This window comes from Flavobacterium anhuiense (genome assembly GCF_004151235.1).
Lineage (GTDB): Bacteria > Bacteroidota > Bacteroidia > Flavobacteriales > Flavobacteriaceae > Flavobacterium > Flavobacterium anhuiense_A.
In genome coordinates this window covers 1-57671 of sequence record NZ_JUIV01000018.1, presented here as the reverse complement: position 1 = coordinate 57671, position 57671 = coordinate 1, and the positions used below count along the sequence as shown (strand labels likewise).

General features: G+C 33.6%; 50 protein-coding genes (1 of these 50 running past the window's edge). 22 read left to right on the top strand and 28 right to left on the bottom strand.

The genetic code is table 11. The features are described 5' to 3' along the window. From NU08_RS18130 to NU08_RS18110, 5 genes are all read left to right on the top strand, one after another. Nucleotides 1-317: the 3' end of a thiamine phosphate synthase gene (locus NU08_RS18130; protein WP_129748520.1), read on the top strand. It extends 322 nt beyond the left edge of the window; the window shows 317 of its 639 coding nt (coding positions 323-639); its start codon lies off the left edge, out of view; the stop codon is at nt 315-317. Next, nucleotides 298-1074 (top strand): thiazole synthase, encoded by a 777-nt coding sequence (locus tag NU08_RS18125; RefSeq protein WP_129748519.1) that lies wholly within the window; start codon nt 298-300, stop codon nt 1072-1074. The genes NU08_RS18130 and NU08_RS18125 overlap by 20 nt, the downstream gene beginning before the upstream one ends. A gap of 137 nt (nt 1075-1211) precedes the next feature. Beyond that, complete coding sequence (locus NU08_RS18120; RefSeq protein WP_129748518.1) at nt 1212-1589, top strand: GxxExxY protein; 378 nt, start codon at nt 1212-1214, stop codon at nt 1587-1589. A 74-nt stretch (nt 1590-1663) separates the two neighbouring features. Continuing rightward, nucleotides 1664-2776, top strand: coding sequence for a 2-iminoacetate synthase ThiH (thiH, locus tag NU08_RS18115; RefSeq protein WP_129748517.1), 1113 nt, complete (start codon nt 1664-1666; stop codon nt 2774-2776). A 77-nt stretch (nt 2777-2853) separates the two neighbouring features. Then, nucleotides 2854-3564, top strand: coding sequence for a HesA/MoeB/ThiF family protein (locus NU08_RS18110; protein ID WP_129748516.1), 711 nt, complete (start codon nt 2854-2856; stop codon nt 3562-3564). Here the strand turns inward: NU08_RS18110 and NU08_RS18105 are convergent. From NU08_RS18105 to NU08_RS18090, 4 genes are all read right to left on the bottom strand, one after another. Beyond that, nucleotides 3561-4355, bottom strand: coding sequence for an MOSC domain-containing protein (locus tag NU08_RS18105; RefSeq protein WP_129748515.1), 795 nt, complete (start codon nt 4353-4355; stop codon nt 3561-3563). The genes NU08_RS18110 and NU08_RS18105 overlap by 4 nt on opposite strands. A 9-nt stretch (nt 4356-4364) precedes the next feature. Beyond that, the gene (gene aat / locus NU08_RS18100; RefSeq protein WP_129748514.1) at nt 4365-5009 is read right to left on the bottom strand and encodes a leucyl/phenylalanyl-tRNA--protein transferase; all 645 of its coding nucleotides are present in this window, start codon (nt 5007-5009) and stop codon (nt 4365-4367) included. Nucleotides 5010-5170: 161 nt separating this feature from the next. Then, on the bottom strand, nt 5171-5542 hold the full coding sequence (locus NU08_RS18095; protein WP_129748513.1) for a DUF3127 domain-containing protein: 372 nt from the start codon (nt 5540-5542) through the stop codon (nt 5171-5173). A gap of 33 nt (nt 5543-5575) precedes the next feature. Then, nucleotides 5576-6451, bottom strand: coding sequence for a flavin reductase family protein (locus tag NU08_RS18090; RefSeq protein ID WP_129748512.1), 876 nt, complete (start codon nt 6449-6451; stop codon nt 5576-5578). 160 nt (nt 6452-6611) lie between these two features. Between NU08_RS18090 and NU08_RS18085 the strand changes: the two genes are divergently transcribed. Beyond that, nucleotides 6612-7763, top strand: a complete 1152-nt coding sequence (locus NU08_RS18085; protein ID WP_129748511.1) for a sensor histidine kinase — start codon at nt 6612-6614, stop codon at nt 7761-7763. Between the two features lie 52 nt (nt 7764-7815). Here the strand turns inward: NU08_RS18085 and NU08_RS18080 are convergent, their stop codons facing one another. Both NU08_RS18080 and greA read right to left on the bottom strand, forming a co-directional pair. After that, on the bottom strand, nt 7816-8205 hold the full coding sequence (locus NU08_RS18080) for an HIT family protein (protein ID WP_129748510.1): 390 nt from the start codon (nt 8203-8205) through the stop codon (nt 7816-7818). 55 nt (nt 8206-8260) lie between these two features. After that, entirely contained in the window at nt 8261-8737 is a 477-nt protein-coding gene (gene greA / locus NU08_RS18075) for a transcription elongation factor GreA (protein WP_008466743.1), read from the bottom strand. Nucleotides 8738-8894: 157 nt separating this feature from the next. Here greA and NU08_RS18070 point away from each other — a divergent pair, with 157 nt between their 5' ends. Further along, nucleotides 8895-9311 (top strand): hypothetical protein, encoded by a 417-nt coding sequence (locus NU08_RS18070; RefSeq protein WP_129748509.1) that lies wholly within the window; start codon nt 8895-8897, stop codon nt 9309-9311. A gap of 53 nt (nt 9312-9364) precedes the next feature. On the opposite strand, the gene NU08_RS18065 is transcribed toward NU08_RS18070, so the two are convergent. From NU08_RS18065 to NU08_RS18045, 5 genes are all read right to left on the bottom strand, one after another. After that, complete coding sequence (locus tag NU08_RS18065) at nt 9365-11524, bottom strand: TonB-dependent receptor (protein ID WP_129748508.1); 2160 nt, start codon at nt 11522-11524, stop codon at nt 9365-9367. Nucleotides 11525-11807: 283 nt separating this feature from the next. Beyond that, complete coding sequence (gene arfB, locus NU08_RS18060) at nt 11808-12212, bottom strand: alternative ribosome rescue aminoacyl-tRNA hydrolase ArfB (RefSeq protein ID WP_129748507.1); 405 nt, start codon at nt 12210-12212, stop codon at nt 11808-11810. 1 nt (nt 12213) lies between these two features. Beyond that, nucleotides 12214-14328 carry a DUF4301 family protein gene (locus tag NU08_RS18055; protein ID WP_129748506.1) on the bottom strand — a complete coding sequence of 705 codons (2115 nt, stop codon included), beginning with the start codon at nt 14326-14328 and terminating at the stop codon, nt 12214-12216. Continuing rightward, a complete protein-coding gene (pnuC, locus tag NU08_RS18050) occupies nt 14289-14912 on the bottom strand; it encodes a nicotinamide riboside transporter PnuC (protein ID WP_129748505.1) in 624 nt (207 codons plus the stop codon). Before pnuC ends, NU08_RS18055 begins: the two co-directional genes overlap by 40 nt. A gap of 20 nt (nt 14913-14932) precedes the next feature. Then, entirely contained in the window at nt 14933-15661 is a 729-nt protein-coding gene (locus NU08_RS18045; RefSeq protein WP_129748504.1) for a geranylgeranylglyceryl/heptaprenylglyceryl phosphate synthase, read from the bottom strand. Nucleotides 15662-15755: 94 nt separating this feature from the next. Here NU08_RS18045 and NU08_RS18040 point away from each other — a divergent pair, with 94 nt between their 5' ends. The 3 genes from NU08_RS18040 (at nt 15756) to NU08_RS18030 (ending at nt 17117) form a co-directional block, all read left to right on the top strand. Beyond that, entirely contained in the window at nt 15756-16352 is a 597-nt protein-coding gene (locus NU08_RS18040; protein ID WP_129748503.1) for a Crp/Fnr family transcriptional regulator, read from the top strand. Between the two features lie 82 nt (nt 16353-16434). Continuing rightward, nucleotides 16435-16722 carry a hypothetical protein gene (locus tag NU08_RS18035; protein ID WP_129748502.1) on the top strand — a complete coding sequence of 96 codons (288 nt, stop codon included), beginning with the start codon at nt 16435-16437 and terminating at the stop codon, nt 16720-16722. Next, nucleotides 16719-17117: a group III truncated hemoglobin gene (locus NU08_RS18030; protein WP_129748501.1), complete on the top strand. Its 399-nt coding sequence runs from the start codon at nt 16719-16721 to the stop codon at nt 17115-17117. Before NU08_RS18035 ends, NU08_RS18030 begins: the two co-directional genes overlap by 4 nt. Nucleotides 17118-17156: 39 nt before the next feature. Here the strand turns inward: NU08_RS18030 and NU08_RS18025 are convergent, their stop codons facing one another. Continuing rightward, a complete protein-coding gene (locus tag NU08_RS18025) occupies nt 17157-17807 on the bottom strand; it encodes a 4'-phosphopantetheinyl transferase family protein (RefSeq protein ID WP_129748500.1) in 651 nt (216 codons plus the stop codon). Between the two features lie 318 nt (nt 17808-18125). On the opposite strand from NU08_RS18025, the gene ahcY reads away from it, so the two are divergent. The 9 genes from ahcY to NU08_RS17980 all read left to right on the top strand — a co-directional run bounded on the left by ahcY (nt 18126) and on the right by NU08_RS17980 (nt 25900). Further along, a complete protein-coding gene (ahcY, locus tag NU08_RS18020; protein ID WP_111367939.1) occupies nt 18126-19442 on the top strand; it encodes an adenosylhomocysteinase in 1317 nt (438 codons plus the stop codon). 197 nt (nt 19443-19639) lie between these two features. Further along, nucleotides 19640-21958: a patatin-like phospholipase family protein gene (locus NU08_RS18015; protein WP_129748499.1), complete on the top strand. Its 2319-nt coding sequence runs from the start codon at nt 19640-19642 to the stop codon at nt 21956-21958. A gap of 68 nt (nt 21959-22026) precedes the next feature. Next, entirely contained in the window at nt 22027-22311 is a 285-nt protein-coding gene (locus NU08_RS18010) for a hypothetical protein (protein WP_129748498.1), read from the top strand. A gap of 52 nt (nt 22312-22363) precedes the next feature. Further along, nucleotides 22364-22696, top strand: coding sequence for a DMT family transporter (locus NU08_RS18005; RefSeq protein WP_129748497.1), 333 nt, complete (start codon nt 22364-22366; stop codon nt 22694-22696). 4 nt (nt 22697-22700) lie between these two features. Continuing rightward, complete coding sequence (locus NU08_RS18000; protein ID WP_129748496.1) at nt 22701-23162, top strand: GNAT family N-acetyltransferase; 462 nt, start codon at nt 22701-22703, stop codon at nt 23160-23162. A gap of 136 nt (nt 23163-23298) precedes the next feature. Continuing rightward, nucleotides 23299-24141, top strand: coding sequence for a bifunctional helix-turn-helix domain-containing protein/methylated-DNA--[protein]-cysteine S-methyltransferase (locus NU08_RS17995; protein ID WP_129748495.1), 843 nt, complete (start codon nt 23299-23301; stop codon nt 24139-24141). A gap of 116 nt (nt 24142-24257) precedes the next feature. Next, the gene (locus tag NU08_RS17990; protein WP_129748494.1) at nt 24258-24971 is read left to right on the top strand and encodes a 2OG-Fe(II) oxygenase; all 714 of its coding nucleotides are present in this window, start codon (nt 24258-24260) and stop codon (nt 24969-24971) included. Between the two features lie 88 nt (nt 24972-25059). Then, nucleotides 25060-25305 (top strand): Ada metal-binding domain-containing protein, encoded by a 246-nt coding sequence (locus NU08_RS17985; RefSeq protein ID WP_129748493.1) that lies wholly within the window; start codon nt 25060-25062, stop codon nt 25303-25305. Then, nucleotides 25292-25900, top strand: coding sequence for an alpha-ketoglutarate-dependent dioxygenase AlkB family protein (locus NU08_RS17980; RefSeq protein ID WP_129748492.1), 609 nt, complete (start codon nt 25292-25294; stop codon nt 25898-25900). Before NU08_RS17985 ends, NU08_RS17980 begins: the two co-directional genes overlap by 14 nt. 5 nt (nt 25901-25905) lie before the next feature. Here the strand turns inward: NU08_RS17980 and NU08_RS17975 are convergent, their stop codons facing one another. Both NU08_RS17975 and NU08_RS17970 read right to left on the bottom strand, forming a co-directional pair. Next, a complete protein-coding gene (locus tag NU08_RS17975) occupies nt 25906-26223 on the bottom strand; it encodes an MmcQ/YjbR family DNA-binding protein (protein ID WP_129748491.1) in 318 nt (105 codons plus the stop codon). Between the two features lie 62 nt (nt 26224-26285). Then, nucleotides 26286-27041: an NUDIX hydrolase gene (locus tag NU08_RS17970; protein ID WP_129748490.1), complete on the bottom strand. Its 756-nt coding sequence runs from the start codon at nt 27039-27041 to the stop codon at nt 26286-26288. 263 nt (nt 27042-27304) lie between these two features. Here NU08_RS17970 and NU08_RS17965 point away from each other — a divergent pair, with 263 nt between their 5' ends. Further along, a complete protein-coding gene (locus NU08_RS17965) occupies nt 27305-27562 on the top strand; it encodes a hypothetical protein (RefSeq protein WP_129748489.1) in 258 nt (85 codons plus the stop codon). A 151-nt stretch (nt 27563-27713) separates the two neighbouring features. Further along, complete coding sequence (locus tag NU08_RS17960) at nt 27714-29735, top strand: hypothetical protein (RefSeq protein ID WP_129748488.1); 2022 nt, start codon at nt 27714-27716, stop codon at nt 29733-29735. Between the two features lie 231 nt (nt 29736-29966). On the opposite strand, the gene NU08_RS17955 is transcribed toward NU08_RS17960, so the two are convergent. The 14 genes from NU08_RS17955 to NU08_RS17890 all read right to left on the bottom strand — a co-directional run bounded on the left by NU08_RS17955 (nt 29967) and on the right by NU08_RS17890 (nt 54389). Then, nucleotides 29967-32195: a glycoside hydrolase family 3 N-terminal domain-containing protein gene (locus tag NU08_RS17955; RefSeq protein ID WP_129748487.1), complete on the bottom strand. Its 2229-nt coding sequence runs from the start codon at nt 32193-32195 to the stop codon at nt 29967-29969. An 11-nt stretch (nt 32196-32206) separates the two neighbouring features. Next, nucleotides 32207-33631, bottom strand: coding sequence for a glycoside hydrolase family 30 protein (locus NU08_RS17950; protein WP_129748486.1), 1425 nt, complete (start codon nt 33629-33631; stop codon nt 32207-32209). Nucleotides 33632-33633: 2 nt separating this feature from the next. Next, nucleotides 33634-34473, bottom strand: a complete 840-nt coding sequence (locus NU08_RS17945; RefSeq protein ID WP_129748485.1) for an endonuclease/exonuclease/phosphatase family protein — start codon at nt 34471-34473, stop codon at nt 33634-33636. 72 nt (nt 34474-34545) lie between these two features. Then, the gene (locus NU08_RS17940; RefSeq protein ID WP_129748484.1) at nt 34546-35622 is read right to left on the bottom strand and encodes a glycoside hydrolase family 16 protein; all 1077 of its coding nucleotides are present in this window, start codon (nt 35620-35622) and stop codon (nt 34546-34548) included. 59 nt (nt 35623-35681) lie between these two features. Further along, the gene (locus tag NU08_RS17935) at nt 35682-37427 is read right to left on the bottom strand and encodes a cellulase family glycosylhydrolase (protein ID WP_165352480.1); all 1746 of its coding nucleotides are present in this window, start codon (nt 37425-37427) and stop codon (nt 35682-35684) included. Between the two features lie 16 nt (nt 37428-37443). After that, entirely contained in the window at nt 37444-38913 is a 1470-nt protein-coding gene (locus NU08_RS17930) for a glycoside hydrolase family 30 protein (protein ID WP_129748482.1), read from the bottom strand. A gap of 28 nt (nt 38914-38941) precedes the next feature. Beyond that, a complete protein-coding gene (locus tag NU08_RS17925; protein WP_129748481.1) occupies nt 38942-40393 on the bottom strand; it encodes a glycoside hydrolase family 30 protein in 1452 nt (483 codons plus the stop codon). A 91-nt stretch (nt 40394-40484) separates the two neighbouring features. Then, entirely contained in the window at nt 40485-41939 is a 1455-nt protein-coding gene (locus NU08_RS17920; RefSeq protein ID WP_129748480.1) for a glycoside hydrolase family 30 protein, read from the bottom strand. Nucleotides 41940-42085: 146 nt separating this feature from the next. Continuing rightward, complete coding sequence (locus NU08_RS17915; RefSeq protein ID WP_129748479.1) at nt 42086-42970, bottom strand: hypothetical protein; 885 nt, start codon at nt 42968-42970, stop codon at nt 42086-42088. A 19-nt stretch (nt 42971-42989) separates the two neighbouring features. After that, the gene (locus tag NU08_RS17910) at nt 42990-44498 is read right to left on the bottom strand and encodes a RagB/SusD family nutrient uptake outer membrane protein (protein WP_129748478.1); all 1509 of its coding nucleotides are present in this window, start codon (nt 44496-44498) and stop codon (nt 42990-42992) included. 11 nt (nt 44499-44509) lie between these two features. Further along, complete coding sequence (locus NU08_RS17905) at nt 44510-47632, bottom strand: SusC/RagA family TonB-linked outer membrane protein (RefSeq protein ID WP_129748477.1); 3123 nt, start codon at nt 47630-47632, stop codon at nt 44510-44512. 993 nt (nt 47633-48625) lie between these two features. Next, nucleotides 48626-49414 carry a hypothetical protein gene (locus NU08_RS17900; RefSeq protein WP_129748476.1) on the bottom strand — a complete coding sequence of 263 codons (789 nt, stop codon included), beginning with the start codon at nt 49412-49414 and terminating at the stop codon, nt 48626-48628. A gap of 27 nt (nt 49415-49441) precedes the next feature. After that, the gene (locus NU08_RS17895; protein WP_129748475.1) at nt 49442-51148 is read right to left on the bottom strand and encodes a RagB/SusD family nutrient uptake outer membrane protein; all 1707 of its coding nucleotides are present in this window, start codon (nt 51146-51148) and stop codon (nt 49442-49444) included. Nucleotides 51149-51164: 16 nt separating this feature from the next. After that, a complete protein-coding gene (locus NU08_RS17890; RefSeq protein ID WP_129748474.1) occupies nt 51165-54389 on the bottom strand; it encodes a SusC/RagA family TonB-linked outer membrane protein in 3225 nt (1074 codons plus the stop codon). A gap of 345 nt (nt 54390-54734) precedes the next feature. On the opposite strand from NU08_RS17890, the gene NU08_RS17885 reads away from it, so the two are divergent. Then, the gene (locus tag NU08_RS17885) at nt 54735-57614 is read left to right on the top strand and encodes a triple tyrosine motif-containing protein (protein WP_129748473.1); all 2880 of its coding nucleotides are present in this window, start codon (nt 54735-54737) and stop codon (nt 57612-57614) included. Nucleotides 57615-57671: the final 57 nt, after the last annotated feature.

The following is a 57671-nucleotide window of genomic DNA, read 5'->3' as shown; positions in this document are numbered from 1 at the left end:
TTGAAGACATTCAAAATCACGTTAAAAATGGATGCAATTATATCGGATTAGGCCCTTTTCGCTTTACTGCCACAAAAGAAAAATTAAGTCCGATTTTAGGATTATCGGGCTATTTTGACATACTTCAAAAACTGAAAAAAAATAAAATCGAAATTCCAGTTTATGCTATAGGAGGCATCACTTTAAGAGATGTAAGTCCGTTAATGGAAACTGGAATTTTCGGAATTGCCGTTTCTGGAATCATTACCGAAAGTGATGAAAAGGAAAAATTAATTCAACAATTAAAAGAAAAATTATATGCAAACATCATTGTTTAATATAGGAGACAAAACCTTTAATTCCCGTTTGTTTCTTGGAACAGGAAAGTTTGGTTCAAATGAAGAAATGGAAAGCGCCATTTTAGCTTCAGAAAGCGAATTGGTTACTGTTGCACTAAAACGCATTGATCTGGAAACCGATACTGACGCCATTTTATCGCATTTAAAACACCCTAATATCAATTTATTACCCAACACTTCTGGAGCGCGAAATGCTAAAGAAGCTGTTTTTGCCGCTCAATTGGCACGAGAAGCTCTTGAAACCAATTGGGTAAAACTAGAAATTCACCCAGATCCAAAGTATTTAATGCCAGATCCGATGGAGACTTTAAAAGCAACTGAAGAATTGGCGAAATTAGGTTTCATCGTTCTTCCCTACATTCATGCTGATCCTGTTTTGTGCAAACATTTAGAAAGTGCAGGAACTTCTGCAGTAATGCCTTTGGGTTCACCAATTGGAAGTAATAAAGGTTTAAAAACGATTGATTTCCTTGAAATTATAATTGAGCAAAGTACGGTTCCCGTTATTGTCGATGCTGGAATTGGAGCTCCTTCTGATGCCGCAAAAGCGATGGAAATTGGTGCCGATGCTGTTTTGGTAAACACGGCAATTGCTGTAGCAGGAAATCCGAAATTAATGGCTGAGGCTTTTAGAGAAACGGTTATTGCAGGAAGAAAGGCTTTTGAAGCGAAAGTCGCCAATCAACAAAATTATGCTTCAGCTTCTAGTCCTTTGACTTCTTTTCTTTATGAGTAATTTTTGGTTTCACGCAGATTTCTGCAGATTGAAGCAGATTTAATTTGATTTTTTTATTGCTCAAATCTGCATAAAACCAACCTTTTAAAAAGAAAGAAAATTCTTAATTTTATTCCTTTGATAAAATTTGGAGAATTATGACTGAGAATGAAATTTCGTATCTGATAAGAGGAGCAATTTTTAAAGTGTATAACAATTTAGGACCAGGTTTGTTTGAATCTGTTTATGAGAGTGCTTTGTTTTATGAATTAGAAAAGCTGGATTTAAAGATTCAAAAACAAGTTGAAGTTATAATTCCATATGAAGAAATAACGTTAGATCCAGCTTTTAGAATTGATATTTTAGTAGAAGACAAAGTAATTATAGAATTAAAATCTGTAGAGGATTTAGCCCTTATTCATTACAAACAAGTAGCAACATACTTAAGATTAACAAATAAAAAATTAGGCTTGTTAGTAAATTTCAATACGACAAACATTCTTAATGACATTAAAAGAATTGCAAATAAAATCTAATCAATCACACAGATCAAAAATTAAATCATTTTAATCAGCTTAAATCTGTAAAATCTGCGTGAAACCAAAACAAAATGAAAACATTCAAATCCATTTTCGAGCAATACAATTGGGATGAAATCCAGACCAGAATATATAAAACCACATCAAAAGATGTCGAACGTACTTTGGCTAAAACCAAATACAATCTTGACGATTTTTTGATTTTGATTTCTCCAATCGCTCAGAATTATTTAGAACAAATGGCACAGAAATGCCATGAAATTACTAAGAAACGTTTCGGAAAAACCATCCAAATGTACGCTCCATTATATCTCAGCAACGAATGCCAAAATATCTGCACCTATTGCGGATTTAGTTTAGACAATAAAATCAAAAGAAAAACATTGACTGACGCAGAAATAAAACTAGAAGTTGAAGTATTAAAAAGCGCTGGTTTTGATCACGTTTTATTGGTTACAGGCGAAGCCAATTACACCGTAAACATTAATTATTTTCTAAACGCGATTAATTTGATTAAAAACGATTTTTCGATTATTTCTGTTGAAGTTCAGCCACTTTCAACCGAAGATTATCAGCGTTTGCATGAGGCTGGAGTTTATTCCGTTTTGGTTTATCAGGAAACGTATCATCAGGAAGTTTACAAAAAGTATCATACCAAAGGCAAAAAATCAAATTTTGATTATCGATTGGAAACTCCTGACAGAATTGGAACTGCTGGAATTCATAAAATTGGTTTGGGAGTTTTATTAGGCTTAGAAGATTGGCGAACCGATAGCTTTTTCAGTGCTTTACATTTAGATTATTTGCAGAAGAAATATTGGCAGACAAAATATTCGGTTTCCTTTCCTCGCCTGCGTCCAGCAGAAGGAATTATCGAACCCAATTTTATTATGGACGATAAAGATTTGACGCAATTAATCTGCGCTTACAGATTGTGGAATGAAGATTTAGAAATTTCGATTTCAACTCGTGAAAATGAAAAATTCAGAAACCATATTATCCCAATTGGAGTAACGAGTATGAGTGCTGGTTCTAAGACAAATCCCGGCGGTTATGTTGTTGATCCGCAATCATTGGAGCAATTCGAAATCAGCGATGAACGTACGGCAGAAGAAATTTCAAAAATCATAAAAAATGCAGGCTATGAACCTGTTTGGAAAGACTGGGACAAAGCTTATAGTTGAAATGTTTCAAGTTTCAAGTTTCAAGTTTAAGGTTTCAAGACTTAACATTTTACAATTCACAATTCACAATTAAAAAAATGAGCATTATACAAGAATTTCTGCGTTATAACAGACAGACCATTCTTCCTGAAATTGGCGATGAAGGCCAGGAAAAATTAAAAAAAGCAAAAGTTTTAGTAATTGGAGCTGGCGGTTTAGGTTGTCCAATTTTACAATATATCGCAACGGCTGGAGTTGGTTTTATCGGAATTATGGACTTTGATACGATTGAAATTCACAATCTTCACAGACAGATTTTATACACTGAAAATAAAATTGGTCAGCAAAAAGCTATTGTGGCAAAAAAAGTGGTTTCTAAACTAAATCCGTTAATTGAAACTGTTGCGATTAATGAAAAATTAACCACTGCAAATGCATCAAAAATCATTCAGCAATATGATCTTGTCGTGGATGGTTCTGATAATTTTTCTACTCGTTATTTGGTGAATGATACTTGCGTTGAATTGAAAAAGCCTCTGGTTTATGGAAGCATTTTAAAATTTGAAGGACAAATTGCCGTTTTCAATCATAACGGAAGTAAAAACCTTCGCGATTTGTTTCCAGAAATGCCAAATCCAAAGGATGTTCCGAATTGTAATTTGAACGGAGTTCTAGGGACTTTACCTGGAATCATTGGAAATATGATGGCACATGAAACATTAAAATTGATTCTCGAATTACCAACTTTAAATAATGAATTAATAATCTTTAATACTTTGAATTGGAACTTTACAAAGTTGAATTTCTAAAAAACAACCTCATCACCAACGCTAATAATACCAGAATTTAGACTCACAATATTGGTTCCGAATAAAACCGAATTGTCTACATTTCTGTATTTACTTAACGTTTTTAGAGGTTCTTTTTTTAAACGCCCATTTTCCGGATCATTGTTCACCATAACACATCTTCCGCAGGGTTTTATATTTTTAAATTGAACTTCTCCTATTGTAAAGGTCTTAAAATCGTCTTCTTCATGAGGATTTTCAGTGCTTACTACAAGGTTTGGACGAAATCTTTTTATGGTAATTTTTTCATCCAATTTGTCATTCAAAAAATCAAAGCTTTTGGTTCCAATTAATAAATATGGATAACCGTCTGCTAAACTTACATTGAATGTTTCTTTCAATCTGGAGCTTTCGTGTTTACGAGCTCCATTTTTTAGTATTTTGACCAATTTACATTCAAATCCCAAATGTTTACTAAACCATTTTGAAGTTTCTTGGTTTACCTCAACAACTTCGCTCTTATCATCCCAAACATTTACTTTAATTGTATTTTCTAAAGACTCATCAATAGAAAATTCATGTTTTTGGTCTTGAAAAGTAATACCAATTTTTCCATCTAAAATCTGTGGATAAAATTGACTCATGATTCGATGTTCTCTTTGCGTAAGCATTTGATTTTCTGCATCGATCAGCATCCAACGGCGATCGTTTTCAAATCCCATTTCTTCCGCTTTTGCAGACTTCAAACTGATTCCCGCCAAACTTTTTATCGGATAAATATAAATTTCTTTTATGCTGTAAATTGCGCTCATTTCCTATTTCTATTTACTTTTTAAAATGGACATAAACTCTTCACGATCAATTTCGCGGCAGCCTAAACTCTCCAAATGGGGATTATAAACCTGACAATCTAATAACTTGTAATTTTCTTTCTTCAAATATAAAGCTAAAGCAATAAAAGCCGTTTTTGAAGCATTTGAAACTTTAGAAAACATACTTTCTCCGCAAAAAATTTTTCTCTTTCCCAAATCAATTCCGTAGAGACCACCAACCAAAACATCATCTTGCCATACCTCAACCGATTTTGCCACTCCTTCTTCATTCAATTTGCAGTAGGCTTCAATCATTTCATCCGAAATCCAAGTTCCATCCTGTCCTTCTCTTTTTATCTGCTGACAGTTTAAAATTACTTCTTTGAAATTTTTATTATAAGTAACCTTAAATATTTTCTTATTGAGAATTTTTCGCATGCTTTTAGAAATCGCCAATTCATCAAAAAACAATACCATTCGCGGATCTGGCGCCCACCAAAGAATTGGTTCTCCTTCATTAAACCACGGAAAAATACCGCTTTTGTAAGCCAATAGTAAACGCTCTGGACTTAGATCGCCTCCTATTGCTAAAATTCCTTCTTCATCAGCTTCTGTAACTGGCGGAAAATATAAATCGTTGAATAAATAGTACATTTTTAAAAATAATCATTTTTAAATTCCAATACTGAAATTCCAAATTCCAAACTATATGTAAGTTTTAGTTTTAAACAAAAGAAATCAAAAACAAAATTCCAAATTCCAAATTCACGAGAATGAATTGGAATTTGGAATTTAGTAAATTGAATTTTAAACTCTTAGAACGGTAAATCGTCTGGTTCGTCTTCGTTTACGTTTGTAGCTGGAGCAAAAGTTTCTGCTGTTGGCATTGGCGGTGCTTGTGTAGGAGCATCAGCACTCATTCTTTCGATTCTCCAACCTTGAATACTATTGAAATATCTAGTTTCTCCTTGCGGATTAACCCATTCTCTTCCTCTTAAATTGATAGAAACTTTTACTGCATCTCCTTGTTTATAGCTACTCAATAAATCGCATTTATCTTGTGTAAATTCGATTAAAATATGTTGTGGATACTGTTCCTCAGTAGTAACAACTAACTCTCTTTTTTTGAATGAGGCACTAACTTGCTGCTCTGGGTTAACCACTTTTACTTTTCCTGTAACTTCCATCTTCGTCTATATTAATTATTGTTTCTATTTCTTTTATTTTTTAGCTAAAAGCACTTTCCACGCCGATTCTACATCGCCATTATCCAAGTATTTTTTGGCTTCTAAGTGTACTTTTTTCTGGTCGTCTGAGCTTAAAACTCCTTTGACTGCGAAATTTTCTTTCACAAATATACTAACTTCTTCTTTTGTAGGCAAGGCTTCAATATTTCCTAATTTGCCTAAATCATTCCCATCAAAAACAGCGCTTTCTTTTACAAAATCTGGTATCGCATCTACGCCTACTCCCAATGTTGTCAAGGGTTTTGCGACTTCAAAAAGTCCTTGATTAGATCTTGAGTACCAATTATTTCCAAGTCTTGAAACCAAATCAATTTTATGCTGATCGATTGCTCCATTTTCATCTAAAATAGACTCGTGAATATGGATTTTTACCACTTCACATAAAATCAGATTTCCTGCTCCTCCTTCTGTTCCTAACGGAATAATCTGGGTAATCTTGCATTCAAATTGAACTGGAGATTCTTTTACGCGATATGGTTTTACCAAATCTGAAGGAATTTGAGTTAATCCCGCTTTGATAAATTCGTTTACACCGTCTGCATATTCTGTACTTGCCAATGATGTTTGCTGCACAATATCATAATTAACAACATTTATTACTACTTCGCGAGTCGCTTCGGCATTAATCAAAGTATGTTTAATTGTATTATCACGAACGCGTCTTGATGGAGAAAAAACCAAAATCGGCGGATTGGCACTAAACACGTTAAAGAAACTAAATGGAGATAAATTAGGAATCCCTTTTTCGTTAATTGTGCTTGCAAAAGCAATAGGTCTCGGTCCGATTGAACTCTGCAGATAGCCTTGCAATTTGGCCGTTGGAATCTCTTTTGGGTTAACGCTGATCATACTTTAAAATTTACACAGAATCTCATTTTAGCAACTACAAAAGTATTGAAATGGTTTAATTAGAAGAAATAGTTTTAGAGATAAAATCGAAAAATCTTTCAGCACCGGCAAAATATAAAATGTATATATTTCGTTATATTTATACCTCAAAAAAACTGATATGTCTTTTTCTGAAAGAACAAATACAACCCGCTGGATTATTATTTCTGTTTGTTTTATAATCATTTCTCTAATTCTTTGGAACACATATACTTTCTTCCAAATTTTTAAAAATGAGGAACGTTTGAAAATGAACCTTTTTGTGAAGGCGCAAATTACTATAGTCAACGCCGACGAAAATACCGATGTAGAACTTCCGCTTCAGATTTTCAACAATAACACTTCTATTCCTGGAATAATAATGCTTTATGATAACGTGGTAAGTGCGGTAAATGTTCCTGACGAAATTCTTAATGACAAGAAAAAAAGAACTGCTTTCTTAAATAAGCTGAAAAATGAAAACGAGCCTATCACTTTTGAATATGCTCCAGGAAAATATCAGACGCTATATTACGGAAACTCTTCATTACTGAATAAACTAAAATATTATCCGATTGCCCTGCTTCTAATTATATTCTTGTGTATTGCTTTAATTTATAACTTCTACAAAAGCACTAAAATGGCAACCCAAAATAAACTTTGGGCGGGGATGGCAAAAGAAACGGCACATCAAATTGGAACCCCTCTTTCTTCATTAATTGGCTGGGTAGAAATATTAAAAACCGAAAATATTGATTCATCGATTAGTACTGAAATCGAAAAAGATATTGAACGTTTGCAGACCATTACTGATCGTTTTTCTAAAATTGGTTCTATTCCTGTTTTAGAACTTCATGATATTGTAGAAGAAACCCGAACGGCTTATGAGTATTTACAATCTCGTTTTTCTAAACAAGTTGCCTTTTCGTTTCATGCTCCAGATTCTCCTATTTTAGGAATGATAAACCCTACTTTGCATAGCTGGACGATTGAAAACTTAGTTAAAAATGCTATTGATGCCATGAAAGGAAAAGGGACTCTTGATCTTCAAATTGAACAAGACGCACATCAGGTAAAAATCAATATTAAAGATTCTGGAACTGGAATTCCTAAAAAACAGTTTAAAACTATTTTTGAAACTGGATATACCACAAAAAAACGCGGCTGGGGACTTGGACTTTCTTTAACGAAAAGAATTGTTGAGGAATATCACAATGGAAAAATTAAAGTCCTTCATTCTGAAATCGGGAAAGGAACTACTTTTCAGATTGCTTTAAATAAAAAAGTGCAGTAACATAACTAGACTGCACTTTATATTATTTTCAGGTTGAGCGAAGTCGAAATCCTTACAAATTCGATTGAATATCTTTTGCTAAAGCTTCAAACTCTTCTTTTGAAAGTGAAACTTTATCAATAAAACGCATTTCATCCATATGATTTAGCGGAATCAAATGTACGTGTGCATGAGGCACTTCAAGTCCAACAACTGCTATTCCGATTCTTTTGCATGGAACTGTTTTTTCTAAAGCTGCTGCAACTTTTTTAGAAAACTTCATTAAACCTAAATACAGTTCTTCATCCATATCAAAAATCTTATCGATTTCTTGTTTCGGAATACAAAGTGTGTGTCCTTTAGCATTTGGATTTACATCTAAAAATGCTAAGTAGTTTTCGTCTTCTGCAATTTTGTAAGCTGGAATTTCTCCGTTTACTATTTTAGTGAATATTGATGCCATGGTTTATTTGTGTAATCGGTTAAACGAATAAACGATTAACCAGTTAAACTAATATTTAGTCTCTTGTAATTTCTAGAATCTCAAATTTCAAAACTCCGTTTGGAACTGTGATTTCAGCTACTTCTCCAACAGATTTTCCTAGCAATCCTTTACCAATAGGAGATGTTACAGAGATTTTACCTGTTTTTAAATCAGCTTCGCTTTCTGCTACAAGCGTATATTTCATTTCCATTCCGTTGCTTTGGTTTTTGATTTTCACATTTGATAAAACCAAAACTTTAGAAACATCTAATTGCGATTCGTCAATTAATCTTGCATTTGCATATACTTCTTCAAGTTTAGCAATTCTCATTTCTAATAAACCTTGCGCTTCTTTTGCCGCATCATACTCTGCATTTTCAGACAAATCTCCTTTATCTCTTGCATCTGCAATATCTTGAGATGCCTTTGGACGCATTACACTCTTTAAATGCTCCAATTCATCTTTTAATTTTTTTAATCCTTCAGCTGTATAATAAGATACTTTACTCATAACTTCATCGTTTATATAAATACAAAAAATCCCATCGCGACGGGATTTTCTTACCACAAATATACTATAATTTTTAATAGTACATAATTATATGTTAATCATATAGATTTCAAATCTAAATAAATTATTTTTGTTTTAACTAATTCTTATTCAAATAATGAAAAAAATCTGGTTCTTTATCGCATTTACCGCAGTTTTATTTGCTTGCAGTGACAATAATCGAAGCAATAATAATCCGTACATCCCAAACTATTCGATAAATGCTTATCTCGACACAAATCTTCCGACTTATAGCAAATTACTGCATGTAAGCAACCCTGTTTATGTTGCCAATTATGGTGCAAAAGGAATTATTGTCATGAAAACCGGTGAAGGAACTTATACGGCTTTTGATGCTGCATGCCCAAATCAGGCCTTAACTTCTTGTACAGCAATGACAATCGATGGAATTTATGCTGTTTGCTCTTGCGATAAAACTCAATACAACTTATTTACAGGACTTGGCGGAAAAGAATATCCAATGAAACAATATCGCGTCGAATCTTCTGGAACAGTTGTTCATGTATATAATTAAAAACAGAAAAGCCTGAAATAGTTTTCAGGCTTTTTTTTTGTGTCTTGATTTAATTAGAATTTCAAATTCAAACCAATTAAGAAATTTGTTCCTGCTTGCGGATAATAGTACGGATAAACATCCCACATTGCACCATTTGAAACATATTTTTTATCAAAAATATTATTTACCAAAGCTGTAATCGTTATAGATTGGAAAATCGTTTTTGGTTTTATTTCGTAAGATGCATTAAAATCGTTTACAAAGTAATCTGCCAATTTTGCTGCTGGAAGTTCAATATTGTTCATGTATTGTTCTCCTACATATTTTTGCAATAATGAAAGATACAATCTCTCCATAGGTTTATATACAATAACGTTTCCTGCAATTACTTCTGGAGAATAGGCAATTTTTGTTGTCCCGTAATATTCGCCATCAACAGCTAAATCAACATTTTTGTTGCTGCTTAAAGTAAAGTTTGGTCTTAAAGTGAATTTCTCAGAAAGTGCAATAGTCGCATCAAATTCAAAACCTAAACGGTAACTCTTCTCTGTATTAGCACGAATTGGGTTTCCAACATCATCTAATCTTCCAGTTAAAATCAATTGGTCTTTGTATCCCATGTAATATACATTTGAGTTCAGCTGGAATTTCTCAGAGTTGAATCTCCATCCTAATTCAAAATCATTCAATTTTTCTGGTTTTACATTTCCACCTTCGTAGTCTGTTCTATTTGGTTCACGATTTGCTCTTGCGTAAGAGAAATACAAAGTGTTTTTTTCGTTGAAAGCATAATTCAAACCAGCTTTTGGATTGAAGAAATTGAAAGTATCATCTACCAAACCTGTTTCAGCGCTATTGGCTTTGTAACGAACTCTTCTATATTGCAAATCCCCATAGAAACTTAATTTTTCAGTGAATTGATAATTGGCTTTCGCGAAAATATTACCGTCTGTTTTTGTTGAATAATCATCATAATAATGATCTCCTAATTCTGATTGTGAAGCGTATCTCGCCCAGATTACTTTTCCGAAATGATCGCCTTCATATTTATTCCAACCCCCTCCTAAAATAACATTTAGTTTTTCAGTCACATATTTAGCAGAAAAAGTAGTTCCGTAGAAATCATTATCTAACCATTTTTGACGAATTAGATCAGTTTCTGTAACTGTCCCAACTGGATTTAAACCATATTCGGCCATATCAGAATCTTCTTTATAGTTTTCGTAGTATCCTTTTCCTTTAGTATAATGAAGCGCAAAGTTTGTACTCCATTTATCAGAAATGGATTCACTCCAATGCAATTGATAATGATCTTGGTTGTAATTATCCGTCTCATTATCATAGAAACGTACATTTCCTGCTTCATCTGTGTACATTCCTGCCGAATTGAAAGTGCGGTTTTCATTTAAAGTTTCTCCATCAATTCCATTCCAAGATTGATACGTCTTTTGAGTTCCTCCAAAAACCAACGCTTTAATTAAAGTTGTTTTGCCTACGTAAGTTCCCTGCAAGAAATATGATTTTAAATCTGCACTTCCTCGGTCAATATATCCGTGTGTTTTTATTGTAGATAAACGCCCAGCAATTTCAAAATGATCATTTAATAAACCTGTACTAAACTTTACCGTATTTTTAAATGTATTGAATGATCCTGCAGAACTTGAAATTTCACCTGTCGCTTTTCTAGCATAACTATCCGTTAGCATATTTAAGCTTGCGCCAAAAGCACCCGCGCCATTTGTAGATGTTCCAACTCCGCGTTGCAATTGAAGGCTTTCTACAGAAGAAGCAAAATCGGGCATATTTACCCAAAATGTTCCTTGACTTTCCGCATCGTTATACGGAATTCCGTTTATGGTTACGTTTACACGTGTAGCATCGCTTCCACGCACTCTGATCCCTGTATAACCAACACCATTACCTGCATCCGAAGTTGTTACAACTGAAGGAAGATAGTTCATGAGAACCGGAATGTCCTGACCTAAATTTCTATATTTAATTTCCTTTTTATCCATATTGCTAAAACTAACTGGAGTTTTAGTAGTAACACGAACCGCAGAAACTAAAACATCATCAAGCTGATTCACTTTTGTAGAATCCTGCTGCTGAGCAAAAGAGAAAAGAGAAAAGAAGATAGATGAAAGAAATAAAATAGACTTGGTTCTGCTCATTTTTCGAACCTTAGAACCTTTGAAACTTAGTACCTCAGTACCTAAAAAAATAGTTTTCATTCGTAAAGAATTACGAATAAAAGGGGGAATTATTCTTTGTTAAATTAATAAATGTGTTTCACGACAAAATAAAGTGTGCACGCTCGATAATGTCGTTTTTTTCCCTTAGCAACATTACTCGCTCAGGTTCTTTGGGTATGATCTCAGCTCGTTATTTGGAGCACCCCTTTGAGACAGTGCAAATTTAGTGTTAAAATATTTAAAACTCCAAAAAAGAAATTCCAAATTCCAAAAACTTACTTTTAATTAGTTTAATGGAATTTGGAACTTTAAAAATTGATATTTAATCAAAGCTAGGTTTTCTCCTTGATTTCTTCAAGTCAGAAACATTCTTTTTGTCTTTGATTCGTTTCTTAATTACAGCTTTTGGGACTTTAGTTGCCTTTCTAACTTTCGGAACATAAAGTCCTTTTTTGATAATTTCCAGAAATCGTTTGGTTACAATTTCTTTATTTTTAAGCTGACTTCGGTCTTCGTCACAATTTAAAATTAAGATATTTTCAGAAGTCAATCTTGCTGAAATATTTTCTTTCAATAATAATTTTTCGTCTTCAGACAAAGCTTGAGAAGCATTTAAATCAAAAGTCAGAACTACTTTAGACGAAACTTTATTCACGTTTTGCCCTCCAGAACCGCTGCTTCGAACGGCTTTAAAGTTTAATTCTGCTATGATTTTGTCTGAATCCATATTATTGTGGCTGATGTGCTGCTTTCAACAAATCATTTACCGTTTTTACGGGATTAAAAGTAATCAAAGGAACAGCTACAAAAATGGTTAACCAATTGGCCATTGAACCGTTCCACAGACCAGGCAATTCGTAGCTTCTCACCGTTTTGCCATCAACACTCTTTTCTACAATAAAACCCGCTTTTTGATCTACAAATTGCAATAAATCGAATTTTTCGTTTTTGTAGTTTTTTATACCACAAACCAAATCTACGGGATTAAAATGTGTTGCTTCTGCTAAAATTGCCTGTTGCTTTTTACTAGCTAAATCCACTTGAGAAGTTTCAACAATTTGAAGAGAATTAGCCCCTTTATCATCCATTACCCAAAACGGTCCGCCTCCTGGTTCGCCTTCATTTTTTACCATTCCGCAAACTCGAATTGGCCTATCTAAAAGTTCTTTCAGCTTGCTTATTTTATTCTCAAAAGTAAATTTACTGAAGTCATTACTCATTTCAACATTTAGCTCTTCTTTTAAAAATAAAATAATATCCGTCAAGTGATTTTCTTCAACCTTATTTTGGTCAATTGCTTTTAAATAAGAAAAAACTTTTTGCTGTATTTCAATTAAAACGCCCGCTAGCGCTTTTTTGTATAATGTAATTTTATCAATATGATTCTGAATGACATTATCTATATTTTTAATAAAGATTACATCAGCGTCAAGATCATTTAGATTTTCAATCAGAGCACCATGTCCACCTGGTCTGAAAATTAAATTGCCATTTTTATCTTTTACCAATTTGTTTTCCTCATCAATAGTGATTGAGTCTGTACTTTTATTTTGGTACGAATACCCAATATTAATTTTAACTCCAGCAGGTTCTTCAATTTTTTCTATAACCTCATCCACACCTTTATAAAACAAATCTTGGTGAATTTCTGATACAGTAAAATGCAAATTAGACACCTTATTTGAAGTAGCATAATGTATACACTCATTTAAATGCTCTTCAATTGGGGTTGCAATGTGTGTTTCGTACCAATGAAAAGGCAATACCGCTTTTGGTTTATTGGCAAAGTCGAAATAATCAGGAGATAATAATAATTTTATAAAATAGTAATTCTTGTAATCCCTTTCAAATGTTTCAAAATCAGGATAAATTTCTCGCAATTTTTGATCTATTTCCTTGAAGAAAGGAAACTTTTCCATTCCAACAATAAAAATGGCAAGCTCTTTATCTTTCTTTCTATTGATATAAGCATTAATAGTCTCTTTTTGAATATCAAAATCATTAAGAAAAGCTGTCAAAAATTTAAACATCCTAGTTGCAGCACCTGATGCTGGAACAAACTTTTTAATTTTTAGGTTTTCTTTCTGTTCATCAAAAAAAACTGCTTTTTCTTCGAACTCATTTTCCGACAAACTTAAAATTCCATTAGCAGTTGTGGCTGGACTAACTAAATTGCTTTTTGCAATTCCATTGTCAAGGATTTCCATCTGTTTTAGAATTTTTTCAAAAGGAATTCCTCTATCATAAATTTGAACAAAATCTGATGACGTAAATCCTTTTTCTTTAGCAATAGTCAATTCATCAATAATAGCTGTTGCTTTTGCCAAACGTGTTTCTTTGTCGCCAGATAAGGTTATAAAAGGCTTTTTTGTATCGATTAGAGTCTGTTTAAAAACAGAAAAAACCGTTTCGCGTCCTTCAGGAGTATCACGAATGTCGTCTTTTTCCCAAGGAACATCAATATCGGTAAGGAAAAACAAATCGTACTCGTGTTTTAATGCCGCTTCATTTAAAAGCGGATCACAAAAACCATAATACATTTCAGAAAACACTTTGGTTACCATTAAATTGGTATCACAAAACAAGTATTTATTTGCGTTTGCCAATTTTTCGTTTTCCAATGCAGTCTGACCGTAGGCAATAGGCATCATATCATCGTCTACACAAATATGCTTATTCTCCTCCCATTTTTCTTGCAGATAGTCGCGTGCAAACTCGGGAACCCATTCGGTTCCGTAGTAATCTGCAAGCTGTTTTGCTAAGGTTGTTTTTCCTGTACTTTCAGGACCAAACAAAGCAATTTTTATGATGGTTGTTTTTTGCTGTCTAAGATCTTTCTCCATTCTAAATAAGCTGAAATAGCCAAAATTGTAAAAATTATATACTGAAGTGACAGCATCCCTAAACCGCGATAAGCGTAGAGAGGCACAACAATAATATCACCAATAATCCAAAGTGTCCAGTTTTCTATTTTTTTTCTGGCCATATACCACATTCCTGCGAAAAATATTCCTGACGAAATCATATCCACATAATTGTCAGGGTGTATTGCATAATCGAAATATTTATAAATCCCGAAAACTACAAAAACAGTCACAATAAACAGTAAGATTCCGATTATTTTTTCATTAAAATTTGTACGGGTAATAGGCATGTTATCTTCAGCCGTTCCTCCTTTTGCCCAAACATACCAGCCGTAAATACTCATTATTGAAAAATAAGCGTTTATGATCATATCGCCGATATAGCCTGCCACATAAAGCAGATATACTGATATTGCCGTCGCAATTAATCCTGTTGGATACACCCAAATGTTTTCTTTTTTTGCAAACCAAACACTTAAAATGCCACATACAAAAACCAGAAACTCTAAAGCAATATGCCATAAAGGTGCATTTTTGTAACTATCTAGAAAAAAATCTATCATGAAAATGTGGTATTTGTCTTTTATAACTCAAAAAAACGATTGTTATTTTCAAAAGCAGTTCCGATAACAACCAAATCTGCACCAGCACTATATGCTTTTTGAATTCCGTGCAAATCTACAATTCCTCCTCCAACAATAACAGGAATTTGAATATTTTGAGAAACAAGTTCAATCATTTCTGTCGGAACAGGCTGTTTTGCACCGCTTCCCGCTTCTAAATAAATGAGTTGATTCCCTAACATTTCCCCTGCCTGAGCTGTCGCCAAAACCAAATCAAGATTTTCGCGGCTTAAGGGCTTTGTTTTACTTACACGTGCAACAGCAGTTTCGTTACCGCTTTCTATTAAAATATAACCTGTAGAAATAACTTCTAAATTCGTTTTCTTAAGAATTGGGGCTGCCTGAACTTGGTATTCAATCAAATAATCTGGATTTCGGCCTGACAATAAAGACAAAAACAAAATACCATCGGCTTTTGGTGAAATCTGAGAAGGATCCCCAGGAAATAAAATAACTGGCAAAGTTGTTTTTTGTTTTAGCTCCGAAATCAATTCTTCTAAAATAGTATTCTGAACAATACTACCTCCAACAAAAATATGAGTTGCAGGCGATTGGTTGATTTTCTCAATCAAATGATTTAAATTTTCCAATACAATTTTATCAGGGTCCAAAAGCACTGCCAATAATTTTTGGCCATTGCTTTTAGCTTCTAAAATCTGTTGTCTAATAGTGAGAATTTGTTCTTGCATACGGGGAGTAAAAGTAAAAGATTTTTAATGCAGAAGAACTATTTTGAATGAATTATATTTGTTGAACGTCTTTTGATAACGTAAATAACACATTATGATTACAGTTGAATTACTAGAAAAGTACGGAGTTATAAAAAAATCATTTGATAAAAATGATATTATTTTAGAAGAAGGCAATCTTCCGTCGCACTATTACCAAATTATTTCTGGCGAGGTAAAAATGAGCAATTATAATGATGATGGACGTGAATTTATACAAGGCATTTTTTATAACGGACAATCTTTTGGCGAACCTCCATTATTCTTAAATCAAAATTATCCAGCAAATGCAATAGCTGTAGAAAATACTGAGATTTTCATTCTTCCTAAAGAAAACTTCATGAAGCTTTTAGAGGAAAATCCTAAAGTGAGCATCAAAATAATCGAAAATCTAGCGCAGAGATTGTATTATAAATCGGTTATGGCAGCAGAAATTTCTACACACGAACCCGAACATCGCGTATTAAAACTGATTGATCACGGAATCGCTTATTTCAATTTTCAAAAAGATAAAAATGGTTATCTCATAAATTTTACCAGACAACAAATTGGCGATTTAACTGGTTTACGTGTAGAAACGGTTATTAGAACGATAAAAGCATTGGAAAAAAAAGGTGAGTTGAAGATTATTAACCGAAAAGTATACAGATAAAAAAAATCTCGTTTTATGATTTTAATCATAAAATGGAGTACTATTGTAGCTGTAATTTTGTTGATATAAAAAACTGAATATCATGACACTATATCAAACAACATTCGACATTTTCAATAGAAATTATATGGGCTCTGCTGCAATGGCAGTAATCGGACAAAGCTGTTTAGGAGGCGCTGCAGCCATGTATGTTTTAGCCAACGGAACTTCTATTCCGCAAATGATTCAGCTAGGAATCATTGTTTTAGCTTGTGTTTTCGCAAATACATCTATCTTGGCACAAATGAAACATAAAGTAGTTTTCAACCTTATTATGTTAAGCGCAACTTTAAGTTTGTTCTTTATACTTTTGAATAGCTTATTCTTATGAAAAAACAAATAGAAAATAGAGCGGATGTTTCCTTTTTGGTTCATCAATTCTATGCTAAAATAAGAGCCGATAAAGAAATCGGCTTTTATTTTAATGAAATGATTTCTGATTGGGATGCGCATCTCGAAAAACTAACTGATTTTTGGGAAACCAATCTATTTGGCGTTCGCAAATACAAAGGAAATCCGCATTCTGTTCATAATGAAGTTGACGCTCATTTTGATGAAAAAATCGCACCTAATGAATTCGGAATCTGGTTAAATCATTGGTTCCAAACCATTGACGAGCATTTTGAAGGCGAAAATGCAGAAACACTAAAAAGACGCGCTAGAAAAATGAGCACTTTTTTATACATGAGCATGTTTCAGCACCGTCAAAAAGAAAGTGAAGTTTAAATATATAAATCTTGGAATTTGGAATTTTATATTAAAATTTTATTTCTCAAAAGCATAAACCAAAGTAAAAGTTCCATCAAAATTATCAGATTTGACTTCCTGATAATGTACATCGAAATCTTTAACTAAATCATCAAAATGAAGACTTGCCTGCGTTTGGGTTTTATCTAAAGAAAAGTTGTCTACATTAATATGATCTTTAAAACTTATACCTTTTTCATTTCTTATTTTAAAGATCGCCTCTTTGGCTCCCCAGATTACGGTAAGTTTTTTTATGTATTCTTCTGTAGAATTCGGTTCTAGATAATCACATTCATAATCGGTGAATTTATCTGCAATTCTCTGAATCTTTTCTCGTTGCAATTCCATATCAATTCCAACCTTTTCTTTGCTTATAATTATCGCTGCAAAATGGTACGAATGTGTAATTGAGATATGATTATCACAATCAAAATACGGTTTTCCGAACTCATCATAATGCAAATCTTTATCTGTAAATCCCATTTCCTGAATCAGCATTCTAACACTTAAAAAAGCACGCTGATGCATCTGTGATTTCATTCCGTCCAGTCTGCGCTGTGTCTTTTCTTTCAGGGTAACGCGACTATACAATTCTTCAAAAGATTCGGTTATTTCCCAAATTAGGATTTTAGTATTTTCATTGAATTGTATGGTCTGAAATAAAGGCATTTCTTTTTAATTATAAATTGTAAATGATTAATTATAAATTAATTGGCAGTAAATTTTAAACCATATAAGCCATTTAAGAAAATATAGCTGGTGGCTTAAAGAATGCATTAAGTAAATATAAGCAATTCGCAACAAAGGTAATAGTTTCCGAATCTTTTTTAAATGAACTTACATCACTTATACGATTAAAAACGATTTTTAGATTAACATTCTAGAGATTAAGAAATTAAAGATTTCACAAATCTTACAGAAATTAGTAAAATTAAAAACCTATTACGTAAATTTGCAAAAATTTTACAATATACAAATATACTATAAATGAGTACTACAACTACGCCTTATGTGGCTTATAAAGTAAAAGACATTTCTCTAGCGGCTTGGGGAAGAAAAGAAATTGAACTAGCTGAAGCTGAAATGCCAGGTTTAATGGCACTTCGTGCTGAATACAAAGACGAACAACCATTAAAAGGTGCTCGTATTGCTGGATGTTTGCACATGACGATTCAAACTGCTGTTTTGATCGAAACTTTAATTGCTCTTGGTGCAGAAGTTACTTGGTCTTCTTGTAACATTTTCTCTACTCAGGATCAGGCTGCTGCTGCAATTGCTGCTGCTGGAATTTCTGTATACGCTTGGAAAGGTTTAAATGAAGAAGAATTTGACTGGTGTATTGAGCAAACTTTATTCTTTGGTGAAGACAGAAAACCATTGAACATGATTTTGGATGACGGTGGAGATTTAACTAACATGGTTATTGATCGTTACCCAGAATTGGTTCCTGGAATTAAAGGTCTTTCTGAAGAAACTACAACTGGTGTTCACAGACTTTACGAAAGAGTAAAAGCTGGAACTTTACCAATGCCTGCTATCAACATTAACGACTCTGTTACTAAATCTAAATTTGATAACAAATACGGATGTAAAGAATCTGCTGTAGATGCTATTCGTCGTGCAACTGACTTAATGTTGGCTGGAAAAAGAGTAATTGTTTGCGGATATGGTGACGTTGGAAAAGGAACTGCCGCTTCTTTTAGAGGTGCTGGTTCTATTGTAACAGTTACTGAAATCGATCCAATTTGTGCTTTACAAGCTGCAATGGACGGTTACGAAGTGAAAAAATTAGATACTGTAATTGCTAATGCTGATATCATCATTACAACTACAGGAAATAAAGATATCGTGGTTGGAAGTCATTTCGAGAAAATGAAAGACAAGACTGTTGTTTGTAACATCGGACACTTTGATAACGAAATCGACATGGCTTGGTTAAACAAAAACCACGGTGCTTCTAAAATCGAAATCAAACCTCAAGTTGACAAATATACTATCGCTGGAAAAGACATTATTATCTTGGCTGAAGGTCGTTTAGTAAATCTTGGTTGTGCTACAGGTCACCCAAGTTTTGTAATGAGTAACTCATTTACAAACCAAACTTTAGCTCAAATCGAATTATGGAACAATAGCGCAGCTTACAAAAACGAAGTTTACATGTTACCAAAACATTTAGATGAAAAAGTTGCTGCTTTACACTTAGCTAAATTAGGCGTTGAATTAGAAACTTTACGGGAAGATCAAGCGGCTTACATTGGTGTTGAAGTTCAAGGTCCATTTAAACCAGAATACTACAGATATTAATTGATTTTAGATTGAAGATTTCTGATTTTAGATTTCTTTAATTACATATTTCAAACCCGACAGGTTTTAAAACTTGTCGGGTTTTGTTTTTAACAGACAAAAAGATTTCTATAAAAAATATACTTTGTAAAGAATAACTCCTTAATTTTAGTAATTAAAATAAGTTACTATTTCTCAACTACATAAATACTGTAATCTTGAAAAAAACATCTTATTTATTCGTCTTCTTATTTTTACTTACACTTCCGCAGATTATTTTTTCTCAAGAAAAAAAGCCTAAAGTTGTATTGGTCTTAAGCGGTGGAGGCGCAAAAGGAATTGCACATATTCCTCTTTTACAAAAATTAGACTCCCTTCACATTGTTCCAGACCTTATTGTCGGAAACAGTATGGGAAGCATTATAGGAGGTTTATATGCAATGGGATATTCTGGTGACAGTATAGAAAAAATCACCAAAGATATTTATTGGGACAAACTCTTAGGAGGAGGCCAATCATTACGAGCTGCAAGCGCCGAAGAAAAAAGAGAATTTCAAAGATATTTAGTCGGAATAGGCGTTAAAGACGGAAAACTTAACAGTATTGGTTCTCTGCTAAATGATCAAAACTTAAGAGAATACCTTTCTGAATTAACTTTCCCAGTATACAATGTCAAAGATTTTGATAGTCTTCCGATTCCTTTCAGAGCTATGGCTACAGATTTGGTCGAAGGAAAAGAAGTTATTTTAAGCAAAGGGAGTTTATCTTACGCCATGCGTGCCAGTATGTCGTTGCCTGCAATCTTCAAACCCATGCCTTACGGAAAAACGGTTTTGGTAGATGGTGGAGTCTTAAATAATTTTCCGACAGATGTTGCCAAACAAATGGGAGCCGATATTATTATTGGAAGTGATGTCGGAGGCGGAATGGAACCTGTCGATAAGCTTAACAATCTTATGACCATATTAATGCAGACCAGTATGTTCCCGAGCAATATCAAAAATCCTGCAAATCGTGATTTATGTACAATACTGGTCGATCATTTACCAAATCTCCGTTTTTCTACTGCCGATTTTGCCAATAGCAACGAAATCTACAAAGACGGTAAAATTGCCACAAATCAAAATCTTCCAGCTTTAATTGCGCTTTCAGAAAAGTTAAAAGGATTTCAGCAGAGAACTCATAAACTGCCCGATATGCCAAATGAGTTTGTTCTCGATACAATTGTTTACAAAAAAATAAGTCCTGAAAATATGCCTCTTGTTGTCGGAAGAGCCAATCTTAAAACTCATGTAAAATACACCACCAAAGATTTAATAGCGGGTATTAACAGAGCCATGGGAACCAATCTTTTTGATGAGATTACTTATAGTTATTTCATTAAAGATGAAGATAAATTAGGCATTACCTTATTCGGATTTGAACGTGCTAAAAATCAGCTCAACACCTCAATTCATTATGATACATATAGAGGTGTGGGAATAATTTTTAACTACACAGGAAGAAATGTCCTTGCAGATGCATCGCGTCTTCTTTTAACGGTAGATATTGCCGAACAGCCAAAAGCAAGAATCAATTACCAGAAAAATTTTGGACAACACCGAGAATGGTGGTGGATGTCTGAAGCTTATGGGGCTTTACTTCGTCAGGAAATTTATATCAATGGCAAAGCATCAGACAATATACTTTACAACACTCTTGAAATCAATAATGAGATAAACAGAAATTTAAATTCTCTAAAAAGTTATGTCGGTTTTGGACTAAGCTATAGTTACACAAATCTAAAACCAAAATATGACCGTGAATACAATCCTAATTCTTTAAGCATCAACAACTACAGCTTTAACAACATTGAATTCAACTTGCATTATTCTTATAATGACATGGATAAAGTTTTCTTTGCCACAGAAGGAACTACTATAAAATCAAACGTGGCAAGATCTCTTCTTACAGATCTTGATGCCTCGCTTTACGATCCAGACTTTAAGCGTATTTCTGGCTCAACAAATGGCTACACCAAATTGGGTTTGACTTATGAAAAGAGGTTACCCATAAAAAAGAAAATTACAGGAATTGTAGCATTCGACTCTTATTTTATTTTTCAGGATAAAGAGAAAAATGACGATCTTCCTTTTTCAGGACTTGGTTATGCCGCAAAATATTTTATAGGTGGCATTATTCCAAGTTCTGGCAGCAATCGCTTCTCGTTTGCAGGGCTTCATGAAGATGAACTGAATGTAACACAGTATATGGGGCTGAAACTTGGATCTCAAATAAACTTAATTGGAAAAATTTACCTCACCCCTCACTTCAATATCGCATCTGTCGGTTTTGACACTTTTAACGACTATATAAACCATGCTTTTAATCCAAAAGGAAATTGGGATGATAATTTAGAAACCAGTCTTGTAATATCAGGAGGAGCCGCAATTTCCTACCAGTCCATTTTAGGCCCAATTCATTTTGATACTTCTTGGATCAATAATATTGACAAAGTAAGATTATTTTTCAGCGTAGGATTATCACTTAATCCATAGTAGAATTAATCCTAAAAGTTTAAGTTTGAAATCCAAAACATCTTGAAAAATAAAAGAAGACAAAAAATATGATTGAAAAAGTTTTATGTGAAACACATGGCACAAAAGAAATGACTTTTGGCTGTATTCACATTGCAATGGCAACAGACTCTAAAGAAAAAGTAGGTTTTTACTATTCAGAACCCGAAGAAGATCTTCCTCAAATTGCTTGGTGTGGAGCATGCGAACAATGGCTTCTTGATAATGGCGAAGAATGGACTGATGTTTTTCAAGCTAAAGCCGATTTCCAAATGTTATGCATTGATTGTTTTGATGAGATAAAAAATAATGAAATAGAAATTCATATTCGATAATTAAATTCCCTTTCGTTTTAAACAAAGCTTAACTTTGTAAAAAACGACAATCATGAAGAATTTTTTATTTTTATTTATTGCTATTGTTTTCGAAATCATTGCTACCTCAGCATTAAAAAAATCTGAAGAATTCACCAAACTTATCCCAAGTATCATTACCATTATTGGATATTGTGGTGCATTTTATTGTTTAAGTTTCGCCATCAGAACCATTCCTGTCGGATTTGCCTATGCCATTTGGTCTGGAGTCGGAATCGTTTTAATCACTATAATTGGCGCTATTTTCTTCAAAGAAATCCCCGATTTACCCGCAATCATTGGCTTAGCTTTAATTATAATTGGAGTTGTTGTGATTAATGTTTTTTCTAAAACTGTGGCGCATTAAGATTATGATTTTCAAACAAGCAACAATATCCGATTTAAACGAAATGCAGCAATTGTATATCGAAACGATACAAATCGTTTGCAAAAATGATTATGATTCTACTCAAATCAAAGCTTGGATTTCTGGCGTAAAAAACACAGAACGCTGGATTGAAGTAATCGAAAAACAATTCGTTTTATTAGCTATTATCGAAAACAAAATTGTAGGTTTCGGAACCTTAAAAGATGGCAATTATATTGATTTCTTCTACATTCATAAAGATTTTCAAAGACAAGGAATTGCCGATAAAATTCTAAAAGAATTAGAAATGGAAGCCAAAAAACATAATTCAACAATCATAACTTCAGATATTAGCATAACAGCAAAACCATTTTTTGAAAAGAAAGGATTCGTTGTAAACGCCGAACAAAAAAATATTCGTTTGGGCATTGAATTAATTAACTTTAACATGGAAAAAGAATTGTAAAATTTTGTTTCAAGTTTTAGGTTTACAGTTAAGTTGGATCGTGAAACTTGAAACCTGAAACAAAAAAAACTCAGCAAGTTTCGGATTTTTTGCCTGCCAAAACCAATCGATCTTTGTATTATAAAATGGAAAGAAAATGAACACACAGGAAACCATCAATTATAATCGTATCGCCGAAGCTATAGATTATATCAAAGCTAATTTTAAGGATCAGCCTAATCTGGATGAAGTTGCAGAGAAAGTACATTTAAGTCCTTTTCACTTTCAAAGGCTTTTTAGTGAATGGGCAGGAACAAGTCCGAAGAAATTTTTACAATATACTAGTATAGAGCATGCCAAAAAATTACTCAAAGAAAATCAGGCAACCGTTTCTGAAACTGCTTTTGAAACAGGATTCTCAGGAACAAGCCGCCTTCACGATTTATTTGTAAATATTGAAGGAATGACACCTGCCGAATATAAAAACGGCGGCAAAAATCTAGCTATCAATTACAGTTTTGCCGAAAGTCCATTTGGGAATATTATCGTTGCATCGACTTCAAAAGGCGTTTGTTTTATGGCTTTCGCCGAAGATGAAATAACTGGACTTATTGCATTGAAAGATAAATTTCCGAATGCATCTTTTACGCAAAAACTAGATTTAGCGCAACAAAATGCATTGTTCATTTTCCAAAATGATTGGAGTAAATTATCAGAAATAAAACTGCATTTAAAAGGAACCGATTTTCAACTGAAAGTTTGGGAAGCTTTACTTAAAATTCCAATGGGACAGCTTTCTACTTATGGTTCGATTGCGCAACAAATTCAAAAACCAAATGCTTCTCGCGCAGTAGGAACTGCAATTGGGAGTAATCCTGTTGCATTTTTAATTCCGTGCCATCGCGTGATTCAATCTTCTGGAACTTTTGGCGGCTATATGTGGGGAAATACCAGAAAAACAGCCATAATTGGCTGGGAAGGTGCGCACATAAATCTATAGTTTTTCTGCCACAAATTACACGAATTGCACAAATTTTTATTCTGATTGATAAAAATTAATTCGTGGACATTCGTGTAATTCGTGGCGGAAAAAAAATCTCAATCTAAAACTTCTTTATGCAAAATATACAATCCAAAATTGCTTCTCAAAACTGGGAAAGCATCACCGAGTCTATGCACGAAAATGGATTCGCAATCATTCCAAAAGTGCTTAATAACGAACAATGCGAAGACTTAAAATTTGATTATGACAATCCCAATTCCTACCGAAAAACAGTTGTAATGGAACGCTACCGATTTGGTTTAGGCGAATACAAATATTTCAATTATCCACTTCCAGATTTAATTCAGAACATTCGGTCTGCAATCTATCCGAAATTAGCGCCAATTGCAAATGCTTGGATGAAAGCTTTAAATATCGATACAGTATTTCCAATAAAACATGAAGATTTGCTAAAACAATGCCACGACAATAATCAGCTCAAAGCAACGGTTTTAATTCTAAAATATGGCAAAAGTGGTTTTAATACTTTACATCAAGATTTATATGGAGATGTTTATTTCCCCATTCAAATTGTACTTTTTCTAAACGAACCCGATGAAGATTTTACTGGCGGTGAATTTGTTTTGACACAACAAACGCCAAGAGCACAATCTAAAGCGATTGTTTTAAAACCAAAAAAAGGAGATGTTTTGGTTTTTACAACCAATTTTAGACCTGTAAAAGGTACGAAAGGTTATTATCGTGTGAATATGAAACATGGCGTAAGCGAAGTACATTCGGGTGAAAGATATACATTAGGTATTATTTTTCATGATGCGTTAAATTAAGGTGCAAAGGTGCAGAGGCACAAAGCTAAAAACCTTTGAACCTTTGTCTCTTTGTAACTTTGTAACTTTGTAACTTTGGACTTAAATTATGCTTCAACACAACAAGATTTCAGATTCAGATCTTCGAAATAAAATTAAAAAAGGCGAAATTTGTTTCGGTGGCAATCAAAAATTAAAAATCTACGGAACACTTCGATGTTCTTCAGGAAAACGAATGAAACGGGAGAACCGAGTCTTCTTTTCTTCTGAAAAAGATGCCAAACAAAATGGTTTCAGGCCTTGTGGTCACTGTATGAAATCAGATTATCAAAAATGGAAAAATGGACTTATTTAATCCGCAAATAGACGAAACTACAAATCTGCTTCCGAAAGATGGAACGGTGAATTATTACGGAAAACTATTTTCCAGACAAGAAGCCGATTTCTATCGTGATATTTTATTAAATACAATCGAATGGAAAAATGATGAAGCTGTTATCTTCGGAAAATTAATTTTAACCAAACGAAAAGTAGCTTGGTATGGCGATCAGGAATTTGAATACACGTATTCGAATACAACAAAAAAAGCGTCGCCTTGGACTCCTGAACTTTTGAAATTAAAGAAAATTATTGAAGAAAAAACAGGAGAAACTTTCAATTCTTGTTTGCTGAATTTATATCATACGGGCGAAGAAGGAATGGCTTGGCACAGCGATGCCGAAAAAGATTTGAAGAAAAATGGCGCAATCGGATCTGTGAGTTTTGGAGCCGAACGTAAATTTGCTTTCAAACATAAAGAATCAAAAGAAACTGTTTCGCTGGTTTTGGAACATGGAAGTTTGCTTGTCATGAAAGATGAAACACAAACATATTGGCTTCATAGACTTCCTCCAACAAAAAGCACTCAGAAACCAAGAGTTAATTTGACTTTTAGAACCATTGTACGATAGGAATGTTACTTTTTTGAAGCCACAGTTTCATAAGATCGTATCAAGGCATCTTCAAACATTTCGGGTCTTACTTTTGAAAGTTCGACAATTGTCCAACCTTGTTTTCCCCATTTATTTGGAATTGGATAAAAAATCTTTTCGCTTGACGCACAAAAAACCGACTGATCGATTTCGTTTAATTTCAAAACTGCATGATTATTTTTTTCATCAAAAGTGGCAAAAATCTTCTTTTTAACTCGAAAGGAAGTTTTCTCAAAATGAGGTTCTTCTGTTACATCTGGAAATGACATTGCTAATTTTCTGAATTCTTCAATTGAAACCATATCGACTTTTTTATCAAACCTAAAAGGTTTTAAAAACCTGTTAGGTCTTCGTTATGTAAAACTTACCAGCCTTGATTTAGTCCATTCTTCAAGACTTCTTCATATTTATCTTTATCAAAAGAATACAAGTTTGGAGCTTTGTGCGCCACATTACTTTTCTTTTCGTCAAGTTTTGTTAGAATTCCGATATTAGTAATTTTGCGCAAAAAATTTCGACGATCCAATTTTTTATCCAAAATCGTTTCATATAATTTTTGCAATTCTGGAATAGTAAATTTCTCTGGCAATAAGTTGTAACCAATTGGCATTAAATTCAATTCTATTCTTAAAGTATCTAGAGCTTTATCCAAAATTTCACGATGATCTAGAATGAGTTCAGGAACTTCTTTGTGATCGATCCATTCAACAAGTTCAAGTTTGCCTGCTGGATTTGGAAGAATTTTAGAAAAATCCACCAAAGCATAATAACCAATCGTCACAAAACGGCGAGTAAGCCACTTCCCTTTTTCTTCTTCAATTTGAAGATATTCTAACGTCTTTTTATCAAAATGCTGATTGTTTCGATTTACTTTTCCAAAAGTTGCAAATTGTCTCAAGAAAACTCCATCAACACCAGTTCTGCTATTTAATACTGTTATGGCGGCAGTATCAATATCCTGATCTACAGGAATAAATCCGCCAGGCAGAGACCATTTATTGGCTCGCTCCACTTTAATCAATAAAACTTTTAACTGATTATCATGAAAACCCAAAATGACGCAATCTATAGAAAGCCCAGGCTGGTAATTTTCGTTATTATCTAAAATATCTTTTAACATCAAAATCTGTATAAATTCTTGATTTAATAACTCTGCAATTTACTTCATTTTTACATAAATGCAGTGCTATTCGATTAAAATAGAAGTGTTGAAATTACAATTTTAACGAAAATTTAAAGTCAAATTTAAAAAAAATAAGTACATTGCGTCATAATAACACATTAATGATTTCAATTGTTAAAATTCAAATCAAAAACAAAAAAATTATATAAACAACTATCATTTATCTTCAAGTGAGTGTAGAAATTTAAATGTAGAAAGTTATGAATGCCAATCCTTTAAAAAATTTTAATCAAAAGATTAGAAGCAAAATTCTAAATTCTTTTGGTTTTGTTTCTAAGACCTATCTCTTAGAAGCTTCATTGAAATACAGTGAAGAACAGGAAAGAATTTTCAACGAGATGATTGTTGAAACCGATGCGAAAAACAAAAAAGCAAAACAAGAAGCATTTGACAAAGCTTTGTATGCTTCCTATAAAGGAATTGGCGCTATGGATTTTGTGAATACTGTTATAAAATAACCTTGTCCCTGTTTATAATTTATAATGCGGCCTCACTCTTAGTGAGGCTTTTTTTTATTATAAATTTCACATCATTATGAAAGAAAATCATTATTTATTAATTATTTTAGCTTTTTTTAAAAGTAAGAATATACCCCTATAGAAAAAGTACATGGAAAACATAATTGAATCAGAAAGCTACAAAATTCAAAAACCAGAAAGCTGGGCGCCTACAATTAACGACGATCAACTTATTGACTCAATAAAAGAATCCGATTTCTCAAATAAACAAGTTGAAGAAGGACGTGATTTCTGCTACTTCTTAGATAAAATTTATTATACAAGCGATACTGAAAACAGTGAATATGCCTGCGTTGCTTATACGCTCAACGAACCTTCGAACCTTGAAAGCGCTTCGGTGAGAGATGTCGTTGTCGAAGAAAATGAGACGTATGTTATACACCGAATCAGCGTTTTGAGAGACGGCGTTTTGATCGATAAAATTGCCGATACCAAGATTAAAGTTTTGGATAGCGAAAATCAAAGCGAAGGCGGTATTTTGAGCAGTAACAAAAAAGTAAATATTACCATTAAGGATTTACGTCTTTATGATGTTTTAATTACTGAAGATTCTCGCACAAAGGTTTTTACAGATCGCGATTTTATGCGAAAAGAATTTCTTAAATATGTGTATGTAACTCCAAGCACTTATTGGGCTTACGGAAAATATAAGTTTTCTTTTATCAACGACAGAAAAGAATCTATTGCATACAAAAAAACATTTTTTAGAGATGCAGAAGGAAATGTCTTAGAACCAGAAATTAATTACCTGAAAAAAGGCGAACAATTTGTAATTGAAAAAGAAAATTATATTAACTCTTTTGATGCCAACAGAGAAATTGCACCTTTTATTGATTTTGCTACAGACCGTAACTGGATTGATTTATCTAATTATATTTCTCCGCTTTATGAAGAAATATACAATAAAGCTTCTCTAAAAGAATTTGCTCCAAACCTTGTTGAAAAACTGGATGCCATTGCAGATCAAGACGAAAAGCTACAGTTTGCTATTGACTATGTTCAGAGTCATGTTTACTATATTTTTAATGCTGATGAAATGAACGGCCACAAACCGCAAGCACCATCAATAACTTATGAAAATAAACAGGGTGACTGTAAAGCAAAATCGGTTTTATTGAAAGTTGTTTTAGATTATATTAATGTTGATTCTTCTGTAGTATTGGTAAACTTCAACTCAGATCATTACATCAAATATTATCTTCCGTCTCTATTGACTTTTAATCATGTTATTGTAAAAATCAATTACAAAGGCGAAACTTATTTTGTTGATGCGACTTCAAGAGACGAATTTGGATTAATTGAAAATCGAGGTTATATCTATTTTATGCATTACTTGGAAGTAAAACCAAATCAGGAATTATCGATAAAAGAACCTCATAAGTTTTCTTACTATGGCATAAATGAAAAGGTAGATTTTAGCGCTCAAAATAATACTGGAAAGCTAAAACTGGTTACGACTTACAAAGGAAATCGTGCCAATTATATGCGTAAATATTTCAAAAACACTAACAAAAGAGAAATAATTGACAGCTGGAATAATTTTCTTTTCTATGCTTTAAATTACTCCAATGATAGAAACGGAACCGATATCAGAACTATTTTTAAAGATGCAGCGATTGAAATTGTAAGCGATGATAAAAAGTTGAATGAGTTTACAATCCAGTATCATACTTCGATCGAGAATCCTTATTTTACAGATTCTGAAAAGAATCGTTTCTTAATGTATTTTGATCGAAATGTGGTTAAAAACTCAGCCCGTGATTTTATACACAGCGATCTTTGTTTCTGGCATAATTTTGACAATGAGAAATACGAAATCAATTTAACGACAGATCAGAAAATAGATACTCAAGAGAAATATACTATTCAGGAAAGTACTATTGCTAATCCGTATTTTGATTATACAAGCCGTAAAAAAGTGACTAAAAATGGTGCTTCTATTGTTGTCGATTTTAAGCCATTGATCAATCTAGAAATTCCAAGTGAAGATTTTGAAGATTTTAGAAATGCACATCATGAAGTTGCCGACAGTAATTTCGGAATCGGAATTGATATTATTGAGGAAGGTTTATTGAATATGCTGAAATTCAGTTTTAAGAAACGACTTAAATAATAAACGAAAAAAAGCGGGATTTTAAAATCCCGCTTTTTTATGCAATTCATTGTCTATAATTATTTTTCAACACATAGAAACATAGTTTGAAGACTTAAAAAAAGGCGTTTCACTAATTTCAATGCACATAGGCTATGTGTTAAAGCTTGCTTTTTCTGTAATCTTAAACAAAAGCTATAAAATCTATGTCTCTATGTGTTAAAATATATTTCTTTAATTTCATCTTATGAATTAATTTACTAATTCAAAATCAGATTTTAATTTAATATCTGCTGACGAAGCTCCGATCATTACTTCAAAATCTCCTGGTTCAGCAACCCATTCTAATTTATTATTGTAGAAAGAAAGTTTCTCTTTGTCAATTGTAAATTCGATTGTTTTAGATTCACCTGCGTTTAATTTCAATTTTTGGAAATCTTTCAATTCTAAAACTGGTCTCACAACAGATCCAAATTTGTCTTTCAAATACAATTGAACTACTTCTTCTCCAGCAACTTTTCCTGTATTTTTCAATTGGAAAGAAACTTTAATTGTTTCGTTGCTTTTTATTTTAGTTGAAGATAATTTCAATCCTGAATAATCAAATGTTGTATAGCTCAAACCGTATCCAAAAGGAAATTTCGGAGAATTCTTCAAATCGATATAAGCCGAAACATAGTTAGTTGAATTTTCATCTTTTGCAGGTCTTCCCGTACTGAAGTGATTGTAATAAATTGGCACTTGCCCTACTTCTCTTGGGAAAGTCATTGGCAATTTCCCTGATGGATTGTAATCACCAAATAAAACATTTGCAATTGCATTTCCAGCTTCAGTTCCTAACCACCAAGTGTACATAATTGCAGGAACATTGTCTGCAGTCCAATTGAAAACAAGAGGTCTTCCTGCATTAATTAAAACTACAACTGGTTTTCCTGTAGCCATAACTGCTTTTATCAATTCTTCCTGAACTCCTGGCAAATGAATATCGCTTCGGCTTTTTGCCTCACCGCTCATATCGTGTCTTTCACCAACACTCAAAATAACAACATCAGCTTGTTTGGCAGTTGCAACAGCTTCTGCAAAACCATCTTTGTTGTCACCCGTAACTTCACAGCCTTTTGCGTACAATAGTTTAGTGTTTTTGCCTACTTTATTTTGCAAACCATCCCATTGCGAAACTACCCATTTATCGTAGTTTACTTCTGGCAATTCTACAGCCCAAAATCCCATATTGGCTTTGTACTCTTTTACCATTGGACCAATAAAAGCAATTGTTTTGGTGCTTTTTGAAATTGGTAAAGTCTGGTTTTCATTCTTCAATAAAACAATACTTTTCTCAGCCATTTCAAGAGCCGCTTTTCTATGCTCTGGATTGTTTAAAGCTTTTTCTTCTCTTTTTGGATCTGAATATTTGTAAGGATCATCAAATAATCCTAATTCAAATTTCTTGCGAAGAATACGTCTTACAGCGTCATCAACTAAATCTATAGAAACTCTGCCTTCTTTTACTAATTCTGCTAAATTCTTACGGTACGCATTACTTTCCATATCCATATCGCTTCCTGCAGTAATCGCTGAATAAGCTGCTTCTTTAAGATCTTTAGAATAACCGTGAGCAACCATCTCTCCAATTGATCCCCAATCTGAAACTACGAATCCTTGAAAATTCCATTTTCCTTTTAAGATATCTCTCTGTAAATGCGCATTTCCTGTTGCTGGAATTCCGTTAATATCGTTGAACGAATTCATGAATGTCGCCGCTCCAGCGTCTAAAGCTGCTTTGAAAGGCGGCAAATACGTTTCCAAAAGCATTCTTTCGCTCATATCAACAGAGTTATAATCTCTTCCTCCAACACCTGCTCCATAAGCCGCAAAGTGTTTTACGCAAGCCATAACCGAGTTTAAATCTCCTAATTTATTTCCTTGGAAACCTTTTACTCTGGCATAAGCAATTTTAGATCCTAAATAAGTATCTTCTCCTGCACCTTCCATTACACGACCCCAACGAGGATCACGACCGATATCAACCATTGGAGCAAATGTCCAGTGAATTCCGCTTGCTGCTGCTTCTGTTGCTGCAACTCTAGCGCCTAATTCGATTGCTGCTAAATCCCAGCTTGCCGCTTCTGCCAATGGCAACGGAAAAGTCGTTTTGTATCCGTGAATTACATCTTGACCAAACAACAACGGAATTTTAATTCTTGACTGCATTGCCAATTCTTGGTATCCTCTGGTATATTTTGTTCCGATAACATTTAGCATCGAACCAATTAAACCCTGTTTGATTTCTGCTTGTTTGTTCGGATTAATAGTAATTGGCCCTGTTGCCTGATTGTCGCCAGTATATTGATTCAACTGGCCGACTTTTTCTTCAATTGTCATTTTTTTCAACAGATCATTGACTTTCTGATCTATTGTTTGCTGTTGTGCCGACGCAAAAAGCGAAAGCATAAACAGCGTAATTGTGGTTACTTTTTTCATAGTTTAAGTTTTTACCAAACGAAAGTAGCAACTGCACCTGCGTTTAGTGTGGTTGTGGTTTGTTTTTGGTTGTATTTGATATTAAATGTTTCTGCCGAAGCTCCATCATTTTCTACAATTAAAACGGTTTGTCCTGATGGAGTTTTGAAAGCCACATTATATAAGTTTGCTGCAATATTACTTCCAATTCTTACCGAACCCTCTGGAACAAATTTAGAAGCATGTCCAATAATATAATATCCTACTTCTCTTTTGATGTTCTGATTTTGGTCAATCATCAAAGCTCCTTTACAAGTCGAACAACCTCCTGGCGTAAAAGGTTTGTAGAACTCATCATTTGCCAATCCCCATGAAAGTGCATTTTTACTCCAGTTTCTCATTGAACCGATTACTACATTTTTCACGCTCCATTTTAGGTCTGTTTCAAAGTTAGTTCCCGATCCTGTATATTGTTCGGTAAAATACAAATCTTTATTTGGAAATTCGTTATGAACAGTAGTCAAAGCGCTAATGTCTCCTTCGTATAAGTGAAAAGCTGATCCTGTTACAAACGGATTTGCTTTTGGATCTCTTAAAATCGTCAAAGGATATTCTGGCTTATTACAGTTGTGATCGTAAACAATAATTTTGGTTTTGATTCCTGCTTTCGCGAAAGCGGGACCTAAATGATTCCCAATAAAATCTGCCTGCTGTTCTGCCAACATTAACATACTTGGATTGTTTCCTGGATGTAATGGCTCATTTTGAGGTGTAATGGCATCAATAACAATTCCGTGCGATTTCATAGCTTGAATATATTTTACAAAATACTGAGCGTAAACTCCATAGTATTGTGGCTTTAAACTTCCGCCTTTTGAGCTTCCGTTGTCTTTCATCCAAACTGGAGGCGACCACGGAGAACCCATTATTTTTATTTTAGGATTTATAGCCAAAATCTCTTTTAAAACCGGAATTACATCGTTTAAATCTGGACCAAGATTAAAATGTTCCAAATTCATATCGGTTTGTCCTTCTGGCATATCATCATACGAAAAAACTTTTTCATTCAAATCTGATGCTCCAATACTTATTCTTAAATAACTTAGACCAATTGCATTGTCTTTTCTTGAAAATAATTCCTGAAGTAACGCTTCTCTTTTTGCCTTATCTAATTTTTTGATAGCCTGAGCGCTTCCTCCTGTTAACGAGAATCCAAAACCTTCTATGGTTTGAAATTTCTCAGCTGGATTTACTTCAATAGTCTGATTTGAATTTGTCTCTGAACTAAAAACTAAATCAGTTTGTTTTTTAAGTTTTGAAGTTTCATCTGTAGTAGTAACCCAAGATTCTACTTTTCCAGAATTGGCAGTAATACTTTTTGAAGATCCACAGTTTAACTGCATCGCAAGTAATGGCAGCAAAACTAGGATTTGAAGTTTTTTGTTGATGTTTTTCATTTTTAATCTATTTCTATTAAAACAGGCAAATGATCTGATGGATATTTTAAATCTTTAGAATCACTTAACACTGCGTGTTTTTGAACTTTTAAACCACTATTTTTTGAAATAAAAATATAGTCTAATAATAAGGTTACGGGTTCGTTGTGTTTAAAATCATTGAAAGTTCCAGAAGGTCCGAAAGGTTTTTCTATTGAAACATCTTTGGTATCATCCATTACTTTTTTGATTTCTCCAATTTGCGGTGTATTTGGTTCAGAATTGAAATCACCCATTAAAAAAGCGGGATAATTTTTAGTGTTAAGTTCTTTCATTTTAGAAAGAACAAGCTGTACGCCTTTTACCCTTGCTTCTTCTCCCATATGATCTAAATGCAAATTGAAAACCCAAAATATTTTTTTCGTTTTTAAATCTTTAAAAAGTCCGTAAGTGCAAACTCTGTTGCAGGCTGCATCCCAACCTCTTGAAACTACGTTTGGAGTTTCAGACAGCCAGAAAGTGTTAGATTGTTCGACTTTAAAACGATCTTTCTTATAGTAAATCGTACAAGCTTCTCCCAATCCGCCTTCTTCTCTTCCTATTCCAAATCTGTTATAATTTGGCAGAGCCGATGCAATATCTAAAACTTGATTTGGCGTTGCTTCCTGAACTCCGAAAATTTCTGGACTATAAAACCCAATTTGAGATGTGAAATAATCCTTTCGTTTTGGCCATGCATTTTCTCCATCTGAAGCAACATCCAAACGGATATTATAAGTCATAATTTTTAAATTCTGACCATAAAATGAGTTCACGGCTAAAAGCAGCATTACTGCAAAAACAAGTTTGTTTATCTTTTTCATGTTAAAAAATTTTAATCTTGTAAAGCTAGTGTTTACGAGGCTTTAAAGAAAAAAATCTATTTAAAAGTTATGTTAATTATACACTCTTACGTAATCAATTTCATAAGTTGCACTTTTGAAATTTGGATCTACAGTTCCTCCAAAATTTCCTCCCATTGCTAAATTTAGAATCACAAAAAATTTCGCATTAAATGGAGTTGTGCTTGAGTTTTTATAAGTGTAAAATAAATTATCGTCTACATAAAATTTGATGTTTTCGGCATCCCATTCGGCAGCATAAATATGAAACTCGGTTGTAGAACTTGGCACTGTTGTCGTTTTGGTATCTGGTGTATTTCCTGAACGCCCTGGAGAATGCAGTGATGAATGAATCACATTTGGATTATTCCCAACTGATTCTAAAATGTCTATTTCTCCGCATGCTGGCCAGCCTACAGTACCAATATTGTCTCCTAACAGCCAAAAAGCTGGCCAAGTACCACCGCCAACTGGCAATTTTGCGCGAACTTCTGCTCTTCCATATTTAAAAGAAAATTTGCCTTTTGTCAGCATTCTGGTAGAAGTGTATTGGCTTCCTTGGTAAGCTTCTTTGATTGCTGTGATTTTCAAAAGACCTTCTTCGATTTTTACATTTTCAGAGCGGTTTGTATAATATTGTAATTCGTTATTTCCAAAACCGTTTCCATTTCCTAAATCATAACCCCATTTTGAAGAATCTGGTGCTCCATCTATATTAAATTCGTCTGCCCAGATTATTTTTCTAGCTACAAAAATATTAACAGATGTTGAAGTACTTATAAATTTTGTTCCATTGTATGCAGAAACAATAATAGGATAATTTACAGTTCCTGATGCTGTAAACTCATAACTTAGGGTGCCAGTGGTTAGCTCTTTAAGTTCATTATTTATCAATACTTTATATGATTGTGCATTTGTAGCATTGATTGTTAATTTGATTTTTCCGCTTCCGTCTCCATTTGGCATTTCAGCAGTTTTTCCTACCACATCAATCTGAACAGAAAGATTTGCTGGTACATCGCTTGCGGGAGAATCTCCACCTGAATCATTATTACTGCTACAAGATTGAAATGCAAACAATAGAACTAAAGTAAATTCTCCAACTCTATTTACGAGATTGATTATTTTCATCTTTTACTATTTAAATGGTTTAGTTAATAAATTGAATATCAAGATAAATATTATTCCTTCTACTTTTTATTTTTGTTCACAAAAAAGTCAAAATAGTTCAGATTAAAACCTCCTTTTTCAAATACAGCTTTTACTTTATTTGAACCTGATTTCAATACAACATTAGATAAAACAACTGTTTTCCATTTATCATTCCCTCCAGTTGAAGGAAGTGAAATCACTGCTGATTTTGTTCCCCCTTCAGTTTCTAGATACAATTTTCCTTCTGCTTTTTCGCTCGAATAGCGAATGGCAACATTGTAAGTTCCTTCTTTTGCATCGACAGTGTACTGAAGCCATTCTCCGTCTTCGATAAATGAAACTTGATAACCGTTTGAGTCTTTATCCTTGCATGGCAAAATATCAACGCCATCATTTCTCATGCTATTACCGCGATTCCATTGCTCGTCTTTCCCAGTTACCGATCTATAATTTATAAAATCAGTATCAGAATAGGCTTTCTCGTTGGTTCCCAAATCGTAATGCGTTGCCGCAATTTTGCCAGGAACTGCGTTCTTCTTGTATGGTTTTGTATCGTCTGTCTGCACTTGTCTAAACATAGCATCTATTACATCTGGCTTAACAGTTACATTTTCCATTTTGTAATTGTCTGCTATTTTCATCAAGGTCTTTTTTGCAAATTCTGGCGATGGCTTTTGTCCGCCATCTTTCCAATATTTCAATAAAACATCATATTCTGGAATTTTAGTAACAGAAGTTACCCCAGCAATATTGTCTATTTTTTTCATTGGCCAAAATGCCCATCCAATGTTGTTTGTTTCAACCAAAGTCAAAGCATCTTTAAACCAAACATTAGAATTTTCTCCGCTTTCTCCCATCCAAATTGGCACATTGTATTTTTCTCTGTAGCCCAACATCTGTTCGATCGAAGCTTTGTCAGTATAATTCCAATATTTGTGAAAACTTAAAGCTAGATTGTCATCCCAAAGAGGAAAAATTCCGTTGTAGTTATTTCCCCAGCAGTTTCCTTCAATAAAAATTAAATGATTTGTATCGACTTCGCGAATGGCTTTTGTAACCGCAACCATTAAATCTCTTAAAGGTCCGTTTGAATTTTCGTCGCAGCCATTTTTGTTTAATCCTGTAAAATTCCAGTTTGGTTCATTTATAATATCATAAGCGCCAATCCAAGGATTATCGCGGTAACGAGAAGCTAATTTCTTCCATAAAGCAATCATTTTTTTCTGATTGGCCTCGCTTTGCCAAAGCGCTGGTTTTGTAGTATCAAAATCTGAAATTGCGGCATCATTTCCTTGTCCGCCTGGAGCAGCGTGCAAATCTAGAATAAGGTATATTTTATTTTCCGCACACCATTTCAGCAAATTGTCTGTCATGGTAAAACCTTCTTCGATCCAAGTGATTTCACCGCTTTTTTCTTGCTCGATTGGTGGAGTATAAAGATTGTAATGCATTGGAAGACGAATAGAATTAAATCCCCATTTTGCCAAAGAATCGATATCTCGTTTTGTGATTCCGTTTGCTTTATAGGCTGCGTAGAATTCTTTTGTTCCCTCTTCGCCAATTACATCTTGTATTTTTTGTCGAATTTGATATTGCGGACTGGCAAATGGCTGGGTCTTCAACATATAGCCTTCCTGCACCATCCATCCGCCAAGGCCTAAACCTCTTAAAAGAACATTTTTGCCATTACCATCAACAATTTTTTGTCCGTCTCTGTGCAAGAAACCTTGTCCGAAAGAAGCAATCGAAATGAGAAGCTGTGCTGCTAAAATTATTTTTTTCATACGAATGGTTCTAAATTTATTTCCAAGTATAAGTCCCAACTGAACCTGCATCAAGCGAAGTTGTTACCCATTTTCCATTAAATTTAATGTTGAAAGTTTCTGTTGCAGAGCCATCATTTTCAACAATCAGGACTTTAGAACCAGAAGGCGTGATAAAAGCAACATTTTGCAAACTTCCGCCAGAATTGCTTTCAATTCTAGTAGATCCCATTGGGACAAATTTTGAAGCATGTGCAATAATATAATATGCTACATTACGCTCAAAACTATTGCCTGAAGTTATAGTTATAGCACCTTTACACATGTTGCAGCCTCCATCTGTGTGAGGACCAAAACTTGCATTATTTGCTAGATTCCACTCTAATGCATTTTTACTGTAATTTCTCATTGAGCCGATAATTACATTTCGAAGATGCCATTTTAAATCGCCTTCAAACTGCCCTTGTGATGAAGTCCATTGCTCTGTAAAATAAACATTTTTGGCTGGATACGAATTGTAAACATTAAGTAAAGCTGTGATGTCACCAGCATATAAATGGAACGCAGATCCATCAACATAAGGATAAGCGTCTGCATCTGCTAAAATGGTTTTTGGATAATTTGGATTATCGCAATTGTGATCGTAAGCTATAATTTTCACGTTTAGATTTGCTGTTTTAAAAGCCGGCCCTAAACTATTTTTAATAAAATTGGCCTGATCTGTAGCAGACATATACATACTCGGATTGTTTCCGTCATGCAAAGGTTCGTTTTGAGGAGTTACAGCATCGATTGTAATTCCCTCAGCTTTCATCTGCTGAATGTATTTTACAAAATATTTAGCATAAACATTATAATATTCAGTTTTCAGTTTTCCACCTTTAAAACTAGCAACATCTTTCATCCAAATAGGCGCCGACCAAGGCGTTGCCAAAATTAAAATCTTCGGATTAATTGCCAGAATTTCTTTCAGCATGGCAATTAAATTTTTATCTTTTTCTAAACTAAATTTATCTAGATTTAAATCTGTTTCTCCTGTCGCAAGATCATTATAAGTAAAAGGCGTTGCATTTAAATCTGAAGCTCCAATACTGATTCTGATATAACTTACTCCTATTGAGTTTTCTCCATTCCCGAATAATTCTTGTAAAAGAGCAGTTCTTTTTGTTGCGTTTAATTGGTTTATAACGTCTACGCTTCCTCCTGTCAATGTATATCCAAAACCGTCAACGGTCTGATATTTTTGAGCGGCATTCACTTCAATATTAGCATAAGCATTTGCCGTTGTGCCAAATCCTAATTTTTCAGTTTGTTTTTCTAACAATGCACTTTGATTTCCTTTTGTCAACCAGAAATCAACATCATTTGCAACTACTACTGGAGGTGTTACTGGTGGATCTACAGGCGGATTTTCTACAGGATCACTTGAAGAAGAACATTTTACCTGAGCCATTACGACTGCCATGAAGAAAAACGCTTTTATGGTATTCTTTAAATTAAATTTCATTTTTTGTGGTTTTAAGTTAGTTCAAAAATTAGTATACAATAGTCTGTATAGCATGTGCCGGAATAGTAATTGTCGTTTTTCCTGTTTGATTTTCTAAAGAATAAACAACTTCTTTTTCAGATTTATTCATTACTACAGTAATCAATTGTCCGTCAGAATTTTTAAAAGAAGTACTCAATAAAGATTTATCGCTTATGGTTTCAAGCACTCTTTTTGCGTTTGGTCTAATGAATTTTGAGAAATGCCCAATATAATAATACATTGGAGTATAAATTAATTCATCTTTTGTTGTATCAGCATGGATTGGCGCAAAACAAAAATTCCCAACATGATTTGGGCCTCCGTTCTGGTCCAATAGAATATTCCAGTCTGTCCAACCAACTGTTCCGTTATTAAAATCATGAATCATATTGATTCCGTAACGCTCTGCATTTCCCCAGAATTGATATTTTGAAGCATCAAATTTTTCGATACAGCCTTCTGTAAAAAGCAGTTTTTTGTTTGGAAATGCTTCATGAACTTTTGCTACCGATTCAAATTGAGGCGGGCCTCCGTTCCATGTTTCATACCAGTGAAATCCAATTCCCCAAGCATATTTAGAAACTTCGGGATCCGAGAAAACAAGGTTTGCTCTTTTAGTTAGCATTTCTCCTCGGTTATGATCCCAGATAATGACATTTTTAGAAGCAAGCCCTTCTTTTTCTAAAGTTGGACCAAGATGATTTTTAAGAAAATCTCTTTCTGCTTCTGGAGTATAGATGCAAGATTCCCATCTTTGTTTGGCCATTGGTTCGTTTTGAACTGTCATTCCCCAGATTGGAATTCCTTCTTTTTCGTATTCTTTTATGAATTTGGCATAATACAGTGCCCAAGCAGATGCAAATTCAGGCAATAAAACGCCGCCGTGCAAAATATCATTATTGTCTTTCATGAAAGCTGGGGGACTCCATGGGCTAACAAATAATGTTAATTTCCCGCCGGCTGTTTCAATTGCTCTTTTGATTAAAGGAATTCTATATTTTCTATCGTGATCTATGTTGAAAGTTTTTAGTTCTTTGTCTCCTTCAGAAACATAAGTATAACTGTCACTGCTGAAATCACAGCTGTGAATGTTTGTTCTTGCCAAAGTATATCCGATACCTTTATTTTTATCGTAATAAGCATTTAAGAATTCCTGCTGTTTTTTTGGCGATAATTTTGCAAAAACTTCTGCGCTTGCATCTGTAATTGCTCCTCCGATTCCCAGGAAGGTCTGGTCAGTTTTTTCGGGATTTACAGTAATAGATACTGTTGATGTTTTTTGTTGTGTAGTGTTGTTTTTTGAAATTAAATCATTTGATAGTGACAATTTCAATTTGGTATTTTCGGCAGTAGTATAAACCTTTATTTTATTATTTTTTTGAGCCGTTATTTTTGAGGTAAAACAGCTTAATTGCATTAAGACAAAGGCTGATAGAAATATTTGAGAGGTAACTTTCATGTTGCTTAAATAATCGTTTTAAAATTAAAAGCAAGAGAAGACTAAAATGGATGATTCAAATTAGTCCTCTTCATTACTTTACTACAAAATATTAATAAACAAGTGTTTGTATAGCATGCGGCGGAATTTTTACTTCTGCCTTTTTATCTCCAATAATTAAATTGTAGGTAAGGTCGTTTGCTGATTGGTTCATGACAATAGTTGCCATAGTTCCGTCAGCATTTAAAAAAGAGGTACTCAATAAAGCGCTTTTGCTTACTGCTGTACTTACTCGAGTAGCATTTAGACGGATAAACTTTGAAAAGTGCCCGATGTAATAATAAGATGGCGTGTAGATTAATTCTCCTGTTGTTGTATCTGCATGAATTGGTGCAAAACAGAAATTTCCAACATGATTAGGTCCTCCAAATTGGTCTAAAAGAATATTCCAATCTGTCCAAGCAACTGTTCCGTTATTAAAATCATGAATCATGTTAGTTCCGTAACGTTCTGCATTGCCCCAAAATTGATATTTTGTTGCATCAAATTTTTCGATACAGCCTTCAGTAAACATTAGTTTTTTATCTGGATAAGCTTCATTTACTTTTCCTACGTTATCAAACATTGGTGCTCCTCCTGACCAAGTTTCGTACCAATGGAATCCCATTCCCCAAACATATTTTGATGCTTCTGGATCAGAGTAAATTACGTTAGCACGATAATTCATTAAATCACGGTTGTGATCCCAAACAATGATTTTTTTATCACCAAGATTTTCTTTTTTCAAAGTTGGCCCAAGATAATTTTTGATAAAATCTCTTTCGGCTTCAGCTGTGTAAATGCAAGATTCCCAAGTTTGAACAGCCATTGGCTCATTTTGTGTCGAAGTTCCCCAAATCGGAATTCCTTCTTTTTCGTAGGCTTTAATAAATTTTACATAAAAGTTTGCCCAAGTCTGATAGTATTCAGGAAGCAGAGTACCGCCTTTTAATACATTCTTGTTACTTTTCATAAAAGCATTTGGCGACCAAGGAGCAGCGTAAGTCATCAATTTTCCACCTGCTTTCTGTATAGCTTGCTTTATTAAAGGAATACGAAATTGCCTATCATGATCAATAGAAAAAGTCTTCAAATCTTTGTCTCCTTCTTCGATATAAGAATAGCTTCCACTGCTAAAATCAGAACTTTGAATTGTGGTCCTTAGCAAAGAATAGCCTATTCCTTTTTGTTTATCGTAATAAGCATCTAAAAATTCTGCTTGTTTTTCTTTTGAAAGTTTGGCAAATATTTCGGCGCTAGCATCTGTAATAGCTCCACCGATTCCCATAAAAGTCTGAAACTTTTTAGATGGTTCCACAAAAACAGAAGTTTCTGTTTCTAAGGGTTGTTTTGCAGCAGAAAAAATCAAATTATCTGTAGTGGTTAATCTCAACTTTGAGTTTTCCGCGGTGGTATAAACGGTTATTTTTTTGCCGTTGGTTGTAAACTCTTTTTTTGTTTTTGGCTGTTGCGCAAATGCTGCAGCAGCAAACAAAAGGCATAAAATTTTTAGGCTATTTTTTTTCATTCGCTTCCAATTATTATGTTTTTAAATTGAAGTTTAGAAGAAATCAAAATAGAGTTCTACCTATGAAGGATTTAAAAAATAGCCCATACTCATAATGATTATGGGCTATTTACAACCAAACTTAAACTTAAACTTAACTTAACTTTTTATTTTCCTCTGAACTCAATTTTCGTAACTGTGATTCCGTCTTTAGTGAAAGTATTGCCGCCAGAACGGATAAGTAAATAGACTTTTCCGCTTTCACTGAATTTCACAACATTTGAAACTGTACCTGTTTTGTCATTTTTGACGCAGCCAACTTTAGAAAGCATTCCAGAGAATCCTGATTTTGCACAACCATCCCAAGTACTTAATCCCATAACTTTGTTGTCTTTGTACTCAACTCCAGATTGTGGAACTGATTTGCCAGCATAAACTTCAAACCAAGTTTCATCAGAGCCACTAGTAGAAGAAACTTTCATATCTATCGTATACTCTTTATCCTTTATAACATCAATTGCTTGATAAATCCCTTCCTGTGCCCATCCTCCTGGAGAGTGAATAGTTGCACTGTTATTAGCAAATGACCAGAATGCGGCACCTGTAGAACTAAGATTTAAAACTGTCCATTTTGCTTGATCTGCAACAGTTGCAAAAGTTCCCCCTTGCACTAAATTTCCTTTTAATGGATCTGATGTAGCAACTACAACATCTTGTGATTTTGTAGCTGTCGCACCTCCAGCACCAATTGCAGTATGCACAATTGTATACGTTCCAGCATCTGGTAAAGAAATTTCTTCTTCCATTTTACCTGAATAAGTACCTGCTCCTATATCCCATAATGATTTTAAAACTCCTTTTGGCTGAGCCACCAATTTATAAGTATTTACTTTTCCTTCAACTGGTGTAACTGTAAAAGATGCATCGACATTATCATTGGTTAATCCGTTATTCTCAACGGAATCTTCAGGTTGACAGCTAGTTAAGCTTAATACTGTCGCCATAAAAAACAACGCTAAAAGACCTTGTTTTTTTATTAAATTTATTTTCATATGATATTGTATTAACTAATTAGTAATTAGGATTTTGAACTAACTGAGTATTCTCTAGGTCTTTTTGAGGAATAGGCCAAACCTCATTTTTACCAGCAACGAACCCACTAGAAGCAAGAACAGTTGCCGCTTTTCCAGTTCTAACTAAATCGAACCAACGGTGTCCTTCTCCTGCCAATTCTAGCCTTCTCTCGTTAGCGATTGCATCTAATGATACTGGTACAGAAGCCAATCCAACTCTTGCACGTACAGCATCTAATAAAGCTTGTGCCCTAGCCCCAGTTCCTCCTAATGCTTCTGCTTCCATCAAATAAGTATCTGCTAAACGAATTGCATAAGTATCTTGTTTGTAATTTAAGGCTGCAGCTCCTCCTCCTGTAGATGTATCTGAGTTTAAAGGCATAAATTTCTTTAAGAAATATCCTGTATCCTGATCTCCAGTAGAATATTCTGCTCCTCCTGCTTTTAAGGCTAGCATATCCATAATTGTGGCATCAAAACGAGGATCTCCTTTTAAAGCATCATATAAGCTCTTAGTAACTGGATTAAAACTCCATCCTGAAATATAATCTGGTGCAGACGAATTAGTTCCTCTAGTATACCCCCTTGGTCCAACCATAATATTTACTGAGTTTCCTTCGTCAGCGCCTCCGCCCCAGAATCCCCAATCTGCATTACTTTTATCTGTATGCATGATTTCGATAATAGCTTCTGAGTTAAATTTGTTACTTATTACCCATAAATCTGAGAATTTAGTCAACAACTTGTAACCATACATGCTAGTTCCTCCAGGCGTACCATTTACATCTGCAAATTCAGCAGCTGCTAATGAGTTTTTACCTTCGTACAAATAAACTTTACCTAATAGCGCTTGCACTGCTCCTTTTGAAAGACGACCACCTTCTGTTGGAACATCAACTTTACTAGGAAGTACTGCTTTTGCTTCTATTAAGTCTTTTTCTATCTGTGCATAAATTTCTTCTGGAGCAACTTGAGTAACTTTATACCCTTCCGCTGGCGAAATTGGAGTCAGAATTAATGGTAAATTTCTAAATGTTCTTACTAACTCAAAATAGAAATATCCTCTCAATGCTTTTGCTTCTGCTGCAAAACGCGCTTTTTTCGTATCTGGCATATCCACATCTGGCAATTTTACCAATAAAATATTTGCTCTGGCTATTCCCTGAAAAAAATCACCCCAATAACTTCTTGGCATATTTATTTTGTCAAGTGTATAATTATCAAAAGCATGTATACCAGCGCCATCACCAGGCCCTCCTCCTCCGGCATAGAAATCATCTGAACCAGCATTTAGCATAGTGATCATGTTTTCAAAACCTTTAGATTGTTTACCCATAATATCATAAACAGCAACCAGCGCAGAAAATGCTTCTGCTTCATTTTTATAATAATTATCTACTAAGGGAAGTCCTTTAGGTTCAACTGTTAAAAAATCTTCACCACAAGAAGAGCTAAGAAGCAAAAGTCCAACAGCAATGAATGAATATTTTATATTTTTAATTTTCATAATCTTTAATTTTAAAATTGTAAATTAACCCCTACCATAATAGTTCTAGCTTGTGGATAATAACCTTTATCAATACCCATAACTCCTCCACCAATTTCTGGATCATAACCAGAGTATCTTGTAAATGTCAATAAATTTTCACCTGTTAAATAAAGCCTAGTTTTTGAAAGACCCGCTTTTGACACAACATCACTTGGAAGATTATAACCAATTTGAACTGTTTTAATTCTCCAGTAATCCCCATCTTCTAAATAAAAATCTGATGGTCTTGAGAAGTTTTTATTGTTATCAACAGTTGATAAAATTGGATATGAATTAGTTGATCCTTCTCCAGTCCAACGGCCTAAAGCAGAAGTCTGGTAGTTAGCATCTGTAATATCTAGACGACGTAATCCTTGGAAAATTTTGTTTCCAATCGCTCCTTGAGTAAAGATTAACAAATCAAAGTTTTTATAATCTAAATTAACTGTGAAACCATATGTGTATTTTGGAAGTGGACTTCCGATGAAAGTTTTATCATCATCTGTAATTGTACCATCTCCATTAAGATCCTGCCATCTGAAATCTCCTGGTCTTGCACCTGGTTGAATTAAACCACCTGAAGCATTTGTGTAAGCATTGATTTCTGCTTGATTTTGAAAAATCCCTTGAGTTTTAAATCCGTAAAAAGAGTTGTAAGATTGTCCTACTTGTGTTCTTGTTACTGCACCCATATTTTGGAAAGTAGCATCTCCAGAAATAAACTGAATATCTTTTCCTAAGTTAGTTACTTCATTTTCTAAATAAGAAATGTTTCCACTAATGTTTAAACCAACCTTACCAATTTTTTTACGATAAGAAAGTTCTAAATCAACCCCTTTGTTATCCATGTCAGCAACATTTGCAGAAGGTCTTCCAGTACTACCAACGTGACCAGGTAAATCAATATCCTGTAAAATACCTGTAGATTTTTTAATATAAAAATCTGTCGTTAATGATAAGTCATTGAAGAAAGTAACATCAAAAGCAACGTTTGCTTGGCTAGTTTCCTCCCATTTCAAGTCTGGATTTGCTGGCGCATTTGGACTATTACCAACAACTACTGAACCTTGATTTCCAATAGTATAATTTCGTCCCGCACCAATAGTTGCTAAATATTTGAAATCTCCAATAGCATCACTACCTGTAATTCCATATCCTCCTCTAAACTTTAATTGCGTTACTACCTTATTTTCTGGCCAGAAGTTTTCTTTAGTTGGTACCCATCCTAATGAGAATGAAGGAAAAGTTCCATATTTGTAATTTTGACCAAAACGAGAGGAACCATCACGACGTACAATACCTGTAAATAAATATTTCTCTTTGTAATCATAATTAGCTCTTGCAAATAATGACGTTACTTTATGCTCATAACCATTGTAAGCAGAAGCTGTAATGTCGTCCTGCGGATGATCGGTCGGGAAAGTAGCCTCATCAAAATTAGTATAAGGTACATTAAAATAGGTTACTGTAGAACCCGATGTGATATTATCCACATAAGCTCCTTGTCCTATTAAAACTGAAAAGTTGTGATCTGCAATTTGCTTTGCATATGAAACAGTGTTTTCAATGTTCCATCCAAAACCTTTATTAGTATTTCTACTCAAATTATTTTTTGCATTAATAGTAGAAGAGTTAAAATAATATTGTGGAGTAAAACTTTCTGAGCCCCAATATGACAATTTACCCCCTAATGTAGTTCTAAATTTTAAACCTTTAATCGCTTCTACTTCTAAGTAAGCATTACCTACAAAATTATCTGCCCATCCATAATTACCTAATCTAGTTTGAATGTATGCTAAAGGGTTACTCATTTCCTGAACTACCTTTTGAGAAATTCCGTAAGGATTTCCATTTACATCTCTTAAAACATAATCCAAAGTATATGGTGATTGATTTGCAACAGCTGGATCTGTAACAATCGCCGGTGTAATTGGATCTAAATTGATAGCAGAACTTAATGGCCCTCCATATTCATTATTTGTATTTCCAATACCAACCGTTTTTTCGTGAGAGTAACCTAAAGTTTGACCAAAAGTTAATCCTTTTACAATTTTATGTGTTGAGTTTAAACGGATGTTTTTTCTATTGTAGTTAGAAATTGGAGTAGCTACAATACCTTCCTGATCTAATAAACCAAAAGAAACGTAGAAAGTAGATACATCATTTCCTCCTGATAAACTTAATTCATGACCTGTTCTTTGAGCGTTATCATTGAAGATTGTTTTTTGCCAATCTGTCCCTGCTCCATAAGAAGATACGTTTTTGTATGGAAGATCGTACGGTTTAGAAGTATCTGTATAACCATTTGCATATCTTTCATTCATTATAGTTGCATACTCAGTAGCATTTAACAAATCAAGTTTTCTTGCTGCTGCAGAAAATCCAGTGTACCCATTATAGTTTACACTCATTTTTCCAGATTTACCTTTTTTAGTTGTGATAAGGATAACCCCAGCTGCTGCTCTAGCACCATAGATCGCTTGAGACGCTGCATCTTTTAAAACCTCCATAGAAGCAATATCCGACTGATTCAAATAACCAATCCCTCCTGAATCTACAATTACACCATCAACAACCCATAAAGGCTCATTGTTACCAAAAGAAGTAATACCCCTTACACGTATTGTAGAAGAAGACCCTGGCTGTCCTGCATTTGCTGCGATGGTAACTCCAGAAACCCTACCTTGAAGAGATTGTTCAACCCTTGTTATTGGTAAATCTTCTAAATCTGATGCTTTCACACTAGAAATTGCTCCAGTTACAACAGATTTCTTTTGAGTACCGTATCCAACAACAACAACCTCATTTAAAGATTGTGATTCTGGTTTTAATTGAACTGTAATTTTTGTTCTTCCGTTTATAGCTTCAGTTACTGTAGCATAACCAATAAACGTAATTGTTAATGATCCGTTTGAAGGCGCTTGAATCTGGAATTTCCCGTCAAAGTCTGATGCAGTAGATTTTGTAGTACCTTTTAATAAAATTGTTGCACCTGGAACAGGCATACCGCTTTCATCATTAATTATTCCATTTACTGTGACATCCTGAGCCACAGCTATAACCGAGAATAACAAAGATGAAATACAAAAAACAAGTAATTTTGTTAATTTCATTTTTCTAAAAATTTTGGTTAATTAATTAGTAATTTGATGCAATACTAAAATTAAATTTTCACTTTTCACATCTTAAAGTCACTACAAAAACACATCAAATTGAAAAAAATAATATTATAAAAACACATCAAAAAAATCATAATTATTTGATTATTAAATAATTAAAAAAATAAAAAATAGTACTAAAGAAAAGTTAATTTAAAAAAATAACACTACACTATATTTCTGTACGAAAAGTTTATTAAAAATTATTAAAACTACAACGTGATAGTAGTACTAACCAACACATAAACAACTATAATATAGACAATTACAATAACATTAAGCTCAATTTTAACAAAAATCAAAAAATAGAGAATATCATATTTTTACCTTACTTTTTTTACATTATTGATAATATTTTTTATCGAAAGAAAAATCTTATTTTTGATAAATTTATAAGAAATATTTTACTTTTGTAGCGATTTATAAATAAAAAATTGAAAATATTCACCTCAAAAAATGGAGAAAAAAGTCAGTTTTGATGCAAATAATGAAGTTATGTTCACTTTCTATCAGATTCTAAATTTCAAGACCTACCAGAAGATTGATAAACTTATAATACAAGAGAAGAAACAATTTCTAATAATCATTCAAGAGAGATAGCAAAATGATCCTGCTTACTTCCCAAATTCTTTAGTATTGCTCTACACGAAAAGAATATAGAATTGTATCAGAATACAGTGCAGAAATTGAATTAGAGCAAAGCTTTTACCTCTACATTCTCTCTTTATAGGCATATTTTACAGTATATTTAACTATTTCAACTATAACAAAAAATAGCCCATAATCGAGATTATGGGCTACCCAGGCAATAAACTTAACTTAAACTAACCATAGTTTAAATCTTCAAAATACACTTACGTTTTATTCGTAACGAAGCATAAGATGTTTGAAATTCGAAAAAGGAATCTTTTAGTCTTCCTTTTTCGAAATAACTAACACAAAATATTATTATTCAGGTTTGAAAACAAACGTCCAACCTGTTCCATATGTTTCACTATTACTTAAATAAAGAATCATTTTGTCTTCTTCAAGACTTACGATAGTATAAACACCATCAGCATTTCCTGCAGCTGAACCTAACATTTTTGAATTTATGATAGTCAACTGTTTATTTTTGATATCCAGTTTAAAGCTTCCTTTTGTCGGTGTAGCACTTGCTGTTTCATAATGGTTGTAATTTGCTGCTCCATCTAGATCAAAATGCATTTTCCCTAATGCATCACTTGGAGGACAACAATCCCCAGCATTCCACCAAGCTGTCATAGCACTTTCAGCACTTCCATTTGGAGACATAAACCACCAGAATCTTCCAGAACCTTGCGTACCATCAAAAACCCACGTTTTACCAGCTGCCGTATTAGTTCCAACTAAATCATACCAGTCTTGCTCTAAAGGAGTGTCTAACTGATCAATTTGAACATCAATCGTCTTAGTAAAAAATTCAGCACCTAGAGTTCCAACAAAAGTAAATGTCGCTTTTCCTGGAATAGGATAAACAAACGTTACTTCATTTGTTAGCGCTTTATCTAAACCATAATCCCAATATCCAGTCACACCTGGAGTTGTCATATTAAGAGTGATCTTATTTCCACCTGGCGTACTTTGAGTAGCTACTAATTCAACTCCAGCAACGTCAGTAGAATTCGTTAAATGCTGTTCATCTACTATTGGGTCACATGCTGAAAAAGTCAACGTAAAAAGAGCCAAAAGAAGATATAATATTTTATTGATTTTCATATTTATCTATATTAATATTGTTAAATTTTACCACCCTGGATTTTGTGCATAAACTCCATTTGATAGTCTAAGTTCTGTTTCAGGCATAGAAACCAAACCTTTAGTCTCTGGTCTATATTTTACGCTGTAATTTGCTGCAGTACCTGAATTTCTAACTGGAATCATGCTATTGTACGCATTGTCAACATCTCCCCAACGAATTAAATCAAACCAGTGCAATCCTTCGAAAGCAAATTCATGCAAACGCTCTGCTTTAATGTTTTCAAGTGAATATCCAACTGGATCCAGTTTTGCTCTTGCTCTAACTGCATTTAATCCTGCTGCTGTTTTAGTAATCTCAGAATGCATCAATAATACATCTGCGTAACGCATAAAGATAAAATCTTGCGCATGCATTAATTGCATATCAGTATTAGACCAGTTGTACAATTGAACAAACATTCCGACAGTAGTTCCACCTGCATTAGGGTATTGTAGAGAAATATATTTTTTATTGAAATATCCTGTCTCATGATCTCCTTTATCTTGCGCGTAACCAGCTGTTCCTTGATCTGCTTTACCTACTTCAAGTATAGAGCCTCTTTTTCTTGGATCGCGTTCTTCCCAGTTACTGTATAAACTTGGATTTACTGTACACCAGCCCCATCCTTCTCCAAATGGCACTAATGAATTACCGCGTAATGCAGAGAACAGACATAATCTATTAGTATAAATATTACCATTTGTCCAAGACCAATCTCCAAAAGAGAAACGCTGAACAAACATTGTCTCATAATTTCCAGTTCCAAATGTTGGACTAACACCATCTTGTCCTACCCATGACAAACCTTCTGTTGCAGCCCATGGCAAAACATTATTTCCAGAAGCTTTATTAACATAAGAGTAAGGCCAAAGATTTCTAAAATCAGGAACCAGAGCATGTCCACTATTAGTCATACAGTCAGTTAAATAACTTGCTACTTGTGTTGCATTCAAAGATCCTCCTTCTGCCAAAGGCAATTCCTCAGTAGCTTGTTTCTCCATATTTGTCATATAACCTGTGTAAAAGAGAAATACACGTCCTAAATACGCTTCTGCAACCCATTTATTAGCATGACCATATCTAGATGTTGGAATACTTGGAAATGGCGTGGCTGGCATTATTTCTATTGCCTTTTTTAAATCTGATGCAATCTGTGCAAATGTTTCAGTATAAGTATTTCTTGGCCCATCTTTTTTCCCATCAATAGTTATGATTAATGGAACTCCTCCAAAAAACTTAGCTAATCTGAAGTAGAAAAATGCTCTCATAAAATAAGCCTCTCCAATTGCTTGTTGCTTAAATTGATCAGCTTCAGCAGGAGTATTAAAATAAGTGCTAAAATCTGCAAGAGGCGTTTTCTCTATAATTGCATTTGTTCTCGCAATACCTCTATAAGACTGAACCCACATATCTAAATAGGTATCATCTACAGGATCTTCAAAATTATCAACCCATTTAGCTGTTTTATCATCAGGACCTCCTCCTCCTAACATCATATTATCCATAAGATTGGCTGCAATCTGCTCCTCACTATGCACATTATTTGTATAAATAGCGTTATAAACTCCAGCAGTTGCTTCTTCAATATCTTGAGGTGTCTTATAAAAATTCTCTAAACTCTTTTCTGTCAAATTATCAGTATCAAGATAATCATCACAGCTCGCTACAATAAATACAGCCGAAATCGCTACTAAATATTTTATTTTTTTCATTGTAATTGTATTTATATTAAAAATCAGCACTTAAACCAAACATCACCGTTCTAGCTTGTGGATACAAACCTAAATCAATTCCTGAAGCCCAAGGAGCATTTGTATTATCTCCTGACCAACGAACTTCTGGATCCATACCATCATATTTAGTAAATGTATATAGGTTATTTACTGCAACATAAAATTTAAGATTTGAGATGAACTTGAAATCTTTAAATATTTCGTTGAAATTATAACCTAACGTTAAGTTGTTTATTCTCAAATAATCTGCATTTTGCATATAAATATCTGACACATAATTGCTGTTTCTATTTGAAGTGGCACTTAATCTAGGCATTTTAGTAGATGTACCTTCTCCATGCCAACGATCAAAAACATCAGAAGTATAATTTTGAGCAGGACTATCCGCAAAAGATCTATATGACTGCATAACTTGCATACCAAATTTACCAGCCATAGTAGTGTTCAAGTAAACATTTTTGTATTCAAAATTTAACTGAATCCCTAATTCAAAATCTGGATTTGGATTCCCTAGGTAAACTTTATCGCTTTCGTCGATAACACCGTCATTATTTTGGTCAACAAAACGAACATCACCAGGACGTTGATCGCTAAAATAAGGTTGTCCATTTGGACCAACATATTCACTAACTTCTTGTTGATTTTGCAAAATTCCTGCTGTTTTAAAGCCGTAGAAATAACCTAATGGGTAACCTACCTTACCTCTTGAGATTTCTCCTGTTCCTTGAGACAATACGTTAGAAGGACCATGTAATATTCCGTCAGCATTTGCAATTCTAGTAACTTTATTTTTATTGAATGCACCACTTACAGTAGCTCCATATTTAAAGCCTCCAATTTTATCATTCCAATTTACAGAAAACTCAAAACCTTTGTTTTCGATATCTCCACCATTAAAATAAGGAGGTGCAGCTCCATCTGTTCCTCTTCCTGCTGCTAGAACTAACCAGTCTTTAGTAGTTTTATTATACCAATCTAAAGTCACATTTAATCTTGAATCAAAAAAACTTGCATCAAGACCAAAATCTAATTGCTCTGATGTTTCCCAAGTTAAATCTGGATTTGTTACTCTAGCTGGATAAGCTGTAGTTCCAGAAATTGGTTTTGTATCTCCAAAAAAGTATCCAGGAAAAACATACGCAATATTTGAAGAGTAATAAAAGTTAGGAATATCTTGGTTACCATTTTGCCCCCAGCTTCCTCTCAATTTTAATGAATTAAGCCATTTTGAAGAGCTATCCATAAAATCTTCTTTTGTAACTACCCAACCTGCAGAAACAGAAGGGAAATACCCCCATCTTTTGCCTTCAGCAAAGTTAGAAGAACCATCGGCACGTATTGTTGCTGAAAGAAGGTATTTTTCTTTATAATCGTATTGTGCTCTAGCAAAATAAGACATAATACCACCTCCACCAGCTGAAGTGTCCATTCCATTAGTTCCAATATCATTAATTGTTTTTGGAGCTGTGTTGTTTAAGTAAGCATATTGCGGATCTTCACCAAATGTTAAATTGTTTCTAGAACCACTAACATTGTTGTTCACCAAATATTGAATTAACTCAGTTCCTGCAACAGCAGAAATATTATGATTTCCAAATTGTTTTTTATAAGAAACCGTATTTGTCCAAGTTGAATTAGCTCCAATATAAGAATACTGAGATGCACCATTGATATAATCTTGATAAAGCACACCCAAATTATATGTTGGGTTCATAGATCTACCATATCCAAACCAAGAATCAATACCATAAACCGTTCTAAATTTCAAATCTTTAATCGGTTCAATTTCTAAGAAGGCATTTCCTGTAATTCTATTATCTTTTGGATAATTATAATTACTTCTATAAAACATTACCGCTAAAGGATTTGTTTGGCCTGTAGAAATACCATCTAAAGTTGGAGTAAAACCAAATTTATCAATATTTCTGTCAATTGAAGTCTGCCAATAAGCTGGCTGTAATGGATTTGCAGTTAATGCGTTATGCAAATCATTGCCATAAATATTACCATTAGAAACCCCTCTATTTTGAGAATTAGTGTAAGTAACATTTTCTCCTACAGTAATGATGCTATGGCTATCATTCTTTTTAAGAACCATTTGAGTATTTAATCTTGCTGTAAGTCTTTTAAAACCTGCATCTACTAAATCTCCACCAATAATACCATCTTGCTCGAAGTAAGAAACTCCAAAAGCGTAAGTTATGTCCTCGCTACCCCCAGTGATGTTAAGAGAGTGATTCATGATCGGAGCATCTTTTTTACTCATTTCATTAATCCAGTTTGTACCTGTCCATCCATTTTGTAATTTCTGCCAAATCTCATTTCCTAATTGAGTACCAGCGCCAGGAAATTGAGTGTTTAACCATGAATTATTAGTCAAAAGTTTTTGCCAATCTTGACGAGGCAACCCATCATTTACTCTTCCTTCATCCATAATGTACATATACTCTTGCGCATTCAAAGGATCTAAGTTTTTATAGATATTTTGAATACCAAAATAACTGTCATAAGTAATTCTTGCAGCTCTACCTTTTTTACCTTTTACTGTCGTAACCAATACAACTCCATTAGCTGCTCTAGATCCATATATAGCTGCAGAAGCCGCATCTTTTAATACATCAATAGATTCAATATCTGAAGGGCTCAAATAATCAATATTACCAACAGAAATACCATCAACAATGTACAACGGATTTGAGTTTCCATTCGTACCCAATCCACGAATAGTTACCTTAGTACCAGCCCCAGGTGAGCCATTTGTTCTTGTAATACTAATACCGGGAGCAATACCTTGAAGTGCCTCCATAGCAGATCCTGTATTTAACTCCTTAATCGTTTCTCCTTTAAGATTTGTTGAAGCACCAGTAATGAGACCTTTTTTCTGAGTACCATAACCTACTACGACAACTTCATTCAAGTTTTGAGATGTTGCAGTAAGAAGCACATTCATCTTTGTCCTTCCATTAATAGCCTCATTTAGTGTATTAAAACCAACGAAACTAATAACTAATACCCCATTTGAAGGAGCGCTGATCTGAAATTTCCCATCGAAGTCAGATGCAGTTGCTTTATTGGTTCCCTTTACTAAAACCGTCGCTCCTGGGACGGGCAATCCACTTTCATCATTAATGGTTCCATTTACTGTCACATCCTGAGCAAATGCAACAGCTGAAAACAGCAAAGACGAAATACAAAAAATAAATAATTTTGTTAATTTCATTTTTCTAAAAATTTTGGTTAATTAATTAGTAATTTGATGCAATTATAATGTTAAATTTTAATAAGCATTCTATTAAAATTCTTTACAAAAACACTTCAAACTAAATTTTAACACACTACAAAAACACAACATTTATTACCTAATTATTTAATTTACAACAATTTAATTTTGAAAAAAAAATGTTACAAAAATGTTAATTAAAAAAAACGTATATTACATTGCTTTAACAGCAAGTAATACGCTATAAATTAAAAATAATTTAAAAAACACGATTTATTTTGTTTGATAAATCAACAATCTAAAATCAAAATAAAGCATTTATAATAAAAATATATTTAAAATTTTATGAAATCCGTAGTTAGATCCTTCACATTATTTTTGCTATTTTTCTTACAAACAAAAAGTTTTTCTCAGGTAAAAAATATAGGAATTCCAGATATAAAAAATTATAAAAGATCAGAATATAAAGGTGGTACTCAAAACTGGAGTATAGATCAGGATAAAAATGGAAACATTTATTTCGCAAACAATAGCGGTCTGATCCAATTTGACGGTTCAAATTGGCATAAGTATTCTTTGCCCAACAAATCTGAGATTAGAAGCCTGAAAATCGATGCTTTAGGAAGAATATTTGTAGGCGGAAATAACGAATTCGGATATTTTAAAACCGATGAAAAAGGTATTTTAAAATATCATTCTTTATATAATTTATTAAGTCCGATAGATAAGGAAAACATTAATCTCATCTGGAGGATACACATTTTTAATGGCGAAATTATCTTTCAATCCTTTAGCAAAGTATTTTTTCTAAAAAATGAAAAAGTTACTACACTTACTGCTCCCCATAAATTTCAGTTTTCATTCTTAGTAAACAATCGTCTATATTTTCAGGATAAAACATTAGGTGTGCTTGAATACAAAAACAGAAAGCTCACCGCAATAAAAGGCACTACTGTTTTTAACGATAAGGAGATATGGTCTCTTTTTCCATTATCAAATAACAGATTGTTATATGCTACTTTAGAAAAAGGGCTTTTCGTGTCAGAAAATGGCATTATCAAGCCATGGGCAACTGAGGCTAACGAATTTATTAAGAAAAACACATCTCTAGGAGGAGCTATCATCAAAAACAAGTTTATAATACTTAATTCGGTATTAGACGGTGCGATTATTTGTGATTTGAACGGAAAAATAATTCAGCATCTAAATCGTCAAAAAGGCATCCAAAACAATACTATTTTAGCATCTTTTGTTGACAAGAAAAGCAATATCTGGCTTGGACTCGACAATGGTATTACTTTTATAAATGAAAACTCGCCTTTTTCTTATTTTGATTACAGTTATAACATCGGGACAGTATACGCATCAACAACGCATAATGGAAATCTTTATGTGGCTACAAACCAAGGATTATTCTATCACGCTTGGGGAGGCTCATTTAAAGATAGTCCGTTTACAAGAGTTGAAGGAACAATTTCGCAAGTTTGGAATATTCAAGTTTTAAATAATGTCTTAATATGCGCTAGTAATAGTGGAGCGTTAATTATTGAAAACAACAGAGTTTCGAAAATACTTGACAATAAAGGTTATTTCGGGTTTAAAAAAATACCGGATCATGAAAACTATATAATAGGCGAAAGTTATAACGGATTTTCAGTTTTCAAGAGGTCCGCAACTGGATACGACTACTTACATCAAGTGAAGGGTTTTGATGAAACAACTAACAATTTTTCTGTAGAAATAGATGCAAACTATTTATGGCTTAAGAAAAACCCTTTTCTGTATCAAGTAAAATTGTCTGAAGATTTACAAAGGTTTGATTTCATCAAAAAACACGTCAATATATCAGAAAAATTTAAAGGAATTAACAGCCTTCAAAACATTAACGGCAAAGTATATTTTCAAGTAAAAAATCATTTTTACAGGTATTCTGTCGAGCAAGAAGCATTTTTTGAAGATAAAAAAATCACCAATTTATTCAACGGAATCCCAACCATCAACACTTTAATTGAAGATTCAGCCGGAAATCTCTGGTATGCGTTTAATGAATCGCTTGGTGTATTAGTAAAAAATAAAAACGGGACTTTTACTAAGAAACAGGCCATATTCTCCAACTTAACAGGGAATTTGGTAAACAATTATATTTCTGTAAATGCCATAGATCCTCAAAACATCTTTATAGGATTAACAGATCGTTTGGCGCATTATAATTCGACTATTCCAAACACTTTTATGACAAAACCTAAAGCTTTTATTGAAAGCTTTACCAACCCTGGAGACACCATTTTAACTGGAAATCTAACTAGTAAACTAGAATCATACAGCATACCTTACAAACACAATCGCGTCAAATTTACCTTTGCGTCGCCAACTTACGAAAATCAAGAAAATGTAATGTATTCTTATAAATTGGAACCTTTTGAAGAAAATTGGCGCGGCTGGTCATCTACAGCCATAAAAGAATATACCAATTTGAGAGAAGGCAATTATGTAATGAAATTAAGAGCACGAAACAGTTATGGTATCGAATCGAATATTACTGAAGTTGAATTTACAGTATCTCCTCCTTGGTACAGACACTTTTTGGCTTATTTATTTTACTTGGTACTCATCTTATTGGGCGCGTATTTAATTTCCGTTAGAATTAAATTAAAGATTAGAAAAAATAGGTATTATGAAACTATAGAACAAAGAAGATTGTATCTCGAAAAAGAATCTAAAATTAGACATGAACAACATGACTTGGAGAAAGAAATTGAGAAGCTTAAAAACGACAAACTTCAAATCAAGATCCTTGCAAAAGATAAAGAACTAGTAAACAACTCCTTACAGGTAGTAAAAAAGAACAAAGTTTTAAACGGAATTATTCATAAACTGAAAGATATTGATACTGGAATATTAGATGAAAACACTAAAGCTGAGTTTAGCAAACTTCATAAAAGTATAGTAAAAGAAGTAAATACTGACAAGAGTTGGAAAGACTTGGAAAAACACATTAAAAACGTTCATTTCGAATTTCTGAAGCGACTAAAAGGACAGTATCCGACTATTTCACCTAGAGAATTGGATTTATCGACTTATTTATTAATGAATATGTCTACAAAAGAAATAGCCGAAATTATGAACATTTCGACAGGTGGGGTTGAGTTGGCCCGTTACCGTTTAAGAAAGAAATTAGGATTAAACAAAAAAGAAAACCTAATTGGATTTTTAATGAGCATATAAAAACAAAGCCATTCAAATATAGACTGCACCCAAAAGTTTAGACAAATTTAAAATTAA

Bases quoted from the DNA above. Each gene is read 5' to 3' on its own strand.
- NU08_RS17975 (WP_129748491.1), bottom strand. From the start codon at position 26,223: ATGGTTTCAATTGAAGAATTCAGAAAATTAGCAATGTCATTTCCAGAT.
- NU08_RS17950 (WP_129748486.1), bottom strand. From the start codon at position 33,631: ATGAAAAACATCAACAAAAAACTTCAAATCCTAGTTTTGCTGCCATTA.
- NU08_RS18025 (WP_129748500.1), bottom strand. From the start codon at position 17,807: ATGCCTTTATTTCAGACCATACAATTCAATGAAAATACTAAAATCCTA.
- NU08_RS17980 (WP_129748492.1), top strand. From the start codon at position 25,292: ATGGACTTATTTAATCCGCAAATAGACGAAACTACAAATCTGCTTCCG.
- NU08_RS18125 (WP_129748519.1), top strand. From the start codon at position 298: ATGCAAACATCATTGTTTAATATAGGAGACAAAACCTTTAATTCCCGT.
- NU08_RS17955 (WP_129748487.1), bottom strand. From the start codon at position 32,195: ATGAAAAAAGTAACCACAATTACGCTGTTTATGCTTTCGCTTTTTGCG.
- NU08_RS17890 (WP_129748474.1), bottom strand. From the start codon at position 54,389: ATGAAATTAACAAAATTATTTATTTTTTGTATTTCGTCTTTGCTGTTT.
- NU08_RS18035 (WP_129748502.1), top strand. From the start codon at position 16,435: ATGACACTATATCAAACAACATTCGACATTTTCAATAGAAATTATATG.
- NU08_RS17985 (WP_129748493.1), top strand. From the start codon at position 25,060: ATGCTTCAACACAACAAGATTTCAGATTCAGATCTTCGAAATAAAATT.
- NU08_RS18080 (WP_129748510.1), bottom strand. From the start codon at position 8,205: ATGGCATCAATATTCACTAAAATAGTAAACGGAGAAATTCCAGCTTAC.
- NU08_RS17915 (WP_129748479.1), bottom strand. From the start codon at position 42,970: ATGAAAATAAATTTAATAAAAAAACAAGGTCTTTTAGCGTTGTTTTTT.
- NU08_RS18005 (WP_129748497.1), top strand. From the start codon at position 22,364: ATGAAGAATTTTTTATTTTTATTTATTGCTATTGTTTTCGAAATCATT.
- NU08_RS18065 (WP_129748508.1), bottom strand. From the start codon at position 11,524: ATGAAAACTATTTTTTTAGGTACTGAGGTACTAAGTTTCAAAGGTTCT.
- ahcY (WP_111367939.1), top strand. From the start codon at position 18,126: ATGAGTACTACAACTACGCCTTATGTGGCTTATAAAGTAAAAGACATT.
- pnuC (WP_129748505.1), bottom strand. From the start codon at position 14,912: ATGATAGATTTTTTTCTAGATAGTTACAAAAATGCACCTTTATGGCAT.
- NU08_RS18030 (WP_129748501.1), top strand. From the start codon at position 16,719: ATGAAAAAACAAATAGAAAATAGAGCGGATGTTTCCTTTTTGGTTCAT.
- NU08_RS17910 (WP_129748478.1), bottom strand. From the start codon at position 44,498: ATGAAAATTAAAAATATAAAATATTCATTCATTGCTGTTGGACTTTTG.
- NU08_RS18110 (WP_129748516.1), top strand. From the start codon at position 2,854: ATGAGCATTATACAAGAATTTCTGCGTTATAACAGACAGACCATTCTT.
- thiH (WP_129748517.1), top strand. From the start codon at position 1,664: ATGAAAACATTCAAATCCATTTTCGAGCAATACAATTGGGATGAAATC.
- NU08_RS17970 (WP_129748490.1), bottom strand. From the start codon at position 27,041: ATGTTAAAAGATATTTTAGATAATAACGAAAATTACCAGCCTGGGCTT.
- arfB (WP_129748507.1), bottom strand. From the start codon at position 12,212: ATGGATTCAGACAAAATCATAGCAGAATTAAACTTTAAAGCCGTTCGA.
- NU08_RS17900 (WP_129748476.1), bottom strand. From the start codon at position 49,414: ATGAAAATCAATAAAATATTATATCTTCTTTTGGCTCTTTTTACGTTG.
- NU08_RS18105 (WP_129748515.1), bottom strand. From the start codon at position 4,355: ATGAGCGCAATTTACAGCATAAAAGAAATTTATATTTATCCGATAAAA.
- NU08_RS18120 (WP_129748518.1), top strand. From the start codon at position 1,212: ATGACTGAGAATGAAATTTCGTATCTGATAAGAGGAGCAATTTTTAAA.
- greA (WP_008466743.1), bottom strand. From the start codon at position 8,737: ATGAGTAAAGTATCTTATTATACAGCTGAAGGATTAAAAAAATTAAAA.
- NU08_RS17995 (WP_129748495.1), top strand. From the start codon at position 23,299: ATGAACACACAGGAAACCATCAATTATAATCGTATCGCCGAAGCTATA.
- NU08_RS17920 (WP_129748480.1), bottom strand. From the start codon at position 41,939: ATGAAAAAAAATAGCCTAAAAATTTTATGCCTTTTGTTTGCTGCTGCA.
- NU08_RS17895 (WP_129748475.1), bottom strand. From the start codon at position 51,148: ATGAAAAAAATAAAATATTTAGTAGCGATTTCGGCTGTATTTATTGTA.
- NU08_RS17930 (WP_129748482.1), bottom strand. From the start codon at position 38,913: ATGAAATTTAATTTAAAGAATACCATAAAAGCGTTTTTCTTCATGGCA.
- NU08_RS18040 (WP_129748503.1), top strand. From the start codon at position 15,756: ATGATTACAGTTGAATTACTAGAAAAGTACGGAGTTATAAAAAAATCA.
- NU08_RS18090 (WP_129748512.1), bottom strand. From the start codon at position 6,451: ATGATCAGCGTTAACCCAAAAGAGATTCCAACGGCCAAATTGCAAGGC.
- NU08_RS17945 (WP_129748485.1), bottom strand. From the start codon at position 34,473: ATGAAAAAGATAAACAAACTTGTTTTTGCAGTAATGCTGCTTTTAGCC.
- NU08_RS18070 (WP_129748509.1), top strand. From the start codon at position 8,895: ATGAAAAAAATCTGGTTCTTTATCGCATTTACCGCAGTTTTATTTGCT.
- NU08_RS17935 (WP_165352480.1), bottom strand. From the start codon at position 37,427: ATGAAAAAAATAATTTTAGCAGCACAGCTTCTCATTTCGATTGCTTCT.
- NU08_RS18010 (WP_129748498.1), top strand. From the start codon at position 22,027: ATGATTGAAAAAGTTTTATGTGAAACACATGGCACAAAAGAAATGACT.
- NU08_RS17990 (WP_129748494.1), top strand. From the start codon at position 24,258: ATGCAAAATATACAATCCAAAATTGCTTCTCAAAACTGGGAAAGCATC.
- NU08_RS17885 (WP_129748473.1), top strand. From the start codon at position 54,735: ATGAAATCCGTAGTTAGATCCTTCACATTATTTTTGCTATTTTTCTTA.
- NU08_RS17965 (WP_129748489.1), top strand. From the start codon at position 27,305: ATGAATGCCAATCCTTTAAAAAATTTTAATCAAAAGATTAGAAGCAAA.
- NU08_RS17905 (WP_129748477.1), bottom strand. From the start codon at position 47,632: ATGAAATTAACAAAATTACTTGTTTTTTGTATTTCATCTTTGTTATTC.
- NU08_RS17940 (WP_129748484.1), bottom strand. From the start codon at position 35,622: ATGAAAATAATCAATCTCGTAAATAGAGTTGGAGAATTTACTTTAGTT.
- NU08_RS18055 (WP_129748506.1), bottom strand. From the start codon at position 14,328: ATGGAGAAAGATCTTAGACAGCAAAAAACAACCATCATAAAAATTGCT.
- aat (WP_129748514.1), bottom strand. From the start codon at position 5,009: ATGTACTATTTATTCAACGATTTATATTTTCCGCCAGTTACAGAAGCT.
- NU08_RS18045 (WP_129748504.1), bottom strand. From the start codon at position 15,661: ATGCAAGAACAAATTCTCACTATTAGACAACAGATTTTAGAAGCTAAA.
- NU08_RS18095 (WP_129748513.1), bottom strand. From the start codon at position 5,542: ATGGAAGTTACAGGAAAAGTAAAAGTGGTTAACCCAGAGCAGCAAGTT.
- NU08_RS18085 (WP_129748511.1), top strand. From the start codon at position 6,612: ATGTCTTTTTCTGAAAGAACAAATACAACCCGCTGGATTATTATTTCT.
- NU08_RS17925 (WP_129748481.1), bottom strand. From the start codon at position 40,393: ATGAAAGTTACCTCTCAAATATTTCTATCAGCCTTTGTCTTAATGCAA.
- NU08_RS17960 (WP_129748488.1), top strand. From the start codon at position 27,714: ATGGAAAACATAATTGAATCAGAAAGCTACAAAATTCAAAAACCAGAA.
- NU08_RS18000 (WP_129748496.1), top strand. From the start codon at position 22,701: ATGATTTTCAAACAAGCAACAATATCCGATTTAAACGAAATGCAGCAA.